Here is a 57,671-nt window from a genome sequence, read left to right as displayed (position 1 = left end):
ATATACAAAATAGTCGATATAATTTGGGGTGAATGGCGAGAGAGGAAGATTGCATGAAGACATATAAAATTTCAAAAGTCCTCAACAATAATGTGTTAATTTGTAAGGATAATGATACTGAAGTGGTCTTAGTTGGAAAGGGAATTGGTTTTAACAAAAAGCCAGGCACAATGATTAAAGATCTAGATATGATAGAGAAAGTTTTCAAGTTGCAAAATAAAACAGAACAAGATCATTATTTACAACTACTAGACCAGACAAATGAAGAAGAGATTCGTGTAGTTATAGAGTCTGTCCAAATTATATTGGCGCACTTTCAGATTGAAAACGATGAATCATTTATTGTTTCATTAACTGATCATCTAATTTTTGCATTGAAACGTGTCAAAAACAATCAATTGATATCAAATCCATTTTTGAGTGAAACCAAATATAGTTATCCAGAAGCGTATCAAATTGCGAAACGTGTTGTAGCACGCTTGAACTTGCAATTGAACGTCATGTTTCCTGAAGATGAAGTTGGATTTATCGCATTGCATATTGCATCACAAAGTGAACACATCAGCATTGAAAATACAAAACAAGTGACAGAATTAATCAATCGTGCGATTCGCCTCATAGAGCATGATTTGGCAATTGATATCGACAAAGCATCATTACAGTATCAACGTTATATTAGACATATGCATTTTTTGTTGCAACGTCTAAAAAAAGGAGAACGTGCAACTATTGAATTAACTTTTGAGAAACTATTGAAAGCGCAATATCCGCTATGCTATAATGTAGCTGTAAAAATAATTAAAATGATTCAATCACAAATAGATGTAGATGTTTACGAAGCTGAGGTAGCATATTTAACGATGCATATTCAGCAACTACTACTCGCATCTCAAAAATCTTAATATAGAACGTGTTACTAAGTAGGATTAGGCATGAGTGGAAAATTGGGAATCGTGTTATTCACAGTTTGTTTACTCATGCCTTTTGTGTTGAATTCATTAAAAAATGGAGGTTAGTACAGTGTGGAAGAAATTCTTTGGTCAACTGCAACGTATTGGTAAAGCTTTAATGTTACCAGTTGCGATTTTACCTGCTGCCGGTTTACTACTTGCAATCGGTACAGCAATGCAAGGGGACGCATTACAAGGTTATCTGCCATTCCTTCAAAATGGAGGCGTACAAAGTGTCGCAGAAATGATGACAGGTGCCGGCGGTATCATTTTTGATAACTTACCGATTATCTTCGCTATGGGTGTTGCGATTGGTTTAGCAGGTGGCGATGGTGTTGCAGCGATTGCAGCGCTTGTTGGTTATCTTGTAATGAATAAAACGATGAGTGCATTCTTACATGTAACTGCTGAAAGTGTCTCTGATCCTGCAAGTGGTTATGCGAATATCTTAGGTATCCCAACACTTCAAACTGGTGTGTTTGGTGGTATCATTATCGGTGCTTTAGCAGCATGGTGTTATAACAAGTTTTATAATATCGATTTACCATCATATTTAGGTTTCTTTGCTGGTAAACGCTTTGTACCAATTGCAATGGCAGCTACATCATTCTTATTAGCATTTCCAATGGCTTGGATCTGGCCTACAATCCAAGGTGGTTTAAATGCATTTAGTGAAGGTTTGCTTGATGCGAATACTGGTGTTGCCGTATTCTTATTCGGTTTCATTAAACGATTATTAATTCCGTTTGGTTTACATCATATCTTCTATGCACCATTCTGGTTTGAATTCGGTTCATATACAAATGCCGCTGGTGAAATCATTCGTGGTGACCAACGTATCTTCTTTGAACAGTTACAAGAAGGTAGTGCTTTAACAGCTGGTAAGTTCATGCAAGGTGAGTTCCCTGTTATGATGTTCGGTTTACCAGCAGCAGCATTAGCAATCTATCAAACAGCAAAACCTGAAAACAAAAAAGTCGTTGCAGGTTTAATGGGGTCAGCAGCTTTAACATCATTCTTAACTGGTATTACTGAACCAATGGAATTCTCATTCTTATTCGTTGCACCATTATTATTCTTCGTGCATGCGGTGTTAGATGGTTTAGCATTCTTTATTATGTATATACTTGATTTACATCTTGGTTATACTTTCTCTGGTGGTTTTATCGATTTCGTATTACTCGGTATTTTACCTAACCAAACAGCTTGGTGGCTTGTAATTCCAATAGGTCTTGTTTATGCAGTGATTTACTACTTCTTATTCTTATTCTTAATCAAGAAGTTTAACTACAAAACACCGGGTCGTGAAGACAAACAAACAACAACAGCAAAAACATCTGCAGGTGAACTCCCATATGCAGTATTAGAAGCAATGGGTGGTAAAGAAAACATCAAACATTTAGATGCATGTATTACGCGTTTACGTGTCGAAGTTAATGACAAAGCACAAGTAGATGTGGGCCGTTTGAAAGATTTAGGTGCATCAGGTGTGCTTGAAGTTGGTAACAACATGCAAGCAATCTTTGGTCCAAAGTCAGATCAAATCAAACATGAAATGCAACAAATCATGTCAGGTCAAGTTGTTCAATCAAAAGTAGACCTTGACAATAAAGACGAAGCAACAGTTGTTGATGCTGAAACAGCAAACAAAGCACATGTTAATCATTTCGTAGCTGCACCATTAAAAGGTGAAGTACTTCCATTAAGTGAAGTACCAGACCAAGTGTTTAGTGAAAAAATGATGGGTGACGGTATCGCAATCCGTCCAACAGAAGGCAAAGTATATGCGCCATTTAACGGTCGTGTACAAATGGTCTTCCCAACAAAACATGCGATTGGCCTAACTTCTGAAGATGGCTTGGAGTTACTTATTCATGTTGGTTTAGATACTGTAAAATTAGAAGGTCAATGTTTCGATATTCTTGTTGAAGAAGGACAAGAAATTAAAACAGGTGATGTTTTAATGACATTTGATTTAGATTATATTAAAGAACATGCGAAAAGTGATATTACGCCAATCATTGTGACACAAGCAGATATTACAAACTTAGATTACACAACAGAATCAACTGTGGCAGCAGGCGATAAACTTTTTGAAACGAAATAATGACTTTATTTGAAATGAGAGGGGCTGAGACATAGGCGCTCAATTTCCCTTCAAAAAAAGCCGTTAAAATTCTTTTTTAAGATTTTAACGGCTTTTTTCTTATTATTTACTAAAAAACTAGCACTTATCTGGCTAGTTTTCTGATGTTTACTGCCATAAGTGCGATTCCTAATTCGCATTCAACCTTTGATTGAGTGCGAACTGATAACCTTTGGAAACCCAAATTAGCCTTCAGATTTCCAAATGCTGATTCGACATCTATTTTTCGTTTTTTGTAGATGCCTTTCGTTTTTGGATCTGAAAGCTGCTTATTTGTGAATGCTTTAAAATAATCCCAAGTTGGATTTTTATATAAGCTTTTTGTTGTAGTTGGATTGGTTCTGTACTTCATACATTCATTTCGTAAAGGACACCCAACACAATCTTCACATTTATATAATTTGAAATCTCTCTGATAACCATATCCGTCTCTTCTTTTTCTATAACTTTTGAAATGCAATTCTTTGTTATTCGGACATACATAATAGTCATCTATTTCATTATATTTCCAATTAGCTGTTATGAACGGATTATTTTTATATTTTCTTTTCTTCTCTTTTAAATACATACTATATGTGATGAGTGGTGTTTTCTCGAATTCATCAAGAATCATCGTATAGTTTTGTTCGCTACCATATCCCGCATCAGCTACAATGTACTCTGGAATGTCACCGTATAATTCTTTGATTGATTTTAAAAAAGAAGGAAGTGTTCGCGTATCACCCGGATTACTATACACACCAAATGCCAAAATGAACTGATTGTTCGTCGCAATCTGCAGATTATAGCCAGGCTTTAATTGTCCATTCTTCATATGATCATCTTTCATTCTCATAAAGGTCGCATCATGATCTGTTTTAGAATAGCTTTTTCTGTCACCATAAATTTCCATCTGCTCATCATATTTTATTTTACGATCTTTAAAATCTTTGATTGCTTTTTTATATTTTCTAACTTTACTTCTTTGTTTTCTTAATGTCTTTCTCGTTTCTACACTTTGGGATGCTTCAATTTTAGAAGTGAGCGTTTCATTTTTATCATCTAAATGCATCTCAATACGATTTAATTCTTCTTTTGTTAGTTCATCAGAAGATTCTCTCTTAATTTCAGGAATGATCTTCTCTGAAATTAATTGTTTATACACCGCATTGGATTTTTCAATAACCCCTTTACTAAAATGCTTAGTGCTACCTAGCCATTGAAAAGTATATTTATTGGCATTAGCCTCTATCTTCGTTCCGTCTATATAAAGGACGTCTTCTGTAATCACTTTATCTTCTAATAATTGTGCTCTAAGACCCACAAATAGAACTTGTATAAAATCCATCATGTGTGGATTAACTCTAAAGCGATTGATTGTACGATATGAAGGGACTTGTCCTTGAGCTAACCACATCATACGACAACTATCTTTAAGTAGAAATTCCATTTTTCTACCAGAAAAGACAGACTGTGTATAGCTGTATAAAACGATTTTTAACATCATTTTAGGATGATAAGATGAAGGACCTCTATGGTTGTAATATTGATTAAAAGTTTCTTGGGGAATAGATTCTACAAGTTTATTAATAATGAGGGCAATATCACTCTCGGGAAAAGAAATTTCAGTTTCAATTGGCAGACTAAGCTGAGAAATGTTATACTCTTTATACATATAAGGCACTTCCTTTCATTGTTTTTGTGGTTATTAACAATTATACGGGAAGTGTTTTATTTTTTTAAATGATATCTATAAAAAAGGTCTAATTTAGTGTCGAAAAACACTAAATCAGACCTTTTTTGTAAAAGAGCTGGGAATTATGTCCCAGCCCCTTTTCTCCAATTAGATGTTGAAGTCCTTTAAAAAATCATCTGTTGCTACTTTTGGTTCGAAGTTTTCTGGGATTTGCTCAGTACGTACAACGAGTACGTCACAAGTTGCGTGGCGAACAATTGCTTCTGATACAGAGCCCACGATGAATCGTTCCACAGCGTTTAGACCAGATGTACCACACATGATAAGGTCAACATCAAGTTGTTCTTCGCTTGCCATTTTAGGGATTAAAGACTTAGGTGAGCCGAACTCTAGGCGAGTTTCAACATCAACGACACCTTCGTCGATTGCTACTTTTTTGTATCCGTCTAATAATTTCTCAGCGAATGTTCTTGATTTTTCTGTGAAGTGAGAATCATATACTTCAAAAGATGTGTAAGTTCTTGAATCGATGACATTGATGATAGTCAGTTTGGCGTTGTTACGTTTTGCAACTGCAACAGCTTTGTTGAATGCCCATTCTGCTTCATGAGAACCATCGACTGCGATTAAAATGTTTTTATACATTAGCATAGCAAAAACCCCTTTCCTTTTTCACCATTATTATATCATAAATTAATTAAAAATGGGATCATTATGATTGCGCTTACAACGAAGCATAAGGTATTATTGAGTTGGAGGTGTAGGAGTATGAAAATTGGAATTCCTAAGGAGATAAAAAATAATGAAAACCGTGTGAGTTTATCACCGAGTGGGGTGCATGCCCTAGTAGAAGCAGGTCACACAGTTCTTGTAGAAAAGAGCGCTGGTGAGGGATCTTACTTTGAAGATAAACATTACATCGAAGTAGGTGCGCAAATTGTGGACACTGCTGCAGAAGCATGGGACGTAGATATGGTCGTAAAAGTTAAAGAACCTTTGGAAGAAGAGTATGGTTTCTTTAGAGAAGGTCTTGTTTTATTCACATATTTACATCTAGCTAATGAACCAGAACTGACTGAGGCGTTAGTTGAGAAAAAAGTCATCTCAATTGCATACGAAACAGTCCAATTACCAGATCGTTCATTACCATTATTAACGCCGATGAGTGAAGTTGCAGGGCGTATGTCTGCACAGATCGGTGCGCAATTCTTACAAAGATTCAACGGTGGTATGGGAATTTTATTAGGTGGTATTCCAGGCGTTCAAAAAGGAAAAGTTACAATTATCGGTGGCGGTCAAGCAGGTACGAATGCAGCGAAGATTGCTCTCGGTCTTGGGGCAGATGTAACAATTCTTGATGTTAATGCCAAACGCTTACAAGAATTAGAAGATTTATTTGATGGACGTGTACATACAATCATGTCAAATCCATTAAATATTGAAGAAAATGTGAAACAAAGTGATCTTGTCATTGGTGCTGTATTGATTCCAGGTGCTAAAGCGCCAACACTTGTTTCTGAAGATATGATTAAACAGATGAGACCGGGGTCAGTGATTGTTGATATCGCAATCGACCAAGGTGGTATTTTCGAAACAACAGATAAAATCACAACGCATGACGATCCAACTTATATTAAACACGGTGTGGTTCACTATGCAGTTGCGAACATGCCGGGTGCGGTACCACGTACTTCTACAATTGGCTTGAACAATGCGACATTACCATACGCACTACAACTTGCCAACAAAGGATACAAACAAGCATTGATCGATAACGAACCATTATCACACGGCTTGAACACATTCAATGGCTTAGTGACAAACAAAGCAGTTGCTGAAGCATTCAATCGTGAATATACACCAGTGGTTGATGTTTTATCATAATAACAAAAGATCCTACAACTTTTGATAGTTGTAGGATCTTTTTGTGAATGATGGACATTCTATTCAAATATTAAGATTTAACCGTATTTGACAAACTTATTTAGGATAGTGTGATAAGCTTTCGTAGCCATCTGCAGTTACAAGAATATCATCTTCAATACGAACACCTGCAACGTTTGGCACGTAAATACCAGGTTCAATTGTAATAACCATACCTGCTTCTAAAAGATTATCATTCGTATTTGACACATCTTGATATTCGTGTGCTTCAAGGCCTAAGCCATGTCCTAAGCGATGCGGGAAATATTCACCGTATCCCGCTTCTTCAATGACACCACGTGCAATTTCATCAAGTGTTCGAATCGTGACACCTGGTTTAATGGCATCGATGGCAGCTTGTTCAGCTTCTTTTACGACATTGTAGATACGTTTGGCTTCATCACTTGGTTGGCCGAATGCGATGGTACGTGTAATGTCACTGCAGTAGTGGTCGTAAATAACACCTAAGTCGAATAATACATATTCATCGTTTTGTAGTGATCTGTCACCCGGTGTTCCATGTGGTGCAGCAGCGTGATCACCGAATAAGACCATCGTATCGAAACTCATCTCACTAACACCGTGTTTTTTGATTTCGTTCTCGATGTGGTTGACGACCTCACGTTCAGTAACACCTGGTTTTAAGTATGCCACACCAATTTCTACGCATTTGTCAGCTAATTCAGCAGCACGGCGCATTGCTGTTATCTCTGTATCTGTTTTTACATTTCTCAATGACTTCAATGTAAGGTCTAATGCATCAAATGATTGTACACCGAACTCAGTTTCTAGTTCTCGTGCGCGTTTAACAGTTAGATGTGTTTCTTCAATGAGCATTTTCGGATATTGAGCTGAATGTTTGGCATAAGGGTTCTCTGTATCGAGATAGCCGATGATATCACCTTCGTATGGAGAGGCTTTCACTTCTTCAACATCTAATTGTGGAACGAATAGAGTCTGTGCACCATCTTTCGTCACGAGTAACGCAAATAGACGTTCGTGGGGTTCACTCTTAAAACCTGTAAGATAGAAGATGTTGATAGGGTCTGACACCCATGCAGCATCCGCTTGTTGTTTTTGGAGTGTTTGTGTGAGTTGTTCAATTTTTGTCATGGTTATCCTCCTTAGTCTCTGTCATTCTTAATTGTAAGCGACTTATTCTTAAAATTCAAACAAGGAACGATGTGTATTCGTATCGGTCACGTGGTATAGTTACATTGAGTAGATTAAAAGGAGGATGACACGATGAAATTATCTTTTCATGGACAATCAACAGTTTATTTCGAAGCAAAAGGGAAAAAGGGGATTATTGATCCATTTATTTCAGGAAATGATTTGAGTGATCTTAATGCGGATACATTAGAAGTGGATTATATCATTTTAACACATGGCCACGAAGATCATTTCGGTGATACATTATCACTTGCGAAAAGAACAGGTGCAACAGTTATTTCAACAGCTGAAATTGCCAATTATTTGTCGACTGCAAAAGGAATTGAAAATGTACATCCGATGAATATTGGCGGACAGTGGCAGTTTGATTTTGGTAAATTGAAGTTTGTTCAAGCATTCCATAGTTCAAGTTTACTAGATGATAATGGTGTACCTGTCTATTTAGGTATGCCAATGGGCGTCATCTTAGAATTAGAAGGGAAAACAATCTATCATACTGGCGATACTGCATTATTCAGTGATATGAAACTTATTGCAGACCGTCATCCTGTTGATGTATGTTTCATTCCAATTGGTGATAACTTTACAATGGGTATTGAAGATGCAAGTTATGCGATTAATCACTTTATTCAGCCGAATGTAACAGTGCCTATTCATTATGATACATTCCCGCTGATCGAACAAAATCCAGAAGACTTCAAATCAGCAGTAACGAGTGGAGAAGTTCAAATATTAAAACCGGGTGAAGCGGTAAAATTTTAATAGCTGTCTATATATGAAAAAGTGAGCCTGTCAATGATTTAACTTGATAGGCTCACTTTGTTAATTATTTAACGATTAATACAGGGATCTTCGCACGTTTTGCGACTTTGTGACTGACACTGCCTAAAACAAACTTTTTATTTTCCTCTGCTTTGCGGTTGCTTAAAACGACAATGTCGTATTTGCCGCTATTCGCGTATTCGACAATTTTGTCTTTTGGGTTGCCACGTTCTAAAATCTCTTCATATGTGACTTTGTTAGATTCTAATGTTTCACGAGTCGGTGCCATTTTTTCATGACGAATTGATTCTAATTCACTGATGTGTGTCCCCATTTTAACAGACGCTTGTGCATCTTGTTCGCCGATGACGTTTAACAATGTAACTGTCGTTCCTTCTCCTGAAAGTTTTACAACTTCTTGTAGTGCTTTGGCATTTTTCAAATCTGTGTCGACTGCGAGTAGTATATTTTTATGCATCTCAATCAACCTCCCTAACTCTAGTGTAAACAATATCCTATTAAAATGCCATGCATTCAAAGGAATTTTCCAGAGAATCTGTATATATGATAAGACGTATAAAGGTGCAAAAATAGAACGAAAAAAGTTATAATAGATAAGGTATGTATCATGATCGTTATAAAAATATTTTGGGGGCGTCGTACCATCTTAACGCGTGTTCTGTTCGATTGCGTTCAATATGAAAAGGTGTGAATGATTTAATGACAAAGCATGAACAAATTATCAAGCACATTGAAAATTTGACGGTCGGTCAAAAAATCTCTGTGCGTAAAATAGCGAAATATCTAGATGTTTCTGAAGGGACAGCCTATCGAGCAATCAAGGATGCAGGTCAGAGAGGACTTGTCGCAACAATTGACCGTGTCGGGACTGTCCGAATCGAACGAAAAGCACGACAACATATGGACAACTTAACATTTGGTGAAATTGCAAAAATTATAGACGGTCACTTTATTGGGGGACGCTCCGGACAATTTAAAACATTGACGAAGTTTGCGATAGGTGCTATGGAAGTGAACAATGTTGTCAATTATGTATCAAAGAATACATTGCTCATAGTTGGGAATAGGGTAGACGTACAAAAGGCAGCACTAGAGAAGGGAAGTGCTGTTTTAATTACAGGTGGCTTTGATACAACGAGTGAAATTAAACGAATGGCTGACGAAAAAGAACTGCCAATTATTTCATCAAACTATGATACATTTATGGTTGCAAATATGATCAACCGTGCAATGTACAATAAAATGATTAAGAAAGAAATCTTAGTTGTGGAAGATATCGTGATTCCAATTGAAGAAACATCATATTTGATGGAAGCTTTGACCGTGAATGATGTGCGCAATAAGTCGAGTGAATCGGGACATTCTCGCTTTCCTGTTGTCGACTCACAAGTGCGTTTAACCGGGTTGATTACGAGTAAGGACATTATTAATCGTGATGCGGATGAGGTCATCTCACAAGTTATGACGAAGCCGGCGATCAGTGTACAGTTGCACACAACTGTCGCAAGTTGTGCGCATCTTATGATCTGGGAAGGAATAGAGCTGCTTCCCGTTACAGGCGTCGATCGTGAGTTGCTAGGCGTCATTTCACGAGAAGATGTGCTAAAAGCAATGCAAGTCGTTGGTAGACAGCCACAAGTAGGCGAAACGATTAATGATCAAGTGGCAAAACATATCGAGATTAGAAACCACCAAATATTCGTTGAAATCACCCCACAACTATCCAATCAGTTTGGAACTTTAAGCAAATCCGTATCTGTTGCAATTATTGAAGAAACCATCCGATCTGTCATGAGAAAAAATAAAAAAGTGGAAGTCATGATTGAAAGTTTAAATATCTTTTATATCAAAACTGTCCAAATTGAAAGTGAAATAGAAGTACAATATCAAATTTTAGATATGGGTCGTAACTTTGCAAAAGTAGAAGTTACAATGCAAAGTAATCAAGCGCCTGTTGCGAAAGCTTTGATTATGTGCCAATTATTAGACCATTAGGAGGAGAAAAATGAATACCTTTGAACAAATAATCTCGAAAATTGAATCCTACGAAACAATTATTATCCATCGACATGTACGTCCAGATCCAGATGCTTTTGGTTCACAATTTGGATTGAAACGTTTCTTACAAGCGAAGTATCCAGAAAAACAAATTTTTGCAGTTGGTGAGATGGAACCATCATTAGCATTTATGGGGACGCTCGACCAAGTTGATGATCAAACTTATAAAGATGCACTCGTTATTGTCTGTGATACGGCTAACGCACCACGTATTGATGATGACCGTTTTAACAAAGGGCAAGCATTAATCAAAATTGATCACCATCCACCTGTCGACCAATATGCAGAGATTAATTATGTCGATACTGATGCATCTTCAACAAGTGAAATCATTTATCAAATGATTGAAGCTGTCGATGGTTTGTCACAGATGAATGCGTCAATTGCATCAGCATTATATCTAGGTATCGTCGGTGATACAGGGCGCTTTTTATTCAATAATACTACGCCAAGAACAATGGCGATTGCCAGTGCGTTATTAACATATGACATTGAACATACAGCACTATTAAACCAACTCGGTGAGAAGGATCCACATCTCATGCCTTTCCAAGGCTATGTGCTTCAAAACTTTGCATTAGAAGATAACGGCTTTTGTTTTGTGAAGATAACGAAAAACGTCTTGGCAACATATAACGTGAGCGCATCAGAAGCGTCTTTATTTGTGAATACTATTGCTGATTTGAAGGGTTTAAAAGTATGGGTGTTTGCGGTTGATGAAGGAGCAGAGATTCGTTGTCGTATTCGTTCTAAAGGTATCGTTATAAATGATGTTGCTGCTGATTTTGGCGGTGGCGGTCATCCGAACGCATCTGGTGTTTCGGTGGATAATTGGGAAGCATTTGAACAGTTGGCAACGGCATTGCGTGGAAAAGCACAAACAGCTGTATAAAAGTTGGAAAGAGGTGACTAAATATGGTTGCGCATTTGAATATACATTCAGCATATGACTTGCTGAATTCAACGTTGACGGTGAAAAGTGCGGTTGAAAGTGTGAAGGCAGCAGGCTACTCAGCAGTTGCATTGACTGATTTAAATGTTATGTATGGGATTCCTCAATTTTATAATGCGTGTCAAGAAGCGGGGATAAAAGCATTACTAGGTATTACAATTCATGTCACTGATCATTTGACCCAACGAGAAGCAATCATTATCGCCAAAAATAATCAGGGATTGCAACGATTGTTCAAACTCTCTACTGATATCAAAGTACAGCATCAAGCAGAAGTAGATGTTGCTGATTTGCCTAGTTATGTTGAAGATACAGTTATCATTTTTAAAAATATACATGACGATACGATCGATTGGCTAACGCATTTGCCAAGCTCTACTAGTGTATATGTGGATGAAACGTCATCATCGTATGACGCGTATCCTCAAGTATGGGCGCGAGCTGCTTATTGTGCATATCCAAAAGATCGAGAAGCACTTAAAACATTAGCAGCGATACGTGACAATACAAAAGTCAATTTGATTGAACAACAGCATGAACCTGCAACGCATATTATTGATGTAGCATCATTAAAACAGAACCAAGTTCAAGATGCATTATTGTCTAGTACAGATGATATTGCAGCGCTTTGTGATGCTCACATACAATATCATCAATCGTTGTTACCAGAATTTCAAACACCCAACGGTGAAACGGCCAATGAATATTTGTGGCAGAAACTTACGACAGCCTTAGTAGAACGTCAATTGCAGTCAAAAGCCTATCAAGATCGACTACACTATGAGTTCGATGTGATTACGAGAATGGGTTATGCTGATTACTTTCTTATTGTGAGTGATCTCATTGGATATGCCAAAGATAATGGGATTCTCGTCGGTCCTGGACGTGGCTCATCAGCAGGATCATTAGTCAGTTACTTATTAAACATCACAACCATTGATCCGTTGCGTTATGATTTATTATTTGAACGTTTTTTAAATCCTGAACGTGTGACTATGCCGGATATTGATATCGACTTTGAAGATACACAACGTGAAAAAGTCATTCGATACGTCCAAGAAAAATATGGTGAATTCCGTGTGTCGGGTATTATCACTTTTGGCCATCTATTAGCGAAAGCTGTTGCACGTGATGTTGGACGTGTTATTGGTTTTGACGAATCATCGTTGAGTGAGGCATCAAAACTTATCTCGATGAGTGGTCAACAAACATTAAAGGCTGCCTATGATTTTGAGCCTTTTCAAACATTTGTTAAACGCAACCATATGCATGAAAAATGGTATGAACTTTGTTGCCAGTTAGAAGGTTTGCCGCGCAATACCTCGACACATGCTGCAGGTGTTATCGTCAATGACAGACCGTTATACGAATCGATTCCTTTAACTGAGGGAGATACAGGGTTGTTGACGCAATGGACGATGACAGAAGCAGAACAAATTGGTTTGTTGAAAATTGACTTTTTAGGATTGAAAAATTTAACGATTATTCATCAAATAATTAAGCAAGTAGCACGAGATAGAGGGATTCATATTGATATCGAACAGATTCCGTTCGATGACAAGGATGTTTTTGCGATGCTCTCGAAAGGTGAAACAACGGGTATTTTCCAGTTGGAATCACAAGGTGTTAGGGATGTGTTAAAACGTCTGCAACCTGAGCATTTTGAAGATATTGTTGCAGTAACATCGCTGTATCGTCCTGGTCCAATGGATGAAATTCCAACATATATTACCCGTCGTCATGACCCACAACAAGTACAGTACCTCCATCCAGATTTGGCACCTATCTTATCTCGTACATATGGCGTCATTATTTATCAGGAACAAATCATGCAGATTGCGAGTCAATTCGCTGGATTTAGTTATGGTGAAGCAGACATATTAAGACGTGCGATGAGTAAAAAGAATCGATCTATTCTCGAAAGTGAACGACAACACTTTATTGATGGGGCAGCGAAGAAGGGGTATGACAATGCACTTAGTGGACAAATATTTGATTTGATTCTTAAATTTGCCAACTATGGTTTCCCACGTGCGCATGCAGTAAGTTACTCAAAGATTGCGTATATTATGTCGTATCTTAAAGTACACTTTGCACCATATTTTTACGCGAATATTTTAACGAATGTCATCAACAATGAAGACAAAACAGCACAATTTATACAAGAAGCCAAGCAACATCAAATAAAGATTCATGCACCTAACATCAATCATAGCCAGTGGCGTTACGTTGCGACACGAGAAGGGATGTATATCTCGCTCGGTGCTATCAAAGGCGTAGGCTACCACAGTGTGCAAGCAATTGTCGGTGAACGCATCGAAAATGGACCGTTCAAAGACTTTTTTGATTTTTGTGATCGTATACCCAATCGCATTCGTACAAGACGCTTATTAGAAGCGTTAATTTTTGCTGGGGCACTTGATTGTTTCGGTAAAAATCGTGCGACTTTATTACAGTCGATTGACCTTATTGCTGATACGAGTTCTGAAGTAGATCAGTCACTGATTGAACATTTTGCGACAGTAAAAAAAGAATATCATGACACCGATGAAATGCCAGATGAACAGCTTAGCGCATATGAGAAGGAATATTTAGGGTTTTATGTGTCACTGCACCCAATCGAGAAGTTATTTTTGAAAAAACAATATTTAGGTATTCATCGTATTCATAAGCAAGCGGTGAACCAACCGATTCTCGTTACGGTGGAGCGTTCGAGAGTGATTCGTACTAAGTCGAAAGGACAACAAATGGCCTTTTTAACATTAAATGACGGTCAACAAACGATCGAAGGTGTTGTGTTTCCAACAGTTTTCCAACAACTATCTTTTAAATTGGAATCGCAAGCCCCTTATGTTATTCATGGTAAGTTCGAATGGCGACAAGGACAACGTCAAATCATTATTAACCAGCTTGTACCATTAAACACATTTGAAGCAGAAAAGTTACATCATATTCAACAAATTGTAATCAGAAAACAACTGTCTGATGAGATAGTTCATCGCTATCTTACGACGAATCGAGCAAGTATTCCTGTCTCATATTTTGATGAGCAATCAAATCAGATGACACAAATAGGCGTGATTGATAATCAACATGATCATTTACAATCATTTATACAATTATTTGAACCAGACGACATCCGTTTATTATAATTAAAAAAATATTGCGTTTTCTTGAGTATTTTTAATTCATAAATTGAGAAAGAATGGAAACGCTTCATTCTGTCACGCTGTATGTAGAAGATAATGATAAAACTATGATATAGTAAGATGATGATTTAGAAAAAACACACACTAGCAACTTTGCGAAGGTGTTTTGATTCAATATACTTTACCCCAATCATAAGTAAAATGGAGATGATCAGAGATGTCTTTAAGAGATGATGCATTACAAATGCATTTAGAAAATCATGGTAAGCTTGCTGTAAGCCCAAAGGTGAAGGTTACAAATAAACAAGAATTAAGTCTTGCTTATTCACCTGGCGTTGCAGAGCCGTGTAAGGATATACATGAAAGTCCAAATAAAGTTTACGATTATACAATGAAAAGTAATACAGTTGCAGTGATTTCAGATGGAACGGCTGTACTCGGCTTAGGCAATATTGGACCTGAAGCAAGTATTCCTGTGATGGAAGGGAAGGCTGTATTATTTAAGAGTTTTTCAGGTGTAGATGGGATCCCACTCTCACTTGCAACAACAGATACAGAAGAAATCATTCGAACAGTCAAACTTCTCGAGCCTAATTTTGGTGGTGTCAATCTTGAAGATATCTCAGCGCCACGCTGTTTCGAAATAGAGGAACGACTCAAAAAAGAAACGAAGATACCTGTTTTTCATGATGATCAACACGGAACAGCAATTGTGACAATGGCAGGTCTTATCAACGCATTGCGTATCGTAGGCAAAGAACTGTCAGATATTCGAGTCGTTCTCAACGGTGCTGGTGCAGCAGGTATTGCAATTGTTAAGTTATTGTATTCATATGGTGTGCGAAACATGATTATGTGTGACTCGCAAGGTGCTATTTATGAGGGACGTCCACACGGGATGAACCCTACGAAAGAAACAGTCGCAAAATGGACAAATAAAGATAAAGTTGAAGGTAAGTTAGTCGATGTTATTAAAGATGCAGATGTGTTTGTAGGTGTGTCTGTTGCGAATGCGTTGAGTGAAGAAATGGTGAAATCAATGGCAGATGATCCAATTATTTTTGCGATGGCAAACCCTAACCCTGAAATTACACCAGATAAAGCAAAAGCTGCTGGAGCAAAAGTTATCGGTACTGGACGCTCAGATTTCCCGAACCAAATCAACAATGTTTTGGCGTTCCCAGGCATTTTCCGTGGTGCGTTAGATGTTCGTGCTACACATATCAATGAAGATATGAAGCGTGCCGCTGTTGAAGCAATTGCCAACTTGATTGCAGAAGATGAGCGTCATTCAGACTATGTCATTCCTGAACCTTTTGATTATCGTGTAGCGCCTTCTGTTGCACGAGAAGTGGCACGAGCAGCGATGGAATCGGGTGTGGCACGAATTGAAGTAGATCCTGAAGATGTTTACCGTAAAACGATTGAGCTATCTGATTTAAAAGGGAATGCATAAATTAACGAACATGCACAGTTACCCTAAAAATTAATTAACAGAACAGAGGTTGAGTACCATTTGTCGGTTTCCGTTATAAGGTCTCAACCTTTTCTGAAGGTGAAAAGCTAGGCTTCATACATTGAAGACTCGGTGTAATGGCTGCATACAGACCTAGTTCATATTCACCGATTTGTGGAGGTTATAATATGTTTAAAGACTTTTTTAATCGCAATTCAAAAAAGAAAAAGTATGTAACGGTTCAAGATTCAAAGCAAAATGATGTCCCAGATGGCATTATGACGAAATGTCCTAACTGTAAAAAAATTATGTATACGAAAGAGCTCACAGAAAACTTAAATGTATGTTTCAACTGTGATCACCACATTCAACTTTCAGCATATGGACGTATCGAAGCCTTAGTGGATGAAGGTAGTTTTGAAGAGTTTGACCAAGGTATGACCTCTGCAAACCCATTAAACTTTCCAGGGTATGAAGAGAAAGTAGAAAAAGATCAAAAGAAAACAAACCTGAACGAAGCGATTGTTACAGGTGTCGCTACGTTGAATGGTATTCCATTCGGGGTCGGAGTAATGGACCCGAGATTCCGTATGGGGAGTATGGGATCCGTTGTTGGTGAAAAAATTTGTCGTATTGTCGATTATTGTACAGAACAGCGATTGCCATTCGTACTGTTTACGGCATCTGGTGGTGCTCGCATGCAAGAAGGCATCATCTCACTGATGCAGATGGCAAAAACGTCTGTTTCATTAGAGCGACATTCAGAAGCAGGTCAATTGTTCATTTCATATATGACACATCCGACAACAGGTGGTGTATCCGCAAGTTTTGCTTCTGTGGGTGATATTAACCTTGCAGAACCAAAAGCACTGATTGGCTTTGCGGGACGTCGTGTCATTGAACAAACGATTAATGAAAAACTACCCGATGATTTTCAGACAGCAGAGTTCTTATTAGCACATGGTCAATTGGACAAAGTGGTACATCGCAGTGAGATGAGACAGACACTCGCAACACTGTTTGAAATGCATCGTGAGGTGAAATAAATATGTTAGAATTTGAGAAATCAATTGAAGTAATTAAGAAGAAAATTCAATCACTAGAGGAAACACAAAGTAAAAATGATGTTGATTTGACAGACGAAATTGAGATGTTACAAGCGGCTCTTGAAAATGAAAAAGAAAAGGTATATACATCATTGAAGTCGTGGGATCGTGTTCAACTTGCACGATTACCTGAGCGTCCGACTGTCCTTGATTACATACCATACATATTTGATGATTTTATCGAATTACATGGGGATCGGTCTTTTAGAGATGATCCATCAATGATTGGTGGATTGGCATATTTCGATGGTAAGCCTGTAACTGTCATAGGTCAGCAGCGTGGTAAAGATACGAAAGACAATATATATCGGAACTTTGGTATGGCACATCCGGAAGGGTATCGTAAGGCATTGAGATTGATGAAGCAAGCGGAGAAGTTTCAACGTCCAATTATAACGTTTATTGATACGAAAGGGGCTTATCCCGGTAAAGCAGCGGAAGAACGTGGACAAAGTGAATCTATTGCGAGAAACTTAGTCGAAATGGCATCCTTAACGGTACCAGTCATTGCGATTGTTATTGGTGAAGGTGGTAGTGGAGGTGCACTTGGACTCGGTGTCGCAAATCGTTTACTCATGCTTGAAAACAGTACGTATTCAGTGATTTCTCCTGAAGGTGCTGCCGGCATATTATGGAAAGATAGTAGTCTCGCTAAAATTGCAGCTGAAACAATGAGAATCACAGCATATGATTTACTCGAGTTGAATGTGGCTGATGATGTTATTAAAGAGCCATTAGGCGGGGCACATCACGACGTACATATGCAAGCAAGTCGTATTAAAAAAGCATTGTCAAAGCAACTAGGAGATTTTCAACATATGGCGCCAGATGATATTCGAGAAGACAGATATCAAAAGTATAGAAATATCGGGACATTTATTGAATAGTAAAATGGTTACAGTTATTGTGTTAAAATAGCACAATAGCTGTTTTTTTGAATAAAGGTATCTAAAGTCCCTGTTTTTTTATACCTAAAATTGTGTAAAAAGTTTCAAATTCTTATTACTTGAAAAGAAGAATAATTAACTGTCATAACAAGTTTCTTGTCAAAATTATGAAATTATCACTTTAAACCGTTTTCATTTTTTTGGCGCTAGAATATTAATGGAATGCGCAATTGATTTGTGTTATTTTTAACTTAAGAATTAAGCAGGAAAGGGTATGTCTATATGAAAAAAATTGCAGTTTTAACAAGTGGTGGCGATTCACCAGGTATGAACGCAGCAGTTCGTGCCGTTGTACGTAAAGCAATCTATCATGATATTGAAGTGTATGGTGTCTATCAAGGATATCTGGGATTAATTACAGATGATATTCATAAACTTGAGTTAGGTTCTGTTGGAGATACAATTCAACGTGGGGGAACATTTTTATATTCAGCACGCTGTCCAGAATTCAAAGACCAAGCAGTGCGTGAAAAAGGAATTCAGAATTTATTGAAACGTGGTATTGAAGGTCTTGTCGTAATCGGGGGAGACGGTAGCTATCGTGGTGCACAACGTATCACTGAAGAATGCACAGATATTAAAACAATCGGTATTCCAGGAACAATCGACAATGACATCAATGGGACAGACTTCACGATCGGTTTTGACACAGCCCTTAATACAATCATTGACTCTGTTGACCGCATTCGTGATACAGCATCAAGTCATGCGCGTACATTCATCATTGAAGTAATGGGACGTGATTGTGGAGACTTAGCGTTATGGTCAGGTCTTGCAGTTGGAGCAGAGACAATTATTATCCCAGAAATAGATATCGACATCAAAGACATTGCAGAAAAAATTCAACAAGGTATTGATCGTGGTAAGAAACACTCAATTATTATCGTTGCAGAAGGCTGCATGTCAGGGGAAGCATGTGCAAAAGAATTAACGAAATATATTAATGTTGATGCACGTGTCTCTGTTTTAGGGCATATTCAACGTGGTGGTAGTCCAACGGGTGATGACCGTGTCCTCGCATCTCGCTTAGGTGGGTATGCTGTTGAGTTATTGATGAAAGGTGACACGGCAAAAGGTGTTGGAATTTCTGATAATCGCTTATGCGCAACAGACTTTGATACGATTTTCAACCCAGCAAACAAAAAAGAAATCAATAAACGTATGCTTGAATTGACTAAAGAATTATCGATATAAACTTAGGAGGCAATGTTAATGAAAAAGACAAAAATTGTATGTACAATTGGTCCAGCATCTGAATCTGAAGAGATGTTGCAAAAATTAATGACAGCAGGAATGAACGTGGCACGCTTGAACTTCTCACACGGTTCACATGAAGAACATGCTGCACGTATTGCAACGATTCGTAAAGTAGCAAAAAAATTAAACAAAAATATCGGTATCTTACTTGATACTAAAGGCCCAGAAATCCGTACACATGATATGAAAAATGGCTTAATTATGTTACAAAAAGGTTCTGATGTGACAGTTAGTATGCAAGAAGTTGAAGGAACTGAAGAAAAATTCTCAGTCACTTATCCACAATTGATCGATGATATCGAAATTGGATCATATATTTTACTTGATGACGGCTTAGTAGAACTTGTCGTTAAAGAGATTGATAAAGCAGCTGGAGAAGTTCACTGTACAGTCTTAAACACAGGTGAATTAAAAAATAAAAAAGGTGTCAACTTACCGGGTGTGAGTGTTAACTTGCCAGGTATCACTGAAAAAGATGCAGCTGACATTCGCTTCGGTATTGAACAAGACGTTGACTTCATCGCAGCAAGCTTTGTTCGTCGTGCGAGTGATGTACTTGAAATTCGCCGTATTTTAGAAGATGAAAACAACAATAATATTACGATTATTCCTAAAATCGAAAACCAAGAAGGTATTGACAATATCGATGAAATCTTAGAAGTTTCTGATGGTTTAATGATTGCTCGTGGTGACATGGGTGTGGAAATTCCACCAGAAGCAGTACCGGTTGTTCAAAAAGAATTAATTCGCAAATGTAACAAACTTGGTAAACCAGTCATCACAGCGACACAAATGTTAGACTCAATGCAACGTAACCCACGTGCAACACGTGCGGAAGCATCTGACGTAGCCAATGCGATTTATGATGGGACAGATGCCGTGATGCTATCAGGTGAAACAGCAGCAGGGGCATATCCTGAAGAGGCTGTTATCGCAATGAACAACATTGCTCTTGCTGCTGAACAAGCACAAGACTACAAAAAGTTATTATCTGACCGTACGAAACTTGTTGAAACATCGCTTGTAAACGCAATTGGTGTATCAACAGCACATACAGCTTTAAACTTAAACGTTAAAGCAATCGTTGCAGCGACAGAAAGTGGTAATACGGCACGTACGATTTCTAAATATCGTCCAAAATCAGACATTATTGCAGTGACACCGAAAGCAACAACTGCAAGACAATGTTCATTAATTTGGGGTGTCTATCCAGTCATCCGCGAAGGCATCTATACAACAGACGAAATGTTAAATAACGCAGTTGCGACAGCAGTTGAAACAGAACGTGTTGTTAATGGTGACCTTATCATCATTACTGCAGGTGTACCAACTGGTGAAACAGGTACAACTAACTTGATGAAATTACACTTAATCGGTGAAGATTTAGCAAGTGGTCAAGGTATTGGCCGTACATCAGCAGTCGGTCGCACAGTTGTTGTCAACGACGCAAAAGAATTAGAAGGTAAAAACTTAGAAGGTGCGGTTATCGTAACAACTTCAGTTGATGATGCAATTGTACCTTACTTAGATGATGTAGCAGCATTAGTCACAGAAGAAGGTGGCTTAACATCTCCAAGTGCGATTATCGGCTTAGAAAAATCAATTCCGACAATCGTAGGTGTAAAAGACGTAACATCAGTAATTCCTGATAATGTTTTCGTAACAGTAGATGCAGCGCAAGGTAAAGTATTCGAAGGTTATGCTAACGTATTATAATCATTAAGTCTCATTGACAAAAGACAGTAAAATCTCAAATGGATTTTACTGTCTTTCTTTATAACACCTTAAAGAACAGGCCAATTTATTGTCATCATATTTAATTATAGTGTATGATAAATAAATGAAAAGGCATACAAAATGAGATGTCATATGAATTGAAAACACATAGAAAGCGTGTCATCATCACATTTATGCCACTAATGGCGGTTGATACATATACTATTATTAGATAATTCTGACTTCGCAAGTTCTTAAATTGTTCACAAATTTGCTAAAATTAGATATAATATATTTATGAAAGCCGTTACATTAGAGCGAATATACAGTAAAGGGGAAATTACTATGGCAGAATTAATCAGAGGTTTAGAAGGGATTATTGCAGCCGAAACAAAAATTAGTTCGATTATCGATAGCCAATTAACTTATGCGGGATATGATATCGATGACTTAACTGAAAATGCATTATTTGAAGAAGTTATGTTTTTGCTATGGAATTATCGTTTACCAAACGAACAAGAGCTTAAAGAATTACAAGAAAAATTATACGGCTATATGACGTTAAATCCACGAATGTACAGTCACTTTGAAGAGTATACGACTGACGAAGTACATCCGATGACGGCTTTACGTACATCATTATCTTATCTTGCTCACTTCGATGAGAATGCAGATGAGAATGATGAGGCAGCAATCAAAGAACGTACAATTCGTATTCAAGCGAAAGTGGCGTCTTTAGTGACTTCATTTGCACGTGTTCGTGAAGGTAAAGATCCAGTTAAGCCTGATCCATCATTGAGTTACGCTGCAAACTTCTTATATATGTTACGTGGTGAAAAACCAACAGATGTAGAAATTGAAGGCTTTAACAAAGCATTAATTTTACATGCTGACCATGAATTGAACGCATCAGCATTCACAGCACGTTGTACGGTATCATCTTTATCTGATATGTATTCTGGTGTAACAGCTGCAATTGGTTCATTAAAAGGACCTTTACATGGTGGTGCAAACGAACAAGTTATGCGCATGTTATTTGAGATTGGTTCAATTGATAAGGTAGATGCGTATCTTGAAAATGCGTTTGCAAACAAACAAAAAGTAATGGGCTTTGGTCACCGTGTATACAAAAACGGCGATCCACGTGCGAAATACTTAAAAGAAATGAGTCGCAAAATTACTGAAGAAACAGGTCAAAAAGAACTCTTTGAAATGTCTGTAAAAATTGCAGATATTATTAAAGAAGAAAAAGGTTTGTTACCAAACGTTGACTTTTACAGTGCAACTGTATATCACAGCATGGGTATCGATCATGACTTGTTCACACCAATTTTTGCGGTGAGCCGTACTTCAGGTTGGACAGCTCATATCATTGAGCAATTGGCGAACAACCGTATTATTCGTCCTCGTGCCACATATGTTGGCGAAACGAACCGTAAATACGAGCCAATCGAACAACGCTAAAATATTTTCAGAATAAGCAACTAAATTATTTTTTGGAGGTTATTTAACAATGAGTGAAAAAATCGTAAAAACAGACAGTGGATTACAAGTACCGGATCAACCAATTATTCCATTTATTATCGGTGATGGGATTGGACCTGATATCTGGGGAGCAGCAAGCCGTGTAATCGATGAAGCTGTAAAAAAAGCCTATGATGGCAAGAAAGAAATTGCATGGAAAGAAGTATTAGCAGGTCAAAAAGCATTTGATGAAACAGGCGAATGGTTACCTGCTGAAACATTAGATACCATCAAATCATACTTGATTGCGATCAAAGGACCATTGACAACACCAATTGGCGGCGGTATTCGTTCATTAAACGTAGCGTTACGTCAAGAATTAGATTTATTCACATGTTTACGTCCAGTGCGTTGGTTCCAAGGCGTACCATCTCCTGTTAAACGACCAGAAGATACAGATATGGTTATCTTCCGTGAAAATACTGAAGATATTTATGCAGGTATCGAATTCAAGCAAGGCTCAGAAGAAGTTAAGAAAGTCATTGACTTCTTACAAAACGAAATGGGTGCTAAAAATATTCGTTTCCCTGAATCATCAGGTATCGGTATTAAACCTGTATCTAAAGAAGGTACTGAGCGTTTAGTTCGTGCAGCGATTCAATATGCTTTAGACAACAATCGTAAGTCTTTAACGCTTGTACACAAAGGTAATATTATGAAGTTTACTGAAGGTGCTTTCAAGCAATGGGGTTATGACTTAGCTGAAGCAGAATTCGGTGACAAAGTGTTCACATGGCAACAATATGACCGTCTTGTAGAGACAGAAGGTAAAGATGCAGCAAATGCAGCACAAGAAAAAGCTGAACAAGAAGGTAAAATCATCGTTAAAGATTCTATTGCTGACATCTTCTTACAACAGATTCTTACACGTCCTGCAGAGCACGATGTGGTTGCAACGATGAACTTAAATGGTGACTATATTTCAGATGCCTTAGCAGCACAAGTAGGTGGTATTGGTATCGCTCCTGGTGCGAATATCAACTATGAAACAGGTCATGCTATTTTTGAAGCAACTCATGGTACAGCACCAAAATATGCGGGATTAAACAAAGTAAACCCATCATCTGTCTTATTATCTGGTGTGTTAATGTTAGAACACCTTGGCTGGCAAGAAGCAGCAGATTTAATCACAGCATCTGTAGAGAAAACAATTGCATCAAAAGTTGTAACATATGATTTCGCACGCTTAATGGACGGTGCAACAGAAGTATCAACATCAGCATTTGCAGATGAACTTATCAAAAACTTATAATCATCCGTTTCGATGATTTTCGGGGATCAGACGTTGATATGTCTGATCTCTTTTTTGGGTAAAGAATCATGATTTATAGAATTAAAGGATAATAAAATGATTAGGTAATGACCCAATCACTTATGTAAATATAGATGTGAAAGGGGCTGGGACATAGTACTCAGCTCCTCGCTTTTAAGATGTAGAAATAAGTGTAATGGCAGTAGGTGTTTGAAGTGAAAATGCGTTTTTAAAAACTTTGGGAGCACTACAAAATCATAAACATTTATAATGATTTTGTCGTAGTGCCCCTGCAAAGATGATTAGATGTGTGACAAGTTTATTAAGTAAACATAGTCACATATCAATCAGCTACTGCAAAACTTCTAGTCACCCTTGCCGGGGTGGGACGACGAAATCTTTTATAGCAAAAAGGAGTTCTGTCCCACTCCCTTGTACTTTAGAAAATAATTATCTGAGTAATGGAGAGAGATATGATTACTTTAATTTTATATCAATTACTTTTGTTATTTGGAGTCGTCATTTTATATTTATTAATTGCTCATGGTTATTTAACACCTGACTTTATGGTAATGATAGCTATGATGATTCTAACGATCTTTTTTTCTTACGTGTATTATTTGATGGCATTTACGAAAGATGAAAAGGAATCTGATTTCAAAAGGTTATTATAGTCATCTTTGATTTTCGTACCAGGTATTTTATTAGCTATATATATGATTACTAAAGTTTTCATATGTTATTATTAAAAGTCTAATACAAAGATTAATTACAAATACGTTTATGTATAATTATATTTATGGAACTACAAATACAATTTGAGGTGAATTTTGATGAAATATCGCATTTTAGCCTTTATTTAATTTTCAATCATTTTAGGGACATATTATTTTCTAATACAGCCTAAATTAAATTTAGATAATCTGATGATTCATTTAATATCAGCGTTGACTCTATTTATCACAGGATTGATCATTGGTGTGATTGGAAGAAAATTAGATGAAAAATAATTTTTATTTAATTTCTGACGTTTTAATAAATAATGACTTCCAAATGAATGTATTTTTAATCTAAGAAATACATTTATTAAGGTTGTATTAAAACATTGTTAATTTTCTTAACGTATTTCGTGTTTATCGTTATAATATATTTATAAATTAACGAGAAGGGGACTTCGCAAATGGTTCAAAAAGTACTGATTGTTGATGATGAACATTCAATTGTGACATTGCTGAAATATAACTTGGAACAAGCAGGATACATGACCGAAGTAGCACAAGACGGTGAACAAGCGCTTGAAATGGTCAATACAGTCAAACCAGATATTGTTGTGTTAGATATCATGTTGCCAAAAAAAGATGGTATCGAAGTTTGTAAAACGATTCGTACAAATAAGAATTCAGTACCTATATTAATGCTTACGGCAAAAGATGATGCGTTTGATCGTGTATTAGGATTGGAACTCGGCGCAGATGATTACATGACAAAACCTTTCTCGCCACGTGAAGTTGTGGCACGTGTGAAAGCGATATTACGACGTGTGACATCAGCAGAATGGCAACAAGAAAATGACGACATCTACATCGGTTCGTTACGTATTCGTCCTGAATATTTTGAAGTATATCGAGATGGAGAACTCGTAGAACTCACGCCAAAAGAATTCGAGTTGTTACTGTACTTGATTGAACGACAAGGCCGTGTGATTACTCGTGAACACATGTTGAATTCTGTATGGAATTATGAATTTGCAGGTGATTCTCGTATTGTCGATGTTCACATCAGTCATTTGCGAGATAAGTTAGAAGAAAACCCTAAGAAACCACAGTTAATTAAAACAGTGCGTGGTCTCGGTTATAAACTGGAGCGAGAGAAATAAATGATTAAATTCTATCATAAATTATTATTGCTACTTACAACGCTAATTGTTGTAAGTTTTCTTATACTTGGATTTTTTGTTCATAACAGTATCTATACAAATACAATGGATGATCAACAGATGCGCGCGAGGCAATCTGCTCAACTGCTTCTTGCTGCCTATCGAGAAAAAAATGAGATTCATGCTGAACAACTAGCGAAACAGATGCATGTCAATGCATTGTTAATTGAAGATGATCAAGTAAAGAGAAGTCATTCACAGACATATCCGTCACTCGATAAAGAGAAATCGATATTGTTAGAAAAGCTTGAAAGACAGTCTACGATATATGAATGGAACAAAAAGTCTGGCATTTATACATATGGACAAAAAGAAAATAATCAGATTTTATTAATACGTGGGCATTCTGATATCGTAACGGAATTACAAATGACATTTTGGAAGTATTTAATTTTTATCGGTATGTTGACACTTGGTTTTATCTATTTTATCGTTCGGTATATTCATCGCACATATATTAAACCGATCAATGAAGTATCTTACGCTGCCTCTCTATTATCAGAAGGGAACTATCATATTCGTATTCCTGAAAGTAATGTAAAAGAGACAAAAGAACTGTATCACGCTATCAATGTGTTAGCACGTCGTTTGGAAAAGCTGAACCATGCACAAAAAATGCAACGAAATCGACTGCTAACGACATTAGAAAATATTCCGAGTGCTATTTTGATGATTGATAAAAAGGGTGAAGTCGTCGTAGCAAATAAAACATATATTGATATGTTTCATAATGGAGAGAATGTTGAGCAACGTCATTATGAAGATGTGTTAGACAGTAATTTGAAAAAGTTAATTGTTGAAGGATTTAAAGTTGAAAAAGGAATATATCAACAAATTGAACTTCATTTGAATGATATTCATCAGAAATTTTTTGATGCGGCTTGTGTGCCTATCCTGACACGTAAAAAGAAGCGACTTCAAGGTATGGTGATTGTGTTACATGATATCACCGCATTGAAAAAACTTGAAAATTTACGTAAAGATTTCGTTGCGAATGTGTCGCATGAGTTACGAACACCGATTACATCGATAAAAGGATTTGCAGAGACATTGATTGATGGTGCGAAGAATGATTCAGATTCTCTTGAAATGTTTTTAGATATTATCTTGAAAGAATCGAACCGCATACAATCACTTGTAGAAGATTTGCTTAATCTATCAAAGATTGAACAAAATCCAACATTGGAAAAACATCGCATCGATTTGTCACAAGTTGCACGTGATGGTTTATCAATGATTCAGCCCATTGCAGATGCCAAGCAGATTACACTTGTTGACAAAATTGCACCACATATTTATGCAATGGCAGATGAAGATAAACTTACACAAGTAATTGTTAATTTAATGACAAATGCAGTGAATTATTCACCTAAAAATAAAAGAGTGACATTGCGTGTTTATAATGAGACACAACAACATGTAATAGAGGTAATTGATGAAGGAATTGGCATTCATCAAAATGAGAAATATCGTATTTTTGAACGTTTTTATAGAGTTGACAAAGCGAGAAGTCGTGATTCAGGTGGGACAGGATTAGGTCTTTCTATTACGAAACATATTGTAGAAGCTTATCAAGGAAAAATAGAAGTTGAATCTGAGGAAGGTAACGGTTCGATGTTTAGAGTTGTGTTACCGAATCAAGTTAAAGGGAAGTAATATCAAGCTGGGATTTCATGATTATATCATTTCATGACTTGCCAGCTTTTTGTATACACTGGACTACAACGTTGCGTAATAGGGTTTCACCGCATTCTATGATAAAATAAAAGCACTACTATTCTTGGAGGTAAGACTGTGGATAAACTGATACTCATTGATGGTAATAGTTTAAGCTTTCGTGCTTTTTATGCTTTGCCATTATTACAAAATAAAGCAGGTATTCATACAAATGCGATTTATGGATTCGTTCGTCTTTTAGAAAAAGTACTTAAAGAAGAACAACCGACGCACGCTCTTGTTGCATTTGATGCAGGAAAAACAACGTTTCGACATGCAGATTATGCAGACTATAAAGGAGGTCGTCAAAAAACACCGACGGAATTAAGTGAACAGTTTCCATATATTCGACAATTATTAGCAGCCTATGGCATTAAAACCTATGAATTAGACAACTACGAAGCAGACGATATTATCGGTACGCTTAGTCGTGAAGCGGATGAAGCGGGTATGGAAACAATTATTATTACGGGTGATCGAGATTTAACGCAATTGGCATCGGAAAACGTAACCATTTACTATACGAAAAAAGGGGTTACAGATGTTGATCATTACACCCCTGCATTTATCGCAGAAAAGTATCAAGGATTAGAGCCAAAACAAATTATCGACATGAAAGGTCTCATGGGAGATGCATCCGACAATATTCCAGGTGTTGCGGGTGTTGGAGAAAAAACAGCGATTAAATTGCTCAATCAGTTTGGTACTGTGGAAGCAGTGTATGAAGATATTGATGCAGTAACAGGCAAAAAGTTAAAAGAAAAATTATTGACGAGTAAAGAAGATGCACTCATGAGTAAAAAGCTTGCAACTATCCACCGTGAAAGTCCTATCGAAGTGGCACTTGCTGATACACGTTTACCAGAATCACATGATGAAACAGACAAAATCGCACTATTTAAGGAATTAGAGTTTCGTCAAATGTTAGATGAAGTGGATAGTACACCTACTGAAGAAACGCCGTCAAAGACTTTTGAAATATCGACAGATCTTAAAATGATTGACTTTGAACAGTTGGATGAAGCAACAGTGCATATTGAAGTGGCAGGTGCCAACTATTTGAAAGATGACTTATTAAAGTTCGGTATTTTTGATGGCACTCAGTATGTAGTGTCTTCAATAGAAGATTTAAAGGCATACCAACCTGCAATTGATTGGTTATCAAATACTAAAACATCGATTACCACATATGATGCGAAAAAGTTATATATTGCAATGAAACGTATAGATATTGATTTACAAAATGTTACGTTCGATGCAATGTTGGCAAGTTACTTAATTGATCCGTCACAAACGATTGAAGATGTGAGTTCAGTGATGTCACGTTTCGCGAATACACATGTACAAGAAGACGTTGCAATATACGGCAAAGGGAAATCATACCAAGTTCCTGATGATCACGTATTGCATACACACATTGCATCAATTTTGGATGCAATTGCTACTTCAAAAACTGAAATGATTACGGTGCTAGAATCGCATCAACAACTAGACCTATTAACCGAACTTGAACTACCACTGGCTCGTATATTAAGTGAAATGGAGTTCACTGGTATATATACAGATAAAGAAACGCTCCAAGCGATGGAGTCAGACCTACAACAGCGTTTGGATCAATTGATTGAGAAGATTCATGAACAAGCGGGGGAAACGTTCAATCTCAACTCACCAAAACAACTGGGTGTCATCCTTTTCGAGAAGCTAGAACTGCCAGTCATTAAAAAAACAAAAACAGGTTATTCAACAGCTGTTGATGTGTTAGAAAAATTGCAAGGACAACATCCAATTATTGAAAATATTCTCACATACCGTACATTGTCTAAGTTACAATCCACATATGTAGAAGGTTTACAAAAAGTAATCTGGGATGATCATCGCATCCATACACGTTTTAATCAAACACTTGCGCAAACTGGTCGTCTATCATCTGTTGATCCCAACTTACAAAACATCCCGATCCGATTGGAAGAAGGGCGCCAAATCCGTAAAGCATTCAAGTCTTCACATGAAGATTATGTGATCTTAGCTGCTGACTACTCACAAATCGAATTGCGTGTATTGGCACATATTACCGGTGATCCTACTTTACAAAAAGCATTTATTGATAATGAAGATGTGCATACGACAACAGCGATGAAAGTTTTTAATGTTGAAGCAGACGAAGTCACATCTTTAATGCGTCGTCAGGCGAAAGCTGTCAATTTTGGGATTGTGTATGGTATTAGCGACTATGGTCTGAGTCAAAGTTTAGGAATCACACGTAAAGAAGCCCAACAATTCATTGATGATTATCTCGCACACTTTCCAGGTGTCAAAACATATATGGAAACAATCGTACAAGATGCGAAACAACAAGGGTATGTAGAAACACTGTTACATCGTCGTCGCTATATTCCAGATATTACAAGTCGAAACTTTAATAAGCGTGGTTTTGCTGAGAGAACGGCCATGAACTCACCAATTCAAGGAAGTGCGGCGGATATTATTAAAAAGGCAATGGTAGATTTTCATGATGCTGTCCAAGATACCGATTTCAAGGCGGAATTATTACTTCAAGTACACGATGAGTTGATTTTTGAAGTGCCAAAAGACGAAGTTGAGCGATTCAGTCAATTCGTTGAAGATATTATGGTGAAGGCATTGGAATTAGATGTCCCATTAAGCGTCGAATCACAAAATGGCGCAACTTGGTATGATGCAAAATAGATAGAAAGTTGGGTGAACTATGCCAGAATTACCAGAAGTTGAACATGTAAAACGTGGCATTGCACCACACATTATGGGTCAACAGATAGTTGATGTAACATTTTCAAATAAAGTAGTAGCAGGTAAAAATGCAGGCAAGGAAACCATTATTAAAGGTATGCATTTAGAAGATTTTAAAACCAATACGATAGGCTATACGATTCAAGATGTCACACGACGTAGTAAATATTTATTGTTTACACTCGGTTACGGCACGAATGAACGTATACTCATCTCACATTTAGGGATGGCAGGTGGTTTCTTCGTTGCCAAAGATGTAGAAGATATTATCATTGCGAACTACCGAAAACATTGGCATGTGATTTTTCATTTGGATAATGGCCTGAAGCTAATTTATTCAGATATTAGACGATTTGGCGAAATTCGTAATGTTGCACAAATTTCCGACTATCCATCCATTACGGAGATAGCACCTGAACCGTTCTCTAAGGAAGCAGAAGTGCACTTTCTTAACCAGTTTTCAAATAAAAAATTTCACAAAATGCCAATTAAACAAATGATATTGGAGCATCGTGTGATTGCGGGTTGCGGTAATATTTATGCCTGTGAGGCGCTGTTTGATGCGAAAATCAACCCACATACCATTGCCAATACATTATCGATGGCACAGCGACAAAAAGTTTTTCAAAGTGTTGTAAAGGTGTTGAAAATGGGTATAGAGAATGGTGGGACGAGTATTTCCGATTATGTCCATGCAGATGGTCAACGAGGAACGATGCAAAATAATTTGAAAGTATATAAGCAAAAGACGTGTTCTGTTTGTGAAAGTGAAATTGTCACGGCAGTTATTGGTGGCAGAAACACACACTACTGTGAGCAATGTCAATGTTAGAAAGAGGGAAATTATGCCAAAAGTGATAGGATTAACAGGAGGAATTGCGACGGGAAAATCAACAGTCGCACAATTGTTATCAGCGCACGGTTTCAAAATTGTAGATGCGGACATCGCATCACGAAAAGCGGTCGAAAAAGGATCTAAAGGCTTGGAACAAGTGCGTGAAGTGTTTGGAGAAGAAGCGATTACTGAGTCTGGCGAGATGAATCGTCAGTATGTAGGTGAACAAGTCTTTTACGATAGTGGCTTACGTGAAAAATTAAATGCGATTGTTCATCCAATCGTGCGTGAATTGATGGAAGCGGAGAAAGAACAGTACTTAGCTGAAGGACACAATGTCATTATGGATATCCCATTATTATACGAAAATAAATTGGAAGATACCGTAGATGAAGTGTGGCTTGTGTATGCTTCAGAGCCGATTCAAGTGGATCGACTCATGGCACGAAATGATTTATCGATTGAAGATGCGAAAGCACGTGTATATAGCCAAATCTCTATCGATAAAAAAAGTAGAATGGCAGATGTCGTCATTGATAATCTTGCTACGACGTTAGAGTTAAAACAAAATGTTGAAAAGCTCTTAATTGAAAAAGGCTATATAGAACCTTATACAAATATAGAAGAATAAAGATGTTAAGCACATGGAGTCCTTATAGGTTTTCATGTGCTTTTTTAGGTGTAAATTTAGTTATTCAACAATCGAATAATAGGTTATAAATAAAAATAATAAAGAAAACGGTTTCATTTATTTCAGATTATGTTATACTCATTGATATAAGTATAACACATTTCTAAGGAGTGCTTTTTAACATGACGACAAAGATTGCGATTAATGGATTAGGTCGTATCGGCCGTATGGTATTACGTATTGCATTAAATAATGAGGATATTGAGGTAGTAGCTTTAAACGCAAGTTACCCACCTGAAACAATTGCGCATCTTATTAAGTATGATACAACACATGGCCTTTTCAATAAGCCAGTAGAAGCGACAGAGAATGGTATCAAAGTTGATGGGAAAGACATTAAACTTGTATCAGACCGTAATCCAGAAAATTTACCATGGGAAGAACTAGGTATTGATGTTGTAGTTGAAGCAACAGGTAAATTCAATCATGGTGATAAAGCAATTGCGCACATTAAAGCAGGCGCAAAGAAAGTTATCTTAACGGGTCCATCTAAAGGTGGAGACGTTCAAACAATCGTTAAAGGTGTGAACGATAAAGACTTAGATGTGGAGAAATATGACATCTTCAGTAACGCATCTTGTACAACGAACTGCTTAGCGCCAGTTGCTAAGATTTTAAATGATGAATTTGGTATTGTGAATGGCTTAATGACAACTGTTCACTCTGTAACAAATGACCAAAAAAACTTAGATAACCCGCATAAAGATTTACGTCGTGCACGTGCTGCATTTGAAAGTATTATTCCTACATCTACTGGTGCGGCAAAAGCACTCGCGCTCGTATTACCTGAACTAGAAGGTAAGTTACATGGTATGGCATTACGTGTACCTACGAAAAACGTGTCACTAGTTGACTTAGTTGTAGATTTAGAACAATCAGTGACGAAAGAACAAGTCAATGAAGTGTTCCGTCAAAATGACTTAGATGGTATTGTTGAAACAGTAGACGTACCACTCGTATCAGATGACTTTATGACAAACCCACATTCAGCAATTATTGATGCACCATCAACAATTGTGATGGGAGATAACAAAGTTAAAGTATTAGCTTGGTATGACAACGAATGGGGTTACTCAAACCGCGTTGTTGAAGTATTACAATTAATCGCAAAAGGTATTGCATAATTCATATAAAGATATCAATTCACCAATAGGCTGAGGCTTGGATCTATCATTCAAGTCTTGGCCTTTTTGTTACTCGATGAGAAAGAACAAGTATAAGCCAGTCAATTGTCGTGACGTCGATACCATTATCATTTGTTCCTGTCGCTTTTGCTATCTGTTGGTTTATAGTATAATGAAACAAAAATCTTTTGGAGAAGGTGACGAAGTCGTGAAATGTCCTAAATGTAACCATACACAATCTCGCGTCGTAGACTCAAGACATGCTGAAGATACGAATGCGATTAGAAGAAGACGTGAATGTGACCAATGTGGTACACGTTTCACAACTTTTGAACATATAGAAATGAGTCCACTGATAGTCGTTAAAAAAGACGCGACGAGAGAACAATTTAATCGAGAGAAAATTATCAACGGTTTGGTACGTTCATGTGAGAAACGCCCAGTTCGTTTTCAACAGCTTGAAGAGATTACGAATCAAGTGGAATGGCAATTACGTGAATCGGGTATAGCTGAGGTTTCATCACGTGATGTTGGTGAATATGTGATGGACTTATTAATGCAAGTAGACCAAGTTTCATATGTACGATTTGCATCAGTATACCGTGAGTTCAAAGACGTCGATCAATTGCTTGAATCGATGCAAGGTATCTTAAAAGACAACAACAAGCGAAGTGAGTCATAATGTCGTTATCGATGTATGCAAACACACTTAGACCCCATGATGGATTTCAAGTGATGCAACGGTTTCACTTGCAGCCATTGCACGATGAAATATTAAGTCGCCTATTTACACCGCTAATTGGTGCGCAATCTGTTGGTCTTTATCACTTTTTGAGTCAGTTCAGTACATCATCTACTGAAGAAGGATTAACACACTATACGTTGATGTCTGAGTTGAAGGTTAATTTGATGACTTTTAGAGACTATGCTGATTTATTAGAAGGTATTGGTCTCATGCGCACTTATGTCCGTCATTCAGATGAGACGACACAATTTATTTATGAGTTATTGCCACCGCCAAGTCCTAATGAATTTTTCAATGATCCAATGCTGTCGATATATTTTTACCAAGTCGTAGGAAACCAACGTTATCACCAATTGAAATCGCACTTTATATTACAGCCTGTTGATACAGAAGGGTACGTAGATGTGACGAAGAAGTTTACAGATGTATTCAAAGTGCCGAAGCAGTCATTTTATCAACCGGAGAAGCATCTCACTGAAACAGAATACAAGGGTGTAGATCTAACAGATGTGTCATTTGACTTCGACTTGTTAGCAGATATGTTGCAGACGCATTACATTAGTAAAGAAATACTAACTGAACCAACCAAGACATTGATTGTTCAACTTGCCACATTGTATCGTATTGCACCCGATCAAATGAAAACACTGATTTTAAAATCATTGAATAGTGACCAGACTTTATCAATCATTGATTTGCGCAAACAGGCACAGACGCACTTCTTAAATGGTAACCAACAAACACTTCCAGAGCTGAAACGTATGAATCCGACATCTAGTGCAGTGAATCAAGAAGTAGAGAAGCAAGAAGAAGTGACAGTGGATAGTTGGGAAGACTGGTATGATTTGATGGATAACACAAGTCCTGTTGTAATGTTGACCTCATATGGTGGTTCTGAACCACCGCTATATCAGAAGCGCATGATTGAAGAGTTGATGGAACGTGAAGGATTTAATTTTGGTGTTATTAATATTTTGTTGCAGTTTGTTATGCAAAAACTCGATAATAACCTACCAGAGAAGTATGTTTATTCTGTTGCATCCACTTGGAAAAAAAGTGGTGTCGTGGATGCCAAAACGGCACATCAAAAAGCGTTGGAAATTCAGCGTAATGAAGAAAAGGCACAGGAAAAAAGAAAGCAGCCTCAACGTCAGAACTATTCTAAAGGGGTTGTTTATGAAGAGAAACCACGCTGGATGACGCATCCGGAAGAATTCAAATCGAAAGATGAAGATATGGACGCGTTAGAGCGTGATCGCAAAGCTTTCCTGAAAGAATTACAACAAAGTAGAAAGGCGGGTGATGAATGATGAAATCATTTAACCAAATTATGGGATCGAATCATGCGATTCAAAAGCGTATTGAGAAGATTAAACGACAAGTGATTAATGATCCTGATGTGAAGGCGTTCCTCGAAGCGCATCAGTCGGAAATAACAAATGATATGATTGAAAATGATTTGAACATTCTTCAAGAATACAAAGACCAGCAGAAACATTATACGGATAACCATACTTTTGAGAACTGTCCTAACTTCGTAAAAGGCCACATTCCTGAATTGTACGTGGAACATCAGCGCATTAAAATCCGCTATAAACCATGTCCGTGTAAGATTCGACATGACGAAGAACGCATGGCACAAAGTATGATCACGTCATTCCACATGCACCCAGAAACATTGAATGCCAAATTGGAAGATGTTTATATGGATCGTCGTAACCGCTTAGATTTGGCAATGCAGTTTAAAACTTTGATTGATGATATTGTGAACCAGAAGCCTGTGAAAGGATTCTATTTATACGGTGCATTAGGTACGGGTAAATCGTTTATACTTGGTGCGATTGCTAATGAACTCAAAGAGAAGCATGTACATACGACGATTATTTATGTACCTGAATTTTTACGCATTCTAAAAAATGGCTTTAACGATGGCACAACTACAAAAAGAATTGAACAAATTCGTTCTGCAAAAGTACTCATACTAGATGATATTGGTGCAGAAGACATGACGCCGTGGACGCGTGATGAAGTATTAGGGCCTGTGTTACATTATCGTATGATTCAAGAGCTGCCTACATTTTTTAGTTCTAATTTGAATTTTGAAGAGTTGGAGGCCCACATTGCTCGTACAAAAAATGGTGTAGAATGGACGAAAGCACAGAGAATTATGGAGCGAATCAAGACGTTGGCAAAACCGTACAAATTAGAAGGCGAAAATTATAGAAACCGTTGAAAAATTGCAAAATAGCGTTATAATAGAGATAAATGAATCATGTTAATGAATTAGAGGATACGATAGGGTGTTCGTATTACACAGAAAGCTGCCGGTGATGAGAGTGCAGTTAATACAGCATTTTGTTACTCCCTCGAATAGATAGTATTTGTAATGAATACTCGGCTCAAGACCGTTATCTTATGTAGAGATGTTGCACGTGATGTGTGACGAATTTAGGGTGGTATCGCGAAGACCTCGTCCCTTTGGTGGGATGGGGTCTTTTTATTTTATCCATCATTACATAAGATAGAAGGGTGTTAGCGTTTGTTGACATGTGTGAAATTAGGAGGATGAATATGGCACAAATTAACGTACGTTTTCCAGATGGCAATAGCAAGGCGTTCGACAAAGGGATTACAACTGAGGACATTGCACAATCGATCAGTCCAGGATTGCGCAAAAAGGCAGTTGCAGGTAAATATAATGGGGAAATGGTTGATTTAACACGTCCACTTGAAGTTGACGGTGAGATTGAAATCGTTACACCAGGTAGCGACGAAGCATTAGAAGTGTTGAGACATTCAACAGCTCATCTTATGGCGCAAGCTTTGAAACGTTTATATGGTGATGTGAAGTTTGGTGTTGGTCCAGTCGTTGATGGTGGTTTCTACTACGACTTCGATATGCCTGAAAAAGTATCAAGTGATGACTTCGAAAAAATCGAAAAAACGATGGCACAAATTGTGAATGAAAATCATAAAATTGAACGTCAAGTCGTATCAAGAGATGAAGCGAAAGCATTTTTCAAAGATGATCCATACAAACTTGAATTGATTGATGCAATTCCTGAAGATGAACTTGTAACACTTTACACACAAGGTGAATTCACGGATCTTTGTCGTGGTGTACACGTGCCATCAACAGCAAAAATTAAAGAATTTAAACTCTTATCAACAGCCGGTGCATATTGGCGTGGTGACAGTAATAACAAGATGTTACAACGTATTTATGGTACAGCCTTCTTCGATAAAAAAGAGTTAAAAGCACACTTGAAGATGTTAGAAGAACGCAAAGAACGTGATCACCGTCGTATCGGTAAAGATATGGAGCTCTTTACAAACAATCAACTAGTCGGTGCGGGTCTGCCGTTATGGTTACCGAATGGTGCAACAATCCGTCGTGAAATCGAACGTTATATTGTCGATAAAGAAGTCGCACTTGGGTACGATCATGTGTATACACCAGTACTAGCTAACGTTGAATTGTATAAAACTTCTGGGCATTGGGATCACTACCAAGATGACATGTTCCCAGCAATGCAATTAGACGTTGACGAGGCAATGGTTTTACGTCCAATGAACTGTCCGCATCATATGATGGTATATGCAAATAAACCACACTCATATCGTGAGTTACCAATACGTATTGCGGAGTTAGGAACAATGCACCGTTATGAAGCGAGTGGTGCTGTATCTGGTTTACAACGTGTACGTGGTATGACATTGAACGATGCGCATATTTTTGTGCGTCCTGACCAAATCAAAGAAGAGTTTAAGCGTGTGGTTGAAATGATCTTGAATGTCTACGATGACTTTGGTTTCAAAGATTACAAATTCCGCTTGAGCTATCGTGATCCGGAAGATAAAGAAAAATATTTCGATGATGACGACATGTGGAATAAAGCTGAGACAATGTTAAAAGAAGCGGTTGATGAGTTTGGTTTAGAGTATGAAGAAGCAATTGGTGAAGCGGCATTCTACGGACCAAAACTAGACGTTCAAGTAAAAACAGCAATGGGTAAAGAAGAAACATTATCAACAGCACAACTTGACTTCTTATTACCGAAAAAATTCGAATTAACATATATCGGTCAAGATGGTGAACACCACCAACCTGTTGTCATCCACCGTGGTGTCGTATCAACAATGGAACGTTTTGTTGCCTTCTTAACGGAAGAAACAAAAGGGGCATTCCCAACATGGTTAGCGCCACAACAAGTTGAGATTATACCGGTTAATGTTGATCTTCATTATGATTATGCACGTCAAATTCACGACACATTGAAATCACAAGGTGTCCGTGTGAATATTGATGAGCGTAATGAAAAAATGGGTTACAAAATCCGTGAAGCACAAATGAAGAAGATTCCATACCAAATCGTTGTAGGGGATAAAGAAGTAGAAAATCATGAAGTGAATGTTCGTCAATACGGTTCAAAAGATCAAGAAACAATGGATGCAGAGGATTTCGTATGGCAATTGGTGGATGAAATCCGTCTAAAAAAACAAAGATAGCATTGCAGAGTACAGTTTGATACTGTATACTAATATGTAATTCAAAAAATAAATATCCAATTTAGTTAGAGGTTGCATTTTTAATGAGTCGCTTGTCAGAAGCAGAGATGTTGCGTATGTTGCACAAGTAAAAGGTAAAAATGCCGAAGCGAGTTATGAACATCTACATAACTTGTTGGGCTAGTAGTCGAAAGATGCTAGACTGTCACAAACGTGATGTGCTACTTATTTGTGAAGATAAAGTAAAGGTTACATCAACGTTGATGTAACCTTTATTTCGTTTTATTAGAAGTATAGGCATTGATTTGTTTTCTGGATTGACCTCTAGGTGAAAGAAAGGAAGGAAACATGAGTAACGAAAAATTACAAACAGAGAATGGTGTACAACGTCATTTGAAAGACCGTCATATTTCGATGATTGCCATCGGTGGAGCCATTGGAACTGGGCTCTTTATGACATCTGGAGGGGCAGTACATGATGCCGGGCCACTTGGTGCATTGCTTGGCTATTCAATTATCGGGTTAATGGTGTTTTTCTTAATGACTTCGTTAGGGGAGATGGCGACGTATTTGCCTGTAACAGGTTCTTTTAGTACATATGCAACACGCTTTGTGGATCCATCGCTCGGATTTGCTTTAGGGTGGAACTATTGGTTCAACTGGGTCATTACCGTAGCAGCTGATGTGACAATTGCCGCACATGTTATCGAGTATTGGGAACCATTACAGTTTTTACCAGCATGGGCGTGGAGTTTGGTTTTTATGGCGATTATTTTTGGGTTGAACTTACTGTCAGTCCAAGTATATGGTGAGAGTGAATATTGGTTCGCATTTATCAAAGTAGCAACGGTAATTGTTTTTATTATCGTAGGTGTATTGACAATCTTTGGTATTATGGGTGGTTCAGCAGTTGGCTTTGATACATTTACACAAGGTGATGGACCGATTTTAGGTGACGGTTTTGGTGGTAGCTTACTTGTGGTATTCGGTGTATTCTTAATCGCAGGTTTCTCATTCCAAGGAACTGAAATTGTAGGGATTACAGCAGGGGAATCTGAAAACCCTGAACGTGCTGTACCAAAAGCAATCAAACAAGTATTCTGGCGTATTCTTTTATTCTATGTATTTGCAATCTTTATTATCGGTATGTTGATTCCATACAATCATCCAGCATTAATGGGTGGTGGAGATGACATCGCAACATCACCATTCACACTTGTCTTTAAAAATGCAGGACTTGCATTCGCTGCATCATTTATGAATGCAGTTATCTTAACATCAGTACTATCGGCAGGTAACTCTGGTATGTATGCTAGTACGCGTATGCTTTATTCAATGAGTCGCGACGGCTTAGCAGCAAAAACATTTAGCCGAACTAATAGAGACGGTACACCATGGGTAGCCATGCTTTCAACGGCGTCAGTTGTAATTCTTATCTTTATTATCGAACAAGTAAGTGGTAACGCTTATGAATACATCGTTGCGGCAAGTGGTTTGACAGGCTTTATCGCTTGGTTAGGTATTGCGATTAGTCATTATCGCTTCCGTAAAGCATTTGACGCACAAAACTATGACGTATCCAAACTGAAATACAAAGCAAAATGGTTCCCATTCGGTCCATTACTTGCACTGGTACTTTGTGTGATCGTGATCATCGGGCAAGACGTTGACTTCATTCAAGGTGGTGGATTCGATCCAAAACGATTCTTTATCACGTACATGGGTATTCCAGTATTCTTATTCTTCTTCCTCTATCATAAGTTAAGATACAAAACAAAATTAATTCCATTGGAAAAAGTAAACTTGAGTCAAGACATTTCAATGGACGAAAAAAACTTTCATAAATATGTTGACTAATAGATAACAACTTGGTATGATTATATCTGTTGAATACGAAACGGACCAAGTAGAAGCAACCCGCTTCTCACCTGTGGCGACGCACAAAGCTGTTGGCAGGTTAACGATATAAACATGTGAGTTTGTTCATGTTAACGTTAGGAGCGGGGATTACTATCCTCGCTTTTTTTCGTGCTTGGACCATTCGTAAAATTTTTGGAGGTGTCAACCATAGCTAAGGATCAAACGCAAGTAAATGAAAAGATTCGCGCTAGAGAGTTACGTGTTATCGGACAAAACGGTGACCAACTCGGTATCAAATCAAAGCAAGAAGCATTGGAAATGGCAGAACGTCTTAACTTAGACGTCGTTGTTGTTGCCCCTAATGCAAAACCACCTGTTGCTCGTATTATGGATTACGGTAAATACAAGTTCGAGCAACAGAAAAAAGAAAAAGAAATGAAGAAGAAACAAAAAGTCATCAATGTGAAGGAGATCCGCTTAAGTCCAACGATTGAAGAACATGACTTCAATACAAAACTTAAGAATGGACGTAAATTCTTAACAAAAGGTGATAAAGTTAAAGTTTCAATTCGTTTCAGAGGGCGTGCCATTACACATAAAGAAATTGGCCAACGCGTTTTAGAAAATTTTGCTGACGAGTGCAAAGATATTGCAACTGTTGAGCAAAAACCTAAAATGGAAGGTCGCCAAATGTTCCTTATGTTGGCGCCAATTAACGAAAAATAAACAATGACAATAGGAGGAAAATCATCATGCCTAAAATGAAAACTCACCGCGGAGCTGCGAAACGTGTTAAAAGAACTGGAAGTGGGAAATTAAAACGCTCTAGAGCTTACACATCTCACTTATTCGCTAACAAATCAACAAAACAAAAACGTAAATTACGTAAAGCAGCACTTGTGTCTAAGAGTGACTCAAAACGCGTAAGACAATTATTAACTTACGTTAAATAATAAAAAATTAAACGAACGAATATATAAACATCTAAATATGTAGAGAATATATTTAAGAGATTATGAGGAGGAATTTATTATGCCACGTGTAAAAGGTGGAACAGTAACAAGAGCGCGTCGTAAAAAGACAATCAAATTAGCTAAAGGTTACTTCGGTGCGAAAAGCACATTATATAAAGTAGCAAAACAACAAGTTATGAAGTCAGGTCAATATTCATTCCGTGACCGTCGTCAAAGAAAACGTGACTTCCGTAAATTATGGATCACTCGTATTAATGCAGCTGCTCGTCAACATGACATGAGCTACTCACGTTTAATGAACGGATTAAAATTAGCTGGTATTGATATTAACCGTAAAATGCTTTCTGAAATCGCAATCGCTGATGAAAAAGCATTTGCTGAATTAGTAAACAAAGCGAAAGACGCTTTAAAATAATTTTTGATAAAGAGTTGGATTGTTTAGTTCATAAGCAACCAGCTCTTTTTATTTGGAGATCGCATATGAGATTACTTTTGCTTGCGCTCTAAAGGTTTGGTACGATAAAGACAATCGCTAATAAAGGAGTTAATTATGTCAAAATTTGATGAACAAATTATTGTAGTCCCAAGAGATATCATATTTGATAATGAAAAGCACGCATTCAATGGTTTTATCCGACAAGATGATGTGAAAAGCCAAGCAATCTTTGATACGTTAGGACAGTATGACGTAAAAAGACGTGGAGATATGGAAGAAGATCCATCATATAAACAATTGATCTCTTATTGTATCTTAGAAAATGAAGATCAAGACATACTTGTTTATCAACGTCTATCAGGTGGCGGTGAAGCACGATTACATGGCTTAGCATCAATCGGAGTAGGCGGTCATATGAATGACGTGCCTGACGAAGATGATGTGATGGCAATTATTGAAGAAAATTCAGGGCGTGAATTGTTGGAAGAAGTTGGACTTGCAGTGAATGAAACATCAGGCTTACAGCATGTAGGTTTTATCAACGATGATTCGAATGATGTAGGTCAAGTACATCTCGGGGTTGTCTTCAAGGTACAAGTACAGAAGTCACAAGTAGAAGTGCAAGAAACAGACACACTATCAATTCAATGGCAATCACTGGATGATATTAATGATCTGTCACAATTTGAATCATGGAGTGCACTCATATTAGAAAAATGGAACTAGGTGATATGAATGTCAGAACTCATACCGTTTCCGAAGTTAAAACAAAAGCTTTGTTCAGATATTAAACAAGCAATTGCGCAAGAACAATACGAGTTAGCATACGATTGTTTTGTAGAATACGAACAATATTTCGAAATGACAGAAGCACTAGCATTGATGAAATGTCATGTATTGTGGGAAACGCAATCCTATTTGGAATTGCGTGAAGAAGCACATATTTTACTGGAACAAGGTAATACATCATATGATGAGCTGATGATATATTATGTCAAAAGTTTATTTGCTTTGGAACAATATCAATCAGTTGTTTCAGTCGTAGATGAGATACTAAATAGTGTGAAGGCGCACCAAACACGAATGATTCTGCTACCTACTAAAGATCAGGCACAGCATCAATTGAACAAGCGACAAGAACAGATGAAAACACAGTTACAGCAGTTCGATCAGTTATCAGAAGGGCCACGTACAGAGCTTATATTGTCAATGATTGACGATAGTGTCTATTATTTTGCAGATACGATGGCATATTTGATTACGCAAGATGATGTATCTGTGTCTTTACAAAGTTTAATGCTTGAATATTTACGATTTGCTCGGTACAATCAAAGCATTCAATTGGAAGTGAATGGGCAAGAACTATCAGTTGTCCCGGCACAATTGGAAGGGTTTGATGTGACACGATTTATGAAATCAATTGTCCCTGAAGTTATTGCACGATTGGAAAATGATTACCCGTCGTTAGTACAAGAAGCACGCATTCATCTGAATACACATAATATTGCGATGTATCCATTTGACATCACGCAACTTGCAGATGATCAGACTTGGATTCAGACCTATGTGTATTATTTTGAAGAGATGATTGGAGTGTCACCCTCAACTTCAGCGGATACGTGTGTTTTATCATTCATTAAATTGTTAAATACATAGGTAAGTCCCTTGAAACACAACATACCTATGTTATAATAAAGAAGTTGAAAAATTTTAAAAAAGGATTTCATGGAGGTTTTTATACATGACAGCAACATGGGAAAAAAAAGAAGGTAACGAAGGGTTACTAGAAGTAACTGTACCTGCTAAAAAAGTAGACGAAGCATTAAATCAAGCATTCAAAAAAGTAGTAAAAAATATTAATGTACCTGGTTTCCGTAAAGGTAAAGTACCACGTCCGATTTTTGAACAACGTTTCGGCGTAGAAAGCTTATACCAAGATGCGCTTGATATTTTATTACAACCAGCATACAGCGATGCAATTGATGAAACGGGTATTAACCCAGTTGCGCAACCTGAAATTGACATCAAACAAATAGAAAAAGGAAAAGACTTTATCTTTGAAGCAACTGTAACAGTTGAGCCAGAAGTAGAACTTGGTGACTACAAAGGTTTAGAGATTGAAAAACAAGATGTGACAGTAACGGATGACATGGTTGAAGATGCTGTAAAACAACGTCTTGAAGCAATGGCTGATATGGTTGTTAAAGAAGAAGGCGAAGTTGAAGAAGGCGACACTGTAAACTTAGACTTTGATGGTTATGTTGATGGCGAACAATTCGAAGGCGGACAAGCAGAAGGTTACGACTTAGAAGTTGGTTCAGGTTCATTCATTCCAGGTTTCGAAGAGCAATTAGTTGGCTTAAAACTTGAAGAAGAAAAAGATGTTGAAGTTACATTCCCTGAAGAATATCACGCAGCAGAATTAGCAGGAAAAGCTGCAACATTCAAAGTGAAAATCAACGAAATCAAAGCGAAAGAAGTACCAACATTAGACGACGAATTAGCAAGCGAATTAGACGCAGATGCTGAAAACGTTGACGCATACAAAGCGAATGTTCGTACACAATTAGAAGAAGCGAAGAAAAACGACGCTGAAAACTTACAAAAAGAAGAAGCGGTAATCAAAGCTGCTGACAATGCGACAATTGACATTCCAGAAGCGATGATTAAGCAAGAACAAGATCGCATGATTCAAGAGTTTGCTCAAAACATGCAACAACAAGGTTTAGACTTGCAAACATACTTCGAAATTTCAGGTCAATCAGAAGAAGATATGCGTGAACAAATGAAAGATGATGCAGAACAACGTGTTAAAACAAACTTAACATTAGATGCTATCGCAAAAGCTGAAAACATCGAAGCAAGTGATGAAGATGTTGATAACGAATTACAAAAAATGAGTGACCAATTCGGTATCTCAGTTGAAGACATCAAAAAGACTTTAGGTAACTCAGATCTTATCAAAAATGATATTCGAGTTAGAAAAGTAATCGACTTATTAGTTGCAGAAGCAAAATTAGTAGATGCACCTGCTGATAGCGAAGCGTAAACTGAACAATAATCTGAACGAATAAAGATAAGACAATGCTGGTTTGTTCACATGAACGAATCATATGATTTCAAAAATGTAACTTGCCAGAGCGGGATAAAGAAATCTAATCATTTTATAGATTTCTATCCCGCTTTCATTGTTTTATGCAAAAAACTTGAAAGACAGCGTGATTGCATAATAAAATGCTTTCTAGTATAGTCGTAGAGGATAGGGGTGTAATACAAAATGTTTAAATTCAATGAAGACGAAGAAAACTTAAAATGTTCTTTCTGTGGTAAAGATCAAGACCAAGTCAAAAAGTTAGTGGCTGGTAGTGGTGTTTATATTTGTAACGAATGTATTGAATTGTGTGCAGAGATTGTAGAAGAAGAACTCAATCATACAGAAACAGAAGAACTTACTGAGTTACCGACACCAAAAGAGATTATGGAAGAATTGAACCAATATGTGATTGGACAAGAGAAAGCGAAAAAGTCTCTTGCGGTAGCTGTATATAATCACTATAAACGTATTAACCAATTAGGTCCTAAAGAAGATGATGTTGAGTTACAAAAGAGTAACGTCGCTTTAATCGGACCAACAGGTAGTGGTAAAACATTATTAGCACAAACACTTGCACGTACGTTAAATGTACCATTTGCGATTGCTGATGCTACAAGCTTAACAGAAGCAGGTTATGTGGGTGAAGATGTTGAAAATATTTTATTACGTTTAATTCAAGCAGCAGACTTTGATATTGACAGAGCTGAAAAAGGGATTATTTACGTCGATGAAATCGATAAAATTGCACGTAAGTCAGAAAACACATCTATTACACGTGATGTTTCTGGTGAAGGTGTTCAACAAGCATTGTTGAAAATTCTTGAAGGCACAACAGCGAGCGTTCCGCCACAAGGTGGACGTAAACATCCAAACCAAGAATTTATTCAAATTGATACAACAAATATTTTATTCATTCTCGGTGGGGCGTTTGATGGTATTGAAGAAGTGATCAAACGTCGTCTTGGTGAAAAGGTCATTGGTTTTGCAAGTAGTGAAGCATCTAAATATGACGAGACAAGCTTGTTAGAACATATCCGCCCAGAAGATTTACAATCTTTCGGGTTAATTCCAGAGTTCATCGGACGTGTGCCAATCGTAGCTAACCTTGAGACGTTAGATATTGAGGCATTGAAAAATATTTTAACGCAACCTAAGAATGCATTAGTAAAACAATATACAAAAATGCTCGAATTAGATGATGTTGCATTAGAATTTACAGATGATGCTTTGTCTGCAATTAGTGAAAAAGCGATAGAACGCAAAACAGGTGCACGTGGTTTACGTTCTATTATTGAAGAAGCTTTGATCGACATTATGTTTGATATTCCTTCAACTGAAAATGTCACAAAAGTAGTGATCACAAAAGATACAATTGTGAATGAAACAGCACCTGAACTTTATGACGGTGAAGGTCAATTGTTAAACGATAGCAAAACATCTGCATAAATGATGAAAAGCTTAAGATAATGTATTGGCATATCTTAAGCTTTTTTGCTGTTCAATTAAATTAATGAAAGATAAAATGAAATTATAGTATTTAAGCGGTCAAAGGAGAGAAACCATGAAGATTAATCCAAATCATGTTGAGCTCATCATCAGTGCGGTGAAAAAAGAGCAGTACCCAGAGTTGGGGTTACCAGAGGTAGCATTGAGTGGACGCTCAAATGTGGGGAAGTCAACATTTATTAATAGTATGATTGGACGTAAAAATATGGCACGTACATCACAGCAACCAGGTAAAACGCAAACGCTTAATTTTTACAATATTGATGAACAATTGATTTTTGTTGACGTGCCTGGATATGGCTATGCAAAAGTAAGCAAGAAGCAACGTGAAGCGTTCGGTAAAATGATCGAGATGTACTTAACAACTAGAGAAGAGCTAAAGTTAGTGATACAGCTTGTAGATTTAAGACATCCACCAACAGAAGATGATATTTTGATGTATGACTATTTGAAACACTTTGATATACCAACATTAATCGTTGCAACAAAAGAAGATAAAGTACCGAAAGGAAAGGTACAAAAACACATCAAACGTATCAAACAAGATCTGGATTTAGATGCCAACGATAAAATCATCAGTTATTCGTCACTGACGAAAAATAAGCAACCTGAAATATGGGCGACTATTGATGCTTATATTGTAGATGACAGTATACAATAAACAGACATTTGAATAAAACGTGGACAATAAGAATAGTTCTCAATGGAATCCTGTTGAATCTAAATTGAAAGCGGTCTATCTATGTTATAATAATTTTATTGTAGTTTATGGGAGGACATGTTCATGTATTTTATTGCAGTGAGTGTCAATCATCGTACAGCAGATGTGACATTACGAGAAAAACTCACATTTCAAGATAAAGATATGATTCGTGTGCATGAAGCATTGTTTGAAACAAAGTCAATTTTAGAAAATGTCATTCTATCAACATGCAACAGAACAGAGGTCTATGCAGTGGTGGATCAAATTCATACGGGTCGATATTATATTCAACGCTTTTTAGCAAGACAATTTAACTTCGAAGTGGATGATATCAAAGAGATGTCAGAAGTGAAGCTAGGGGATAATGCAATTGAACATTTATTCAGAGTTACATCTGGATTGGATTCGATTGTCTTAGGTGAAACACAGATATTAGGACAAATGCGTGATGCATTCCTAACGGCACAAGCGGCACAGACAACTGGTACGATATTTAACGAATTGTTTAAACAAGCCATTACATTTAGTAAAAAAGCACATCATGAAACGGATATCGCTGACAATGCAATTAGTGTGTCATATGCAGCAGTAGAATTGGCGAAAAAGATGTTTGGCAAGTTGAACAAAAAGCGAGCGTTAGTCATCGGTGCAGGAGAAATGGGTGAACTATCTGTATTGAACTTAAAAGGTGCGAATGTGTCTGATATAACGGTAATTAACCGGACATTTTCACGTGCACAAGTATTAGCGGAGAAACACCATGTTCATGCAGCACCAATGTCTGAGTTAGGCCAATTGCTGACGACGGCTGATATCGTAATAAGTTCAACAAGTTCAGAACAGTACATTATCACAAAAGATATGTTGGAGATGCGCCATGCAGTGACGAAAAAAACTTTACAGATTATTCTTGTTGATATCGCAGTACCAAGAGATATTGAACCGTTTGAATCAACGGATATGGAAGTGTTTATCTATGATGTTGATGACTTGAAAGGGCTTGTAGATGCGAATATTCGTGAAAGACGCCTTGCCGCTGAAGCAATCGCTGAACGTATCCCTACTGAAATTGATAAGCATAACGAATGGGTACGCATGCTCGGTGTAGTTCCTGTGATTCGTGCATTAAGAGAGCAAGCGATGGGAATTCAGCAAGAAACAATGGCGAGCATTGATAGAAAGTTACCACATTTGTCAGACCGTGATCGTAAAGTGGTATCGAAACATACAAAAAGTATTATCAATCAAATGCTCAAGCAACCGATCAAACAAGCGAAAGAGATTAGTGACGATCGCAATGCAGCGGCGAAGTTACAGTTATTTCAAGAGATTTTTGATATCGAAGTTGACACGAATTACCAACAGGAAGCGGTTGAAAAGAAAAAACGCATCCTGAAGCAACGTTTATTAGGATTTGAATCTTAAAGATAGGTGAGGCCTATGGTAGAAACGTTTTTTGTAAGATTTCATGAAGCGATTGTTTTGATTTACTTCCTATGTGTTATTTGTATGACACTTGATTTATTTCAAAAAAATTATCGCCTTCAAAATATGGGTTTCTATTTGTTAGGGATTGTTTGGGTATGTCAAACAATCTCTTTAACTATGTATATTCTTTGGCGTGGGCAGTTGCCTTTGACGTCAATCGTTGAAAGTATTTACGTATTAACTTGGCTTATTTTAACATTTACATTTATTTGCGCTGTTTTCCGACAATTCGATGTCGTTATTGTACTGTTAAATATGCTTGGTTTTGTCTTTATGGTTGTTCATACCTTTCATCCGTATCAGTTCAGTCATCAAGGTGCGAGATTAAAGGTCATCAATGAACTGCTTACCGTGCATATTTCATTCGCATTGATTAGTTATGTGATCTTTGCGATTGCGTTTGTGAATGCCATCCTATACTTGATTCAATATCAAAATTTACGATTGAAGCGATTCAATCAAAATTATTTCAGGATCGGAAGTGTATCCACACTCGAAAAAACTGTTTTTTATTTTACACTTATCGGTGTTATCACTTTGTTCGTCAGTCTTCTCTGTGGTGTGCAATGGGGCTTATTTTCAGTTGGTCCCCATATTTTTGTTGATTTGAAAGTGATTTCGTCATTTTTTATTTTCTTAAGCTATGTTGCATATATCGCAATGAGAATGACACAGAGGTTTAAGCAACAGTTTTTGATTTATGTTAACATTATTTTGTTTCTATGTTGTATGATTAATTTAATCGTAGTCACACAACTCTCTTCATTCCATCAGTGGACGGGAGTATAATACAATGCCAATGGAGGGTCGTAATATGCGAAAACTTATAGTGGGATCGAGAAGAAGTCAACTTGCTTTGACACAAAGTGGTCAATTCATTGAACGTCTTAAAGCAGTTCAACCTGACTTAGAGATTGAGATTAAAGAAATTGTGACAAAAGGTGATCAAATTGTTGATCGTCAACTTTCTAAGGTGGGTGGCAAAGGACTCTTTGTCAAAGAAATTCAAAATGAACTTTTTAGTAAAGACATTGATATGGCAATCCACTCATTGAAAGATGTCCCAAGTGTATTGCCTGATGGGTTAACACTTGGGTGTATCCCAGATCGTGAAAATCCATATGATGCGTATATTGCAAAAAATCATGTAGCATTGGAAGACTTGCCAGATGGTAGCATCGTTGGAACAAGTTCTCTAAGACGTGGTGCGCAGATACTAGCAAAATTTCCAAATTTAGAAATTAAATGGATTCGTGGCAATATTGATACACGCCTTAAAAAATTGAAAGAAGAAGACTATGATGCGATTATTTTAGCAGCAGCAGGGCTAAAACGTATGGGATGGTCAGATGATATTGTGACACAATACTTAGATGATGACTTGTTAATCCCAGCAATTGGACAAGGTGCATTAGGTATTGAATGTCGTTCAGATGATACAGAACTATTAGCACTCTTAGCAAAAGTACATAATTCAGAAGTGGCAGACTGTGTGACAGCAGAACGTACATTTTTGAAGGAAATGGATGGAAGTTGCCAAGTACCGATTGGCGGTCATGCTGTTATTGGAGATGATAAACAAATCCACTTCACAGGCTTAATTATGTCTCCGGATGGTAAACAGCGCTTCCAACATACCGCAACGGGAACAGATGCAGTCGAAGTAGGGCAACGTGTGAGTCAAGAACTGAAAGCACAAGGTGCATATGATATCATTGAAGCACTCAATGAAACACACTAATTAGGGGTGTTCATAATGAAACCAACTGTAATCATGACACAGACACATCCATATCACGATGAGCGTATTAATGTGTGTCATATGCCACTCGTCACAACAGTTGCTTGTTCATTTGATCAACGACTTCTCGATGAAACATATGATTGGCTCATTTTTTCATCAAAAAATGCGGTAAAATATTTTATGAGATATCTTCCACAAACCCATGTAAAGAAGATTGCGGTGATTGGCGAAAAAACAAAAGCCTATTGTGAGACACAAGGTATCCAAGTTGACTTTGTACCAAAAGATTTCTCACAAGAAGGGTTTCTCAGACAGTTTCATGCAAATGAACACGCTAAAATATTATTACCTTCGAGTGCACGAGCAAGACCATTACTTACAGACACACTTCGTCAGCGTTGTGGCAAAGTGACGAAGATTGATTTGTATGATATCGAAGTCAATGACACACAAGTGACAGCGGTTTATGAGATGTTGACTAGTCAAAAGGTTAATGCTATCACCTTCGCTAGTTCGTCAGCTGTTCGTGCGCTGTTTGATCGCTTTCCGAATGTAATGTTTGATCATTGGATTGTGATTGGTGCACAAACGCAACGAACATTAATGCGATACGGATATTGTGGAGGGGTGGCTGAGATACAAACACTTGAAGCCATGATAGATAAAATTTTAGAAATGGGGTTCTAAAGAATGAATTTTGATAGACATAGACGATTGCGTGCATCTCATTCAATGAGAGATATGGTGCGTGAAACACATATAAGAAAAGAAGATTTGATTTATCCGATTTTTGTTGTAGAACGTGATGATGTAAAAGAAGAGATTAAGTCGTTACCGGGTATATATCAAATCAGCTTGAACTTACTACATGAAGAAATCAAAGAAGCTTATGATTTAGGTATTCGTGCCATGATGTTTTTCGGGATTCCGAATGAAAAGGATGCATGTGGAACAGGTGCATTTATCGATGATGGTGTGATTCAACGTGCAACGAAGATTGCGAAGTCATTATATGATGATTTGTTGATATTAGCAGATACGTGTCTTTGTGAGTATACGGATCACGGACATTGTGGTGTCATCGATGATCATACACATGACGTCGATAACGATGAAACACTTCCATTGCTAGTGAAAACAGCTGTATCACAGGCAAAAGCGGGGGCAGATATTATTGCCCCTAGTAACATGATGGATGGTTTTGTTGCAGCTATTCGTCAAGGGTTAGATGAAGCAGGATTCTATAATATTCCTATTATGAGTTATGGTATTAAATACGCATCAAGTTTTTATGGTCCGTTCCGTGATGCAGCAGAATCAACACCATCATTTGGCGATCGCAAAACATATCAAATGGACCCAGCTAATCGTCTTGAAGCAATGCGTGAACTTGAGAGTGACTTGGCAGAAGGTGCAGATATGATGATTGTAAAGCCTGCATTGAGCTATCTAGATATCATTCGTGATGTGCGCAATAACAGCAACGTTCCTATTGTTGCGTATAATGTAAGTGGTGAGTATAGTATGACGAAAGCAGCGGCACAAAATGGCTGGATTGATGAAGAACGCATTGTCATGGAACAAATGATTTCAATGAAGCGTGCCGGTGCCGATATGATCATCACATATTTTGCGAAAGATATTTGTCGTTATTTGGATAAATAATTGCCTGAGGAGGAGATTGAATTGCGTTATAACAAATCGATAAAAGCATTTGAAAAAGCAGAACAATTGATGCCAGGTGGTGTGAATAGTCCTGTACGTGCATTTAAAGCTGTTGATACGCCAGCCATTTTTATGGAAAGTGGAAAGGGTAGTCGCATTTATGATATTGACGGCAATGAATTTATTGACTACGTATTAAGTTGGGGTCCTTTAATCCTTGGGCACCGCAATGAACGTGTGATCAGTGAGCTACATGGTGTGTTAGATCGTGGTACAAGTTTTGGGGCATCAACACTTGAAGAGAATCGATTGGCAGAGCTTGTCATTGAACGTGTACCATCAATTGAAAAAGTAAGAATGGTTTCATCAGGTACAGAAGCTACACTTGATACATTACGCTTAGCACGTGGTTACACAGGAAAAAATAAAATCATCAAGTTTGAAGGAAATTATCATGGTCATAGTGACTCATTGTTAATCAAAGCGGGTTCAGGTGTTGCGACACTCGGTTTACCAGATTCACCAGGTGTTCCAGAAGGTATCGCAAAAAATACGATCACAGTACCTTATAATAACTTAGAAGCGGTTAAATTAGCATTTGATCAATTTGGAGACGATATTGCGGCGGTGATTGTAGAGCCAGTTGCAGGGAATATGGGTGTCGTACCACCAATCAATAATTTCTTACAAGGTTTGAGAGATATCACGAAAGAAAATGATGCGTTATTGATTTTTGATGAAGTGATGACAGGTTTCCGTGTTGGTTACAACTGTGCACAAGGCTATTTCGATGTAACGCCAGACTTAACATGTCTTGGTAAAGTCATCGGTGGCGGTTTGCCAGTTGGTGCATTTGGTGGAAGAAAAGAAATTATGGATCGTATTGCGCCGAGTGGTGATATTTACCAAGCAGGCACATTGTCAGGCAATCCATTAGCTATGACAAGTGGTTATTGGACGTTAAGCCAACTAACACCTGAAAGTTACACATACTTCAATGAGTTAGGAGATATGTTAGAAGCGGGCTTGAAAGAAGTCTTCGCAAAACATAACGTACCATTGACGGTTAATCGTGCAGGTTCTATGATTGGTTTCTTTATCAATGAAGGTCCTGTGACAAACTTTGAAGAAGCAAACAAATCAGACTTAAAGATGTTCGGTGAAATGTACCGTGAGTTGACGGAACAAGGTGTCTTTTTACCGCCGTCTCAATTTGAAGGGATGTTCTTATCTACATCACATACAAAAGAAGATATTGAGAAAACAATTGCAGCATTTGATGTTGCCTTAAGTAAAATTGCAGGAAAATAATTCAATAATATAAGCCATGTCAGTTTGATAGATTGACATGGCTTTTTTAATAGATGAGAAATGAATATTTTTTTAACTACGTATTTTTGATAAGATGTAAATATACATAATTATTATGGGGGTGGCACATTATGCAAAAACAAACTTACATCAATAATGTGCTCGTTTTTGTTGTATCAATAATCTGCGGATGGATTTTATGGCGCTGTCACATGATATTACCGTGGATGTTTGGACCAATTATTGGGAGCCTTATTGTGGTCAAGGTCTTTAAAAGACAAGTACATTGGCCGCATTGGCTTAGTAAATTAGGATTAATGATGTTGGGTGTTCAAATAGGCAGTAGTTTTACGAGACAAGTGATTATTGATATTCAAAGTCATTGGTTGTCTATCGTTGTTGTAAATATTTTAACACTTGCTTTAGCAATCATTGTTTCTTATGGCTTTCGTAAAATTGCATCGGTCAATGCAGAAACTGCAATATTAAGTGTCATACCAGGTGCATTGAGTCAAATGCTAGTGATGGCAGAAGAAAATAAACGAGCGGATATTCTTGTTGTGAGCTTAACACAAACTTCACGCATTATATTTGTCGTAATTTTAGTTCCGTTATTAACACTTTTGTTCCAAGATGAAAAACAGCATCATGCACATCTCAATGATCCACCGCTTCTAACTGAAACACTTGGCATACATCACGTTGCTATTTTAGTAGTGGCTATTACATTTGTGTATTTATTAATGAAAAAAGTGAACTTCCCTACGATGATGTTGCTTGCTCCTATTGTTGTATTGATTATTTGGAACTTAACAACGGAGCGTATTTTCACAATTGATACGCCCATTATTGCTGCAGCTCAAGTGATTTATATGATAAGAGTAGGTGTACAGATTGCTGGATTGACTGATCAATTGAAAGGGCGACTTGCATTGGCAATAGCCTTTCAAAATATATTGCTCATTACAGGGACGTTAGTAATGGTAGGGGGCATACAGTTTTTGAATGAAATTCCACTTAATACGCTTTTTCTAGGGGCTGCTCCAGGTGGTATGGCACAAATCGTACTTGTTGCACTAGATACAGGTGCAGATGTTGCCATTGTGTCTTCATTTCATATTTTTCGCATCTTCTTTATTCTAATGCTTATTGCGCCATTGATTGATCTATATTTAAAATATCGGTTGAAAAAATATTCGGATCAATCATTGACTTAGGTGTTTCGATGTGGGCAACTTACAAGATGTGAATTGTACATGCCAGCCGCTTCCATAAATGAAAAGATTGTCACTGGACCAATAAACTTGAACCCATATTGTTTTAATGCTTTGGACAATCGTTTTGCTGTGTCATTCACTGTGATTCGTTCTTCAACAGATTCATAACGGAAATCAATCGGTGAGCCGTCAACAAAAGACCATAAAAATTCAGAAAAGCTTCCGTGTTCTTGTTCAATCTCAATATAGCCCTGAGCTTGTGCAACAATCGCTTCTAATTTTTTTCGATGATGAATAATGTTTGGAAAGTCCATTAAGGTATCAATGTCTTCATCAGACATTTCGGCAACTTTGTAGGGATTAAATTGATGAAAAGCGTTTTGATAAGCTTCTTTTTTCTTTAATATTGTCAACCACGACAATCCGGCGTGTTGTGATTCGAGTGCGAGCAATTCAAACAATTGTTGTGAATCGTAAAGTGGTTTGCCCCAGAACTCATCGTGATATTGAATGTATAATGGATCCGTTGTTCCGAATGCGCAAGGGTTCATATTATCAACTCCTATATTGACTTAATTGTGAATTCATTATACTATATTGTTAAATAGAATATGAATCTTTGGGAAGAGTATGTTGATAATTTATTCTAGAGAGTGCATGATTGGTGGAAATGCATATAAGTTTCAGCAGAAGGTAGCCCACTTGTTCTTTAGCTGAGTTGAGTAGGCTAGAGCGTGTCATGAGCGTTAATCATATGAGTGCAATAGCTTAACTATTAAAGTAACTATTGAATATAGGTGGTACCACGGAACATCCGTCCTATTTTAGGACAGGTGTTCTTTTTATTTTTTATGGAGGGATTTAACAATGGACATGCAAACAAAATATAACCCGCAAGAAGTAGAAGCAGGCCGCTATCAAGAATGGCTTGATCATAACCGCTTTAAACCAAGTGGTGATTTAGATAAACCAACATATACAATCGTCATTCCACCACCAAATGTAACAGGGAAGTTGCATTTAGGTCATGCTTGGGATACAACGTTACAAGATATCTTAACACGTATGAAGCGCATGCAAGGATACGATACACTTTATCTACCAGGTATGGACCATGCAGGGATTGCAACACAAGCGAAAGTCGAAGCGAAAATGCGTGAGGAAGGCATTTCTCGTCATGACATCGGCCGAGAAAAATTCTTAGAAAAAGCATGGGAATGGAAAGAAGAATATGCATCATTTATTCGCCAACAGTGGGCGAAGCTAGGACTTGGATTGGATTATTCACGTGAACGTTTTACATTAGATGATGGATTAAGTGAAGCAGTACGTAAAGTATTCGTTGACATGTACAACAAAGGCTTAATTTATCGCGGCGAACGCATCATCAACTGGGATCCAGAAGCGCGCACAGCACTTTCTGATATCGAAGTAATTCATGAAGACGTAAACGGTAAGTTCTATCATTTCAAATATCCTTATGCAGATGGTAGTGGTTTTATTGAAATTGCGACAACACGCCCTGAAACGATGTTAGGGGATACTGCAATAGTTGTTAACCCGGATGATGAACGCTATCAAGACATCATCGGTAAAGAAGTGATTTTACCAATCGTAGGTCGTACATTGCCTGTAATAGCGGATGAATACGTTGACAAGGAATTTGGTAGTGGTGCAATGAAAGTAACACCTGCGCATGATCCAAATGACTTTGAAATTGGTAATCGTCACGAATTAGAACGCATTGTCGTTATGGATGAATCAGGTCATATGAACGATAAAGCAGGGAAATATGAAGGTATGGACCGCTTTGAATGTCGTAAACAACTAGTGAAAGACCTAGAAGAAGAAGGTCTTGTCATTAAAATTGAAGATCATATGCATTCTGTTGGACATTCTGAACGTAGTGGTGCAGTTGTTGAGCCATATTTATCGACACAATGGTTCGTTAAAATGGCACCACTTGCACAACAAGCGTTAGACAATCAAAAAACAGATGGTCGTATTGAATTTGTACCAGGTCGTTTTGAAAAAACTTTCAATCGCTGGATGGAAGAGATTCGTGACTGGACAATCTCTCGTCAACTTTGGTGGGGGCATCAAATTCCAGCATGGTATCACAACGAGACAGGTGAGCTCTATGTCGGCATGGAAGCGCCAGAAGACAGTGAGAACTGGACACAAGATGAGGACGTTCTTGATACATGGTTCTCAAGTGCATTATGGCCATTTTCAACATTGAACTGGCCAGATGAAGAAGCGGCAGATTATCAACGTTACTACCCAACAAATGTACTTGTAACAGGATATGATATCATCTTCTTCTGGGTAGCACGTATGATCTTCCAAGGTTTAGAATTTACTGGTCAAAAACCATTCAATGATGTATTACTACACGGTCTTGTGCGTGCAGAAGATGGACGTAAAATGAGTAAATCATTGGGTAACGGTGTAGATCCAATGGATGTAATCGATCAATACGGTGCGGATAGCTTACGTTACTTCTTAGCAACAGGTTCTTCACCAGGACATGACTTAAGATATTCAACAGAGAAAGTCGAATCTGTATGGAACTTTATCAATAAAATTTGGAATGCTGCACGTTTCAGCTTAATGAATATCGGTGAAGACTTTAAGTATGAAGATATTGATTTAACACAAAACTTATCTGTGGCAGATCAATGGATTTTAACACGTCTCAATGAAACAATTGAAACAGTTACGGACTTAAGTGATAAATACGAATTCGGTGAAGTAGGCCGTGCGTTATACAACTTTATCTGGGATGAATTCTGTGACTGGTACATTGAAATGAGTAAAATACCGATGAATGGTGATGACGAAATGCAGAAAAATGTCACACGTTCAGTATTGAGCTATACGTTAGATCGCATTATGCGCTTATTACACCCATTCATGCCATTCGTAACTGCGCATATTTGGCAAAACCTTCCTCATGAAGGAGAATCAATTGTAACAAGTGCTTGGCCTACGGTGAATAATGATTTAATGTTCCCAGAAAGTAAAGATGTGATGGAACAATTGGTTGAAATTATTAAATCAGTGCGTCAATCACGATTAGAAGTGAATACACCATTGTCAAAAGAAATTCCAATTATCATCCAAGCTAAAAATGAAAACATTCAGCAGTTATTGATTAACAATAAAGGATATTTAGAGCGTTTCTGTAATCCGAGCGAACTAACAATTGATACAGATGTTTCTATTCCAGAAAAAGCGATGACAACTGTTGTTGCAGCTGGTGAAGTCATCTTACCTTTAGA

46 protein-coding genes, 1 riboswitch and 2 other annotated features (1 of these 49 cut by a window edge) are annotated in these 57,671 nt (G+C 37.4%); of the genes, 41 read left to right on the top strand and 5 right to left on the bottom strand.

All coding sequences use genetic code 11. The annotated features are described in order from the left end of the window. The first annotated feature begins 53 nt into the window (after positions 1–53). Both glcT and ptsG read left to right on the top strand, forming a co-directional pair. The gene (gene glcT, locus MUA51_RS06410) at positions 54–902 is read left to right on the top strand and encodes a glucose PTS transporter transcription antiterminator GlcT (protein ID WP_262558963.1); all 849 of its coding nucleotides are present in this window, start codon (positions 54–56) and stop codon (positions 900–902) included. 118 nt (positions 903–1,020) lie between these two features. Next, complete coding sequence (gene ptsG, locus MUA51_RS06405; RefSeq protein ID WP_262558961.1) at positions 1,021–3,057, top strand: glucose-specific PTS transporter subunit IIBC; 2,037 nt, start codon at positions 1,021–1,023, stop codon at positions 3,055–3,057. A gap of 124 nt (positions 3,058–3,181) precedes the next feature. Here ptsG and MUA51_RS06400 read toward each other — a convergent pair whose 3' ends face one another. Both MUA51_RS06400 and MUA51_RS06395 read right to left on the bottom strand, forming a co-directional pair. Further along, positions 3,182–4,750, bottom strand: coding sequence for an IS1182 family transposase (locus tag MUA51_RS06400; RefSeq protein ID WP_262558959.1), 1,569 nt, complete (start codon positions 4,748–4,750; stop codon positions 3,182–3,184). Between the two features lie 168 nt (positions 4,751–4,918). Further along, positions 4,919–5,422, bottom strand: a complete 504-nt coding sequence (locus tag MUA51_RS06395; RefSeq protein WP_095116496.1) for a universal stress protein — start codon at positions 5,420–5,422, stop codon at positions 4,919–4,921. Between the two features lie 117 nt (positions 5,423–5,539). Between MUA51_RS06395 and ald the strand changes: the two genes are divergently transcribed. Beyond that, positions 5,540–6,655, top strand: a complete 1,116-nt coding sequence (gene ald, locus MUA51_RS06390; protein ID WP_262558957.1) for an alanine dehydrogenase — start codon at positions 5,540–5,542, stop codon at positions 6,653–6,655. A 96-nt stretch (positions 6,656–6,751) separates the two neighbouring features. On the opposite strand, the gene MUA51_RS06385 is transcribed toward ald, so the two are convergent. Next, a complete protein-coding gene (locus MUA51_RS06385; RefSeq protein ID WP_262558956.1) occupies positions 6,752–7,807 on the bottom strand; it encodes a M24 family metallopeptidase in 1,056 nt (351 codons plus the stop codon). A 132-nt stretch (positions 7,808–7,939) separates the two neighbouring features. On the opposite strand from MUA51_RS06385, the gene MUA51_RS06380 reads away from it, so the two are divergent. Beyond that, complete coding sequence (locus MUA51_RS06380) at positions 7,940–8,629, top strand: metal-dependent hydrolase (protein WP_262558955.1); 690 nt, start codon at positions 7,940–7,942, stop codon at positions 8,627–8,629. Between the two features lie 64 nt (positions 8,630–8,693). Here the strand turns inward: MUA51_RS06380 and MUA51_RS06375 are convergent, their stop codons facing one another. Beyond that, complete coding sequence (locus tag MUA51_RS06375) at positions 8,694–9,107, bottom strand: universal stress protein (RefSeq protein ID WP_262558953.1); 414 nt, start codon at positions 9,105–9,107, stop codon at positions 8,694–8,696. 242 nt (positions 9,108–9,349) lie between these two features. On the opposite strand from MUA51_RS06375, the gene MUA51_RS06370 reads away from it, so the two are divergent. The 36 genes from MUA51_RS06370 to MUA51_RS06195 all read left to right on the top strand — a co-directional run bounded on the left by MUA51_RS06370 (position 9,350) and on the right by MUA51_RS06195 (position 54,387). Then, the gene (locus MUA51_RS06370) at positions 9,350–10,645 is read left to right on the top strand and encodes a DRTGG domain-containing protein (protein ID WP_262558952.1); all 1,296 of its coding nucleotides are present in this window, start codon (positions 9,350–9,352) and stop codon (positions 10,643–10,645) included. 10 nt (positions 10,646–10,655) lie between these two features. Beyond that, positions 10,656–11,600: a DHH family phosphoesterase gene (locus MUA51_RS06365; protein ID WP_262558950.1), complete on the top strand. Its 945-nt coding sequence runs from the start codon at positions 10,656–10,658 to the stop codon at positions 11,598–11,600. 23 nt (positions 11,601–11,623) lie between these two features. Then, on the top strand, positions 11,624–14,812 hold the full coding sequence (locus MUA51_RS06360) for a DNA polymerase III subunit alpha (RefSeq protein WP_262558949.1): 3,189 nt from the start codon (positions 11,624–11,626) through the stop codon (positions 14,810–14,812). A 214-nt stretch (positions 14,813–15,026) separates the two neighbouring features. Continuing rightward, positions 15,027–16,265: an NADP-dependent malic enzyme gene (ystJ, locus tag MUA51_RS06355; RefSeq protein WP_262558948.1), complete on the top strand. Its 1,239-nt coding sequence runs from the start codon at positions 15,027–15,029 to the stop codon at positions 16,263–16,265. A 188-nt stretch (positions 16,266–16,453) separates the two neighbouring features. Next, positions 16,454–17,311: an acetyl-CoA carboxylase, carboxyltransferase subunit beta gene (gene accD / locus MUA51_RS06350; RefSeq protein WP_262558946.1), complete on the top strand. Its 858-nt coding sequence runs from the start codon at positions 16,454–16,456 to the stop codon at positions 17,309–17,311. Between the two features lie 2 nt (positions 17,312–17,313). Further along, positions 17,314–18,258, top strand: coding sequence for an acetyl-CoA carboxylase carboxyltransferase subunit alpha (locus tag MUA51_RS06345; protein WP_262558944.1), 945 nt, complete (start codon positions 17,314–17,316; stop codon positions 18,256–18,258). Between the two features lie 282 nt (positions 18,259–18,540). Further along, positions 18,541–19,512, top strand: a complete 972-nt coding sequence (gene pfkA / locus MUA51_RS06340; RefSeq protein WP_262558943.1) for a 6-phosphofructokinase — start codon at positions 18,541–18,543, stop codon at positions 19,510–19,512. Positions 19,513–19,530: 18 nt separating this feature from the next. Then, positions 19,531–21,291: a pyruvate kinase gene (gene pyk / locus MUA51_RS06335; RefSeq protein ID WP_262558941.1), complete on the top strand. Its 1,761-nt coding sequence runs from the start codon at positions 19,531–19,533 to the stop codon at positions 21,289–21,291. Between the two features lie 345 nt (positions 21,292–21,636). After that, positions 21,637–22,755 (top strand): citrate synthase, encoded by a 1,119-nt coding sequence (locus MUA51_RS06330; RefSeq protein WP_262558939.1) that lies wholly within the window; start codon positions 21,637–21,639, stop codon positions 22,753–22,755. 49 nt (positions 22,756–22,804) lie between these two features. Next, entirely contained in the window at positions 22,805–24,067 is a 1,263-nt protein-coding gene (gene icd / locus MUA51_RS06325; RefSeq protein WP_262558938.1) for an NADP-dependent isocitrate dehydrogenase, read from the top strand. A gap of 1,180 nt (positions 24,068–25,247) precedes the next feature. Continuing rightward, positions 25,248–25,943: a response regulator transcription factor gene (locus MUA51_RS06320; RefSeq protein ID WP_262558936.1), complete on the top strand. Its 696-nt coding sequence runs from the start codon at positions 25,248–25,250 to the stop codon at positions 25,941–25,943. Further along, a complete protein-coding gene (gene pnpS / locus MUA51_RS06315) occupies positions 25,944–27,659 on the top strand; it encodes a two-component system histidine kinase PnpS (protein ID WP_262558934.1) in 1,716 nt (571 codons plus the stop codon). Between the two features lie 138 nt (positions 27,660–27,797). Then, positions 27,798–30,425, top strand: coding sequence for a DNA polymerase I (polA, locus tag MUA51_RS06310; protein ID WP_262558931.1), 2,628 nt, complete (start codon positions 27,798–27,800; stop codon positions 30,423–30,425). Positions 30,426–30,444: 19 nt separating this feature from the next. After that, entirely contained in the window at positions 30,445–31,317 is an 873-nt protein-coding gene (gene mutM, locus MUA51_RS06305) for a bifunctional DNA-formamidopyrimidine glycosylase/DNA-(apurinic or apyrimidinic site) lyase (RefSeq protein WP_262558929.1), read from the top strand. A 13-nt stretch (positions 31,318–31,330) separates the two neighbouring features. Further along, positions 31,331–31,951: a dephospho-CoA kinase gene (gene coaE / locus MUA51_RS06300; RefSeq protein WP_262558928.1), complete on the top strand. Its 621-nt coding sequence runs from the start codon at positions 31,331–31,333 to the stop codon at positions 31,949–31,951. Between the two features lie 182 nt (positions 31,952–32,133). Further along, positions 32,134–33,135, top strand: coding sequence for a type I glyceraldehyde-3-phosphate dehydrogenase (gap, locus tag MUA51_RS06295; protein ID WP_262558925.1), 1,002 nt, complete (start codon positions 32,134–32,136; stop codon positions 33,133–33,135). Positions 33,136–33,343: 208 nt separating this feature from the next. Next, positions 33,344–33,817 carry a transcriptional regulator NrdR gene (gene nrdR, locus MUA51_RS06290; RefSeq protein WP_262560877.1) on the top strand — a complete coding sequence of 158 codons (474 nt, stop codon included), beginning with the start codon at positions 33,344–33,346 and terminating at the stop codon, positions 33,815–33,817. Further along, positions 33,817–35,190, top strand: a complete 1,374-nt coding sequence (locus MUA51_RS06285; RefSeq protein WP_262558924.1) for a replicative helicase loading/DNA remodeling protein DnaB — start codon at positions 33,817–33,819, stop codon at positions 35,188–35,190. The genes nrdR and MUA51_RS06285 overlap by 1 nt, the downstream gene beginning before the upstream one ends. Beyond that, a complete protein-coding gene (gene dnaI / locus MUA51_RS06280) occupies positions 35,190–36,113 on the top strand; it encodes a primosomal protein DnaI (RefSeq protein WP_262560876.1) in 924 nt (307 codons plus the stop codon). The genes MUA51_RS06285 and dnaI overlap by 1 nt, the downstream gene beginning before the upstream one ends. A gap of 338 nt (positions 36,114–36,451) precedes the next feature. Continuing rightward, positions 36,452–38,389 (top strand): threonine--tRNA ligase, encoded by a 1,938-nt coding sequence (thrS, locus tag MUA51_RS06275; protein ID WP_262558922.1) that lies wholly within the window; start codon positions 36,452–36,454, stop codon positions 38,387–38,389. A gap of 58 nt (positions 38,390–38,447) precedes the next feature. After that, a riboswitch (Lysine riboswitch) is annotated at positions 38,448–38,621 on the top strand. Positions 38,622–38,737: 116 nt separating this feature from the next. Next, entirely contained in the window at positions 38,738–40,246 is a 1,509-nt protein-coding gene (locus MUA51_RS06270) for an amino acid permease (protein ID WP_262558920.1), read from the top strand. Between the two features lie 41 nt (positions 40,247–40,287). After that, positions 40,288–40,423: a sequence feature (ribosomal protein L20 leader region), on the top strand. A 24-nt stretch (positions 40,424–40,447) separates the two neighbouring features. Continuing rightward, on the top strand, positions 40,448–40,975 hold the full coding sequence (gene infC / locus MUA51_RS06265) for a translation initiation factor IF-3 (protein WP_095118126.1): 528 nt from the start codon (positions 40,448–40,450) through the stop codon (positions 40,973–40,975). A 26-nt stretch (positions 40,976–41,001) separates the two neighbouring features. Next, positions 41,002–41,202 (top strand): 50S ribosomal protein L35, encoded by a 201-nt coding sequence (gene rpmI / locus MUA51_RS06260; protein WP_095116545.1) that lies wholly within the window; start codon positions 41,002–41,004, stop codon positions 41,200–41,202. Positions 41,203–41,281: 79 nt separating this feature from the next. Next, positions 41,282–41,638: a 50S ribosomal protein L20 gene (gene rplT, locus MUA51_RS06255; protein WP_095116548.1), complete on the top strand. Its 357-nt coding sequence runs from the start codon at positions 41,282–41,284 to the stop codon at positions 41,636–41,638. A 135-nt stretch (positions 41,639–41,773) separates the two neighbouring features. Then, on the top strand, positions 41,774–42,385 hold the full coding sequence (locus tag MUA51_RS06250) for an NUDIX domain-containing protein (RefSeq protein WP_262558916.1): 612 nt from the start codon (positions 41,774–41,776) through the stop codon (positions 42,383–42,385). A 9-nt stretch (positions 42,386–42,394) separates the two neighbouring features. After that, entirely contained in the window at positions 42,395–43,315 is a 921-nt protein-coding gene (locus MUA51_RS06245; protein WP_262558915.1) for a hypothetical protein, read from the top strand. 85 nt (positions 43,316–43,400) lie between these two features. Next, positions 43,401–44,708, top strand: coding sequence for a trigger factor (tig, locus tag MUA51_RS06240; RefSeq protein WP_262558912.1), 1,308 nt, complete (start codon positions 43,401–43,403; stop codon positions 44,706–44,708). Positions 44,709–44,936: 228 nt separating this feature from the next. After that, positions 44,937–46,199 (top strand): ATP-dependent Clp protease ATP-binding subunit ClpX, encoded by a 1,263-nt coding sequence (gene clpX, locus MUA51_RS06235; protein ID WP_262558910.1) that lies wholly within the window; start codon positions 44,937–44,939, stop codon positions 46,197–46,199. A gap of 115 nt (positions 46,200–46,314) precedes the next feature. Next, positions 46,315–46,920, top strand: coding sequence for a ribosome biogenesis GTP-binding protein YihA/YsxC (gene yihA, locus MUA51_RS06230; RefSeq protein ID WP_262558909.1), 606 nt, complete (start codon positions 46,315–46,317; stop codon positions 46,918–46,920). 123 nt (positions 46,921–47,043) lie between these two features. Beyond that, complete coding sequence (hemA, locus tag MUA51_RS06225; protein WP_262558907.1) at positions 47,044–48,387, top strand: glutamyl-tRNA reductase; 1,344 nt, start codon at positions 47,044–47,046, stop codon at positions 48,385–48,387. Positions 48,388–48,402: 15 nt separating this feature from the next. Continuing rightward, on the top strand, positions 48,403–49,239 hold the full coding sequence (ccsA, locus tag MUA51_RS06220; protein ID WP_262558903.1) for a cytochrome c biogenesis protein CcsA: 837 nt from the start codon (positions 48,403–48,405) through the stop codon (positions 49,237–49,239). Positions 49,240–49,264: 25 nt separating this feature from the next. Continuing rightward, positions 49,265–50,191, top strand: coding sequence for a hydroxymethylbilane synthase (gene hemC / locus MUA51_RS06215; protein ID WP_262558900.1), 927 nt, complete (start codon positions 49,265–49,267; stop codon positions 50,189–50,191). A 15-nt stretch (positions 50,192–50,206) separates the two neighbouring features. Continuing rightward, entirely contained in the window at positions 50,207–50,881 is a 675-nt protein-coding gene (locus MUA51_RS06210) for a uroporphyrinogen-III synthase (RefSeq protein WP_262558897.1), read from the top strand. Positions 50,882–50,884: 3 nt separating this feature from the next. Continuing rightward, positions 50,885–51,859 (top strand): porphobilinogen synthase, encoded by a 975-nt coding sequence (hemB, locus tag MUA51_RS06205; RefSeq protein WP_262558895.1) that lies wholly within the window; start codon positions 50,885–50,887, stop codon positions 51,857–51,859. A 21-nt stretch (positions 51,860–51,880) separates the two neighbouring features. Beyond that, complete coding sequence (gene hemL, locus MUA51_RS06200) at positions 51,881–53,170, top strand: glutamate-1-semialdehyde 2,1-aminomutase (RefSeq protein WP_262558894.1); 1,290 nt, start codon at positions 51,881–51,883, stop codon at positions 53,168–53,170. A gap of 131 nt (positions 53,171–53,301) precedes the next feature. Continuing rightward, positions 53,302–54,387, top strand: a complete 1,086-nt coding sequence (locus MUA51_RS06195) for an AbrB family transcriptional regulator (RefSeq protein WP_262558893.1) — start codon at positions 53,302–53,304, stop codon at positions 54,385–54,387. Here the strand turns inward: MUA51_RS06195 and MUA51_RS06190 are convergent. Further along, positions 54,384–54,938, bottom strand: coding sequence for a DNA-3-methyladenine glycosylase I (locus MUA51_RS06190; protein WP_262558891.1), 555 nt, complete (start codon positions 54,936–54,938; stop codon positions 54,384–54,386). The genes MUA51_RS06195 and MUA51_RS06190 overlap by 4 nt on opposite strands. Positions 54,939–54,996: 58 nt before the next feature. After that, positions 54,997–55,212 (top strand) — a binding site (T-box leader). Between the two features lie 42 nt (positions 55,213–55,254). Between MUA51_RS06190 and MUA51_RS06185 the strand changes: the two genes are divergently transcribed. Next, positions 55,255–57,671, top strand: the 5' portion of a protein-coding gene (locus MUA51_RS06185) for a valine--tRNA ligase (RefSeq protein WP_262558889.1). 214 nt of this gene lie beyond the right edge of the window; 2,417 of the gene's 2,631 nt are visible here — the first part of the coding sequence; the start codon lies at positions 55,255–55,257; the stop codon falls past the right edge of the window.

The organism is Staphylococcus sp. IVB6214 (genome assembly GCF_025558585.1).
Lineage (GTDB): Bacteria > Bacillota > Bacilli > Staphylococcales > Staphylococcaceae > Staphylococcus.
This window is presented reverse-complemented; position numbering and strand designations above follow the sequence as displayed.

Bases quoted from the DNA above. Each gene is read 5' to 3' on its own strand.
- glcT (WP_262558963.1), top strand. From the start codon at position 54: ATGAAGACATATAAAATTTCAAAAGTCCTCAACAATAATGTGTTAATT.
- MUA51_RS06400 (WP_262558959.1), bottom strand. From the start codon at position 4,750: ATGTATAAAGAGTATAACATTTCTCAGCTTAGTCTGCCAATTGAAACT.
- MUA51_RS06395 (WP_095116496.1), bottom strand. From the start codon at position 5,422: ATGCTAATGTATAAAAACATTTTAATCGCAGTCGATGGTTCTCATGAA.
- ald (WP_262558957.1), top strand. From the start codon at position 5,540: ATGAAAATTGGAATTCCTAAGGAGATAAAAAATAATGAAAACCGTGTG.
- MUA51_RS06385 (WP_262558956.1), bottom strand. From the start codon at position 7,807: ATGACAAAAATTGAACAACTCACACAAACACTCCAAAAACAACAAGCG.
- MUA51_RS06380 (WP_262558955.1), top strand. From the start codon at position 7,940: ATGAAATTATCTTTTCATGGACAATCAACAGTTTATTTCGAAGCAAAA.
- MUA51_RS06375 (WP_262558953.1), bottom strand. From the start codon at position 9,107: ATGCATAAAAATATACTACTCGCAGTCGACACAGATTTGAAAAATGCC.
- MUA51_RS06370 (WP_262558952.1), top strand. From the start codon at position 9,350: ATGACAAAGCATGAACAAATTATCAAGCACATTGAAAATTTGACGGTC.
- MUA51_RS06365 (WP_262558950.1), top strand. From the start codon at position 10,656: ATGAATACCTTTGAACAAATAATCTCGAAAATTGAATCCTACGAAACA.
- MUA51_RS06360 (WP_262558949.1), top strand. From the start codon at position 11,624: ATGGTTGCGCATTTGAATATACATTCAGCATATGACTTGCTGAATTCA.
- ystJ (WP_262558948.1), top strand. From the start codon at position 15,027: ATGTCTTTAAGAGATGATGCATTACAAATGCATTTAGAAAATCATGGT.
- accD (WP_262558946.1), top strand. From the start codon at position 16,454: ATGTTTAAAGACTTTTTTAATCGCAATTCAAAAAAGAAAAAGTATGTA.
- MUA51_RS06345 (WP_262558944.1), top strand. From the start codon at position 17,314: ATGTTAGAATTTGAGAAATCAATTGAAGTAATTAAGAAGAAAATTCAA.
- pfkA (WP_262558943.1), top strand. From the start codon at position 18,541: ATGAAAAAAATTGCAGTTTTAACAAGTGGTGGCGATTCACCAGGTATG.
- pyk (WP_262558941.1), top strand. From the start codon at position 19,531: ATGAAAAAGACAAAAATTGTATGTACAATTGGTCCAGCATCTGAATCT.
- MUA51_RS06330 (WP_262558939.1), top strand. From the start codon at position 21,637: ATGGCAGAATTAATCAGAGGTTTAGAAGGGATTATTGCAGCCGAAACA.
- icd (WP_262558938.1), top strand. From the start codon at position 22,805: ATGAGTGAAAAAATCGTAAAAACAGACAGTGGATTACAAGTACCGGAT.
- MUA51_RS06320 (WP_262558936.1), top strand. From the start codon at position 25,248: ATGGTTCAAAAAGTACTGATTGTTGATGATGAACATTCAATTGTGACA.
- pnpS (WP_262558934.1), top strand. From the start codon at position 25,944: ATGATTAAATTCTATCATAAATTATTATTGCTACTTACAACGCTAATT.
- mutM (WP_262558929.1), top strand. From the start codon at position 30,445: ATGCCAGAATTACCAGAAGTTGAACATGTAAAACGTGGCATTGCACCA.
- coaE (WP_262558928.1), top strand. From the start codon at position 31,331: ATGCCAAAAGTGATAGGATTAACAGGAGGAATTGCGACGGGAAAATCA.
- gap (WP_262558925.1), top strand. From the start codon at position 32,134: ATGACGACAAAGATTGCGATTAATGGATTAGGTCGTATCGGCCGTATG.
- MUA51_RS06285 (WP_262558924.1), top strand. From the start codon at position 33,817: ATGTCGTTATCGATGTATGCAAACACACTTAGACCCCATGATGGATTT.
- dnaI (WP_262560876.1), top strand. From the start codon at position 35,190: ATGAAATCATTTAACCAAATTATGGGATCGAATCATGCGATTCAAAAG.
- thrS (WP_262558922.1), top strand. From the start codon at position 36,452: ATGGCACAAATTAACGTACGTTTTCCAGATGGCAATAGCAAGGCGTTC.
- MUA51_RS06270 (WP_262558920.1), top strand. From the start codon at position 38,738: ATGAGTAACGAAAAATTACAAACAGAGAATGGTGTACAACGTCATTTG.
- rpmI (WP_095116545.1), top strand. From the start codon at position 41,002: ATGCCTAAAATGAAAACTCACCGCGGAGCTGCGAAACGTGTTAAAAGA.
- rplT (WP_095116548.1), top strand. From the start codon at position 41,282: ATGCCACGTGTAAAAGGTGGAACAGTAACAAGAGCGCGTCGTAAAAAG.
- MUA51_RS06250 (WP_262558916.1), top strand. From the start codon at position 41,774: ATGTCAAAATTTGATGAACAAATTATTGTAGTCCCAAGAGATATCATA.
- MUA51_RS06245 (WP_262558915.1), top strand. From the start codon at position 42,395: ATGTCAGAACTCATACCGTTTCCGAAGTTAAAACAAAAGCTTTGTTCA.
- tig (WP_262558912.1), top strand. From the start codon at position 43,401: ATGACAGCAACATGGGAAAAAAAAGAAGGTAACGAAGGGTTACTAGAA.
- clpX (WP_262558910.1), top strand. From the start codon at position 44,937: ATGTTTAAATTCAATGAAGACGAAGAAAACTTAAAATGTTCTTTCTGT.
- yihA (WP_262558909.1), top strand. From the start codon at position 46,315: ATGAAGATTAATCCAAATCATGTTGAGCTCATCATCAGTGCGGTGAAA.
- hemA (WP_262558907.1), top strand. From the start codon at position 47,044: ATGTATTTTATTGCAGTGAGTGTCAATCATCGTACAGCAGATGTGACA.
- ccsA (WP_262558903.1), top strand. From the start codon at position 48,403: ATGGTAGAAACGTTTTTTGTAAGATTTCATGAAGCGATTGTTTTGATT.
- hemC (WP_262558900.1), top strand. From the start codon at position 49,265: ATGCGAAAACTTATAGTGGGATCGAGAAGAAGTCAACTTGCTTTGACA.
- MUA51_RS06210 (WP_262558897.1), top strand. From the start codon at position 50,207: ATGAAACCAACTGTAATCATGACACAGACACATCCATATCACGATGAG.
- hemB (WP_262558895.1), top strand. From the start codon at position 50,885: ATGAATTTTGATAGACATAGACGATTGCGTGCATCTCATTCAATGAGA.
- MUA51_RS06195 (WP_262558893.1), top strand. From the start codon at position 53,302: ATGCAAAAACAAACTTACATCAATAATGTGCTCGTTTTTGTTGTATCA.
- MUA51_RS06190 (WP_262558891.1), bottom strand. From the start codon at position 54,938: ATGAACCCTTGCGCATTCGGAACAACGGATCCATTATACATTCAATAT.